This window comes from Streptomyces sp. NPDC058246 (assembly GCF_042881985.1).
Lineage (GTDB): Bacteria > Actinomycetota > Actinomycetes > Streptomycetales > Streptomycetaceae > Streptomyces.
Genome location: NZ_JBHVWZ010000016.1, coordinates 84,140 through 140,602, shown reverse-complemented (window position 1 = coordinate 140,602; position 56,463 = coordinate 84,140). Strand labels below are relative to the sequence as shown.

Here is a 56,463-nt window from a genome sequence, read left to right as displayed (position 1 = left end):
CGTACCCCGGTCAACTCCCGTACAAAAGAGGGTCTGTGAAAGGCCCGTGGGGTTCGATCGGTCACAAACGGGGGGTGGGGCCCGATCACTCGCGGAAAGGCGCATGGGGCTGGATCACTCATGTCGGCCGAATGGCGATCGTGTGACAGGAGTGGCCGTGGACATGACCGGGGCGACAGGGACTGAATAGGCTCCGGAAGGACTTCATGCCTCTACGACTTGGAGCTTGACGTGCACCGCAGACTCATCGCCCCGGGCGCGCTCGTGGCCTCCCTGCTGCTGGCGATCCCGGCATCGGCGGCCAGTTACTCTCCCGGGGCGCCGGGCATCGGCGACCCCTACTACCCGGCCTACGGCAACGGCGGATACGACGTCTCGCACTACGACCTGCGGCTCACGTACCAGCCGGCGACCGATGAGCTGGAGGGCACGGCGACCCTCCTGGCCACCACCACACAGGATCTGTCGCGGTTCGATCTGGACTTCCTGCTCGATGTGAGCGAGGTGCGGGTCAACGGCGCGAAGGCGTCGTTCGCGACCTCGGGCCAGCACGAGCTGGAGATCACCCCGGCGAAGCCGCTCGCCAAGGGCACGCCGATCACGGTCGTCGTGCGCTACAGCGGGGTGCCGTCCACGAAGAGCGCGTACGGCTTCTCGACCTGGCACCGCACTCCGGACGGGGCGGTCGCCGCCGACGAGCCCGAGGCGGCCTGGTGGTGGTACCCGAGCAACGACCACCCCCTCGACAAGGCCACGTACGACGTGTCGGTGGCCGTCCCCGACGGCACCCAGGCGATCTCCAACGGCACGCTCCAGTCGACGAGTTCGAAGCTGGGCTGGACCCGCTACAACTGGCGGTCCAACAAGCCGCAGGCCACCTATCTCACGACGCTGGCGATCGGAAAGTTCGACATCACGACCGGCACGTCGCAGTCGGGCGTCCCGATCATCAACGCGTACAGCAAGGACCTCGGAGACAACGACGGGGCCGCGCGGGCGAGCGTCGAGCGGACCGGGGAGATCGTCGACTGGCTGAGCGGCTACCTCGGGCCGTACCCCTTCAACTCGGCCGGCGGCTATGTCCCGAACACCACCACCGGGTACGCGCTGGAGACCCAGACCCGGGTGTACTACAGCCCGCGGCAGTTCGCGAACGGCTCCAACACCTCGGTTGTCGTCCACGAGTTGGCGCACCAGTGGTACGGCGACGACGTGTCGCTGAAGGGCTGGAAGGACATCTGGATCAACGAGGGCTTCGCACGCTACGCGCAGTGGCTCTGGTCGGAGCACGAGGGTGAGGGGACCACGCAGGAGCTCGCCGACTACGTGTACGCCTCGCATCCGGCGGACGACTCCTTCTGGACGGTCAAGCCCGGCGACCCCGGTCCGGACAACCAGTTCGACATCGCGGTCTACGACCGGGGTGCGCTGGCGGTCCAGGCGTTGCGCAACGAGGTCGGGGACGACGCCTTCTTCGCCATCCTGAAGGGCTGGCCGAAGGACCACGCCTACGGCAACGCGTCGGTCGGCGACTTCCAGAAGTACGCCGAGCAGGTGTCCGGGAAGTCGCTCGCCTCGCTCTTCGACACCTGGCTGTTCCAGCCGTCCAAGCCGGGGGCGCCGGCGGCGCAGGGCGCGTCGATCGCCCGGGCCAAGGGGGTCCCCGCACAGCCGAAGTCCTGGAAGAAGATCGCCGCTACTGATTCCGTTCACTCCGGCTGAGCCGAACGCCTGAGGTCGCCCGCCCTTCGTTCAAGGGCGGGCGACCTCGGGCTCCAATTCCGCCACCCGGGCGAGGAGTTCCTCGCGGCCGATGGCCTCGGCGCGCGTCGACGGCACGGTGCAGGCGTGCGCGCCTGCGACCGCGCCGTACCGGGCGCAGCGCCGCGCCGGCTCGCCGCCCAGCCAGCCGAAGAGGAAGCCGGACGCGAAGGCGTCACCGGCGCCGTTCGAGTCCACCACCGGTGTGCGGGGCGCGACCGCCGGGACATGCGTGAGTTCGTCGTCGGCCAGCAGATACGCTCCCTCGGCGCCGGCCGTGGCGACGACCACCTCGGCGCGGCCCCGCTCGACGATCCCCCGCATCGTCCGCTCCGGGTCGGTCAGCGCGGTGGTGGACAGGAACACGACGTCGGCGGCGTAGGCGAAGGGCTCGTGGTAGGGATTGACGCCGTCCCAGTCGTGCAGGTCGGTCGAGAGGGTCGGGCCGGCCTCCCGCAGCGCGGGCAGTGCGAAGGCGCACGGGTGGGTGATGGAGACATGGGCGTGGCGGCTCGCCCCGGCGAGCGCGCGGACCGTCTCCTCGGGCAGCCGGTCCGACTCGCCCGAGCGGCTCTCGTCGTACAGGGACAACCGCCTCCCGTCGGGCCCGACGAGATTGACGGCCCGCTTGGTGCCGCCGGGCTGGAGGACGTCGGTGAGCGGGATGCCCCGGTCGCGGTGCAGTGCGCGGACCAGGTCGCCCTCGTGGTCGTCACCGATCAGGTCGAAGTGGTGCGTACGCAGGCCGAGGGAGTGCACGCCCAGCGCGACGAAGTCCCCGGTCTGGCCCGCGCGGGTCTCGATCCCGGGCCTGATCATGTAACTGTCGGCCAACGGGAGTGGCAGTTCGGGCACATACACGATCGTGTCCACGCCCGCGCCTCCGAGGACGAGGACGTCGATGTCTCGGCTCATGGCTCTTCCTCTCGACTCCGGGCGGCGGGTTCTCCCGGCCCCGGACAGCAGGTCCTCTCGGCTCCGGACAGCGAGTCCTCCCAGCTCCGATCGGCAGGTCCTCTCGGCTCCGGGCAGCGAGTCCCTCCGGCTCCGTACAACAAGCCCTCCCGGCTCCGGGCAGCGAGCGCCCTCGACTCCGGGCGGCGAGTCCTCTCCAGTGCGGGCAGCGAGTCAAACAGGGTCCACCCGGCACGGCAAGTGCTTGCGCATCTTTCCGCAACTTCTTTCAGCCGCCCGCCCGTTGGGGTCGGGACGCGGTGTGCGGTTCGGGTACTGGGAGCCTGGGTCAGTCCCCGTGGTCGTACACCGTGACCGATATCCCGCGCTCCACCAACCGCTCCGCGAGGAGCGGCTCCACGCGTGACCACGTGCCGCCCGCGAGCCCGCAGCCTATGCGGGGCATGTGGACGGAGGCTCCGAGCTCGGCGGCCCTGTCGGCCAGCGGCCCGAGCGACGCGTCGATGGCCTCGTAGCGCACCGGTATCCCCTTGCTGCCCCTGCGGATGCCGCGCTGCCCTATCAGGTTCGCCACCCACACATACCGGTCGACCTGGACGAACTGGGCCGCGCCCAGTCCGAAGTCGTTGTGCGCGCGGTTCCGGTGCCAGGCGCGGTAGGCCGCCTCCGGCTCGGGCCAGCGGCGCGAGATGGCTAGGACGAAGCCCTTTCCCCATCCCCCGATGTCGTTGCAGACATGGGCGATCACCTTGACGCCCTTGCCCGACGGAACGGTGGCGTCGCCCCGGACATATGTGATCTCCGACATGACGCCACCGTAGGCGCTGCCACTGACAGTGGCCCCTGAGCCGCTACTTCGTGAGGGCGGTCAGCTCCTGGTCCGCCGCCCGGGAGACCCTGCGGCGGATCGCGAACCAGCCGCCGACCAGCAGCGCCCCTATCACCGGGATGAGAAGCAGTGTCTTGCGGCCGACCTCGGGGTCGTTCCACATCAGGCCGAGCACGGCCAGCAGGAAGGCGATCGTGACGATCTCGGTGACCGGGCTGCCGGGAAGGCGGAACGACGGACGCGTCACCAGCCCCTCCTTGGCGCGGCGGACGAACACCAGGTGGCAGATCATGATGATCACCCAGGTGCTGATGATGCCCAGGGAGGCCACGTTCAGGACGATCTCGAACGCCTGGCTCGGCATGAGGTAGTTGAGGACGACGCCGAGCACGCACACCGCGCAGGTGAGGAGGATGCCGCCGTAGGGCACCTGGCTGCGGTTCATCCTCGCGGTGAACTTGGGCGCCGAGCCCGCCATGGCCATGGAGCGCAGGATGCGGCCGGTGGAGTACAGGCCTGAGTTCAGCGACGACATGGCGGCCGTCAGGACGACCAGGTTCATCACGTCACCGGCCGCCGGGACGCCGATCTTCGACAGCACCGTGACGAAGGGGCTCTGGTCGGCCGAGTAGAGCGAGCCGGGCAGCAGCAGGGCCAGCAGGACGACCGAGCCGACGTAGAACAGGCCCACGCGCCACATGATCGAGTTCACCGCGCGCGGGACGACCTTCTCCGGCTCCGCGGTCTCCCCCGCGGCGACGCCGACCAGCTCCAGGGCCGCGTACGCGAAGATCACGCCCTGCATGACCAGGACGACGGGCATCATCCCGTGCGGGAGGATCCCGCCGTGGTCCGTGATGGCACTCAGGCCCGGCGTGCTGCCGCCGACCTCATGCTGGGTGGCCAGCAGGAAGATGCCGATCAGCATGAAGCCGACGAGGGTGGCGACCTTGATGATCGCGAACCAGAACTCCATCTCGCCGAAGATCTTCACCGAGATCAGGTTCACGGCCAGCACCACCGCAAGGGCGATCAGTGCCAGCGTCCACTGCGGGATGTCGGTGAACAGGCTCCAGTAGTGCGTGTAGAGCGCGATCGCGGTGATGTCCGCGATGCCGGTCGTCGACCAGTTGAGGAAGTACATCCACCCGGCGACGTACGCGCCCTTCTCGCCGAGGAACTCGCGCGCGTACGACACGAAGGACCCGGAGGAGGGCCGGTAGAGGACCAGCTCGCCGAGGGCCCGTACGACGAAGAAGGCGAAGACGCCGCAGACCAGGTAGGCGATCGCGAGCGCGGGGCCCGCGTTGTGGAGGCGGCCGCCGGCGCCCAGGAAGAGGCCGGTGCCGATGGCGCCGCCGATCGCGATCATGTTGACGTGGCGGGCCTTGAGGTCCTTGCTGTACCCGGCGTCGCCCGCGTCCACGGGTGACTGGGGCGCGTCGGCGCGGGATGGGGCCTTGGCCGTGTCTACGGCGTCCTTGCTCACGGGTGGATCCACTCTCTGGTGCCCCCGCGCACGACGTACACGGGTGTCCGGATGTGCCTCGGCCCGCACCACCCCTGACGCGGCACAGACCAAGGGGCCACCTTCCCCCAGAGATCACGCAGCACGCGGTGGCGCTCGTCACATAGCGGCACATCTCACATGGTGATCAAGGGCTGTACGAGGGCCGATCGCGAGGTGTATAGCAACCGATCACGGGGCGTGAAGCTCCTTGATGACGTCCCGTAGCGCTCCCGGATCGCCGTGCGGCGCAGCTTGAGCGAGGGGGTGAGCTCGCCCGTCTCTGTCCAGCGGCTGCCGACCGAGCCGAGGCGGAAGGCACCGGGCCTGTGACCGCCTCCGGGCGCCGTCGGCTCGGTGCACAGCGCTCCGGGCGCTTTCACAACACTGGTGAGACAGCAATACTGTTGCACCGGATCGGCGGTGACATCTGATCGCCGCACAGCCCGGAGAGACAGGACCTGCCATGACGACGGACACCGAGGAGCCGACGCTCACGGTCGACGAGCTGGCCGCGCGGGCGGGCGTCACGGTCCGTACGGTCCGCTTCTACAGCACCAAGGGCCTGTTGCCGCCGCCCGTGATCGGTCCCCGGCGCGTGGGCCGCTACAGCCAGGAGCATCTGGCCCGGCTGGCGCTCATCGAGGAGTTGCAGCACCAGGGCATGACGCTCGCCGCGATCGAGCGCTATCTGACGCAGCTGCCGCCCGGCCTGAGCGCCGACGACCTCGCCATCCACCGTGCCGTGGTGGCGTCCTGGGCGCCCGACGCGGCGGAGGACGTGACGCGCGAGGAGCTGGAGCGGCGGGCCGGGCGCGCCCTGGGCGACGCGGACCTGGACCGGCTCGCCGCGATGAACGTCATCGAGCGGACCGCGGATTCCTTCCGCGCGGACCCGGGGCTGCTGCGGCTCGGCGTGCAGCTGCTCGACGTACCGCTCGCGCACGAGACGATTCTCGCGGCGCGCACGGTTCTCCTGGAGCACTCACGAGCGGCGGCTCATGAGCTGTCCACGCTGCTGCGTGACGCGGTGGGCGAGCGCGAGTCCGTGGCGGCGGTGAAGTCCCTGTCGGCACACATGCAGCCGCTGGTGGTGCAGGCGCTGCTGACCACGTTCCAGCGGTCGCTCAAGGAGGAGTTGCGGGAGTGGCTCAAGGAGGAGTCCTGAGCCTCAACCGGACGGCATGGCTCGAGGAAAAGTCCCGAGCCGCTCCCGGACGCCCGCCCCAGGAGACCTTGCGCCCGGCCGCCGACGCGGGGGCCGTCGCGCCATGGGTCCGGCCGGGCAGGAAGCCAAGCTCCCGGAGGGTGGCGAGCCGTCGGAGCACCTGGAGGGCGGCGAGCGGTCGGAACACCAGGAGGGCGGCGAGCGGTCGGAACACCTGGAGGGCGGCGAGTCGTCCGAGCAGCTGGAGGGCGGCGGGACGAGGACCGGTTCGCAGGTCAGCGTCCGGTCCTCGCCCCGGCGGAGCAAGCCCCGCATCCCACTCAGCGATACGTCACGTGTCGCATGACCCCCCGCGTGCCGCGCCCTACTTGTCGCTGAACCTCTCGCCCTTCTCCGCCTTCTCGACGAGCAGCGCGGGCGGCGTGAACCGCTCCCCGTAGCGCTCGGCGAGCTCACGCGCGCGTGCCACGAACCCGGGCAGCCCGGCACCTGCCCCGCCGTAGCCGTCGTACCCGTTGATGTACTGGAGCACACCGCCGGTCCAGCCCGGGAAGCCGATCCCGAAGATGGACCCGATGTTGGCGTCCGCGACCGAGGTCAGCACGCCTTCCTCCAGGAGCCGGACGGTGTCCAGCGCCTCGGAGAAGAGCATCCGCTCCTGCATGTCCTGGAACGGGATCTCGTGGCCCGGCTTGGTGAAGTGCTCGCGCAGGCCCGGCCACAGCCGGCCGCGCTTGCCGTCCTCGCCGTACTCGTAGAAGCCCGCTCCGCCGCTGCGCCCGGTGCGGCCGAACTCGTCGACCATGCGGTCGATGACCGCCTCGGCCGGGTGCGTCCGCCAGGTGCCGCCCGCCTCCTCGACGGCCTGCTTCGACTCCTTGCGGATCTTGCGCGGCAGGGTGAGCGTGAGCTCGTCCATGAGGGACAGCACCTTGGCCGGGTACCCGGCCTGGGCGGCGGCCTGCTCGACGGACGCGGGCTCGATGCCCTCGCCGACCATGGCGACGCCCTCGTTGATGAAGTGCCCGATGACACGCGAGGTGAAGAAGCCGCGCGAGTCGTTGACGACGATCGGGGTCTTCTTGATCTGCCGTACCAGGTCGAAGGCGCGCGCCAGCGCCTCGTCACCGGTCCGCTCGCCCTTGATGATCTCGACGAGCGGCATCTTGTCGACGGGCGAGAAGAAGTGCAGTCCGATGAAGTCGTCCTGCCGGTCCACGCCTTCGGCGAGCACGGTGATCGGCAGGGTCGAGGTGTTGGAGCACAGCAGCGCGTCGGGCTCGACGATGTTCTGGATCTCCTGGAACACCTTGTGCTTGAGCGCGGTGTCCTCGAAGACGGCCTCGATGACGGCGTCGCAGCCGGCCAGGTCGTTCGGGTCGGCGGTGGGCGTGATGAGGGAAAGCAGCGCGTCCGCCTTCTCCTGGGTGGTACGTCCCCGGGAGACGGCCTTGGCGCAGAGCTTCTCGGAGTAGGCCTTGCCCTTGGCCGCCGCTTCGGCCGACACGTCCTTCAGGACGACGTCGATGCCCGCGCGGGCGCAGGAGTAGGCGATGCCCGCGCCCATCATCCCGGCGCCGAGGACGGCGACCTTGCGGACCGGGCGCTGCTCGATGCCCTGAGGCCGGTTGGCGCCGGAGTTGACCGCCTGGAGGTCGAAGAAGAACGCCTGGATCATGTTCTTCGCGGTCTGCCCGGTGACCAGCTCGGTGAAGTAGCGCGCCTCGATGACCAGCGCGGTCTCGAAGTCGACCTGGGAGCCCTCGACGGCCGCCGCGAGGATGTTGCGCGGGGCCGGGTAGGGGGCGCCGTTCAGCTGCTTCTTCAGGTTGGCCGGGAAGGCGGGCAAGTTGGCGGCGAACTTCGGGTTGGACGGCGTACCGCCCGGGATCTTGTAGCCCGGCTTGTCCCAGGGCTGCTGCGACTCGGGGTGCGCGTCGATGAAGGCGCGCGCCTTGGCGAGCATCTCCTCGGGGGTGGTCGCCAGGTCGTGCACGAGGCCGTTCTCCAGGGCGCGCTGCGGCGCGTACTGGGTGCCCTGGAGCAGCACCTTCAGCAGAGCGTCGGCGATACCCATGAGGCGGACGGTGCGGGTGACGCCGCCGCCGGCGGGCAGCAGGCCGAGAGTGACCTCGGGCAGGCCGATCTTGGAGCCGGGCGCGTCGAGGGCGATGCGGTGGTGGGAGGCGAGGGCGATCTCGTAACCGCCGCCGAGCGCCGCGCCGTTGATGGCGGCGACGACGGGCTTGCCGAGGGTCTCGATGCGGCGCAGCGCGGACTTGATGGCCGTGCCGGTGTCGAAGGCCTGCTGGGCGTTCTCCGGGCCGGCCTGGATCATGTCCTTCAGGTCGCCGCCCGCGAAGAAGGTCTTCTTGGCGGAGGTGTAGATGATGCCGCGGATGGAGTCCTTCTCGGCCTCGGCGCGTTCGGCGATCGCCGCGATCGAGTCCTTGAAGGCCTGGTTCATGGTGTTGGCCGACTGGTTGGGGTCGTCGAGGACGAGGGTGACGACGCCGGTCTCGTCCTGTTCCCAGCGGATGGTGGTGCTCTCGGTCATGAGGAGGGTCTCCGTAGAAGCCGTGTAGCCGTGGAAGTCGGGGGGTCCGCCGGGGAGTTACAGGCGCTCGACGATGGTCGCGATGCCCATGCCGCCGCCCACGCACAGCGTGGCGAGGCCGTAGCGCTTGTCCTGGCGCTCCAGTTCGTCGACGAGGGTGCCGAGGATCATCGCGCCGGTGGCACCGAGCGGGTGGCCGAGCGCGATCGCGCCGCCGTTGACGTTGACCTTGTCCAGGGACAGGCCCATGTCCCGCACGAAGCGCAGGACGACGGCCGCGAAGGCCTCGTTGATCTCGACGAGGTCGATGTCGTCGATGGTGAGTCCGGCCTTGGCGAGCGCCTTGCGGGTCGCGGGCGCCGGGCCGGTGAGCATGATGGTGGGCTCGGATCCGGAGACGGCCGCGGAGACGATTCGCGCGCGGGGGGTGAGTCCGTGGCGCTCGCCGACCTCCTTGGAGCCGATGGCGACGAGCGACGCGCCGTCGACGATGCCGGAGGAGTTGCCCGCGTGGTGGACGTGATCGATCTCCTCGACCCAGTGGTACTTCTGCAGCGCCACGGCGTCGAAGCCGCCCAGCTCGCCGATGTCGGCGAACGACGGCTTCAGCTTGGCGAGGGAGTCGGCGGTGGTGCCCGGACGCAGGTGCTCGTCGTGGTCGAGGACGACGAGGCCGCTGCGGTCCCTCACCGGGACGACGGACCGGTCGAAGCGCCCGTCCTTCCACGCGGCGGCTGCGCGCTCCTGGGAGAGGGCCGCGTACTCGTCGACATCCCGCCGCGAGAAGCCCTCGATGGTGGCGATGAGGTCGGCGCCGATGCCCTGGGGCACGAAGTTGGTGGCCATGTTGGTCATCGGGTCGGCGAACCACGCGCCGCCGTCCGAGGCCATCGGCACCCGGGACATCGACTCGACACCGCCCGCGAGCACCAGGTCCTCCCAGCCGGAGCGGACCTTCATCGCGGCCAGGTTGACGGCTTCCAGGCCCGAGGCACAGAAGCGGTTCTCCTGGACGCCGGCCACCGTGTCGGGCAGGCCGGCGGCGATCGCGGCGATGCGGGCGATGTCGGAGCCCTGGTCGCCGACCGGGCCCACGACGCCGAGCACGATGTCGTCGATCGCGGCGGGGTCCAGGCTCGGGAAGCGGCGCTGGATCTCGTGGATGAGCCCGACGACCAGGTCGATGGGCTTGGTGCCGTGCAGGGCGCCGTTCGCCTTGCCGCGGCCGCGCGGGGTGCGGATCGCGTCGTACACGTACGCTTCGGTGCTCACTGACAAGCCTTTCAGGGAGGGTGGGCAGGGCAAGGAGGACTAGCCGAGCAGGGAACGGCCGATGATCTCCTTCATGATCTCGGTGGTCCCGCCGTAGATGGTCTGGATACGTCCGTCGGTGAAGGCGCGGGCGACGCGGTACTCCGTCATGTAGCCGTAGCCGCCGTGCAGTTGGAGGCAGCGGTCGGCGACCCGCTTCTGCAGTTCGGTGGCCCACCACTTGGCCATCGAGGCGTGTACGGCGTCGAGTTCCCCGTTCGAGTGATCGACGATGCAGCGGTCGAGGAAAGTCCGGGTGACGGCGCACTCGGTGGCCATCTCGGCTATCTCGAAGCGGATGTGCTGGAGCTTGGCGAGCGGCCGCCCGAACGCCTCGCGCTCCTTGACGTACTCGGTGGTGATCTCCAGCAGGTACTCGGCGGCCGCGATCCCGGCCACGGCGATGCCCATGCGTTCCTGCGCAAGGTTCGTCATGAGGTGGACGAAGGCGCCGTTCGGCTCGCCGAGCAGGTTCTCCTTGGGGACGCGTACGTCGTGGAAGAACAACTCGGCGGTGTCCTGGGCCTTCTGACCGATCTTGTCGAGGTTGCGACCGCGCTCGAAGCCCTCCATGCCGCGCTCGACGACCAGCAGGGAGAGTCCGCGGGCACCGCCTTCGGGTGTCGTCCTGGCGACCACGATCACCAGGTCGGCCAGGATGCCGTTGGAGATGAAGGTCTTGGAGCCGTTGAGGAGCCAGTGGTCGCCGCGGTCCTCGGCGTGCGTCGTGATGCCCTGGAGGTCGGAGCCCGCGCCGGGCTCGGTCATCGCGATCGCCGTGATCAGCGAGCCGTCGCAGAAGCCGGGCAGCCAGCGCCGCTTCTGCTCCTCGGTGGCGAGGCCCGTCAGATACGGCCCGATGATGTCGTTGTGCAGCCCGAGCGCGAGCCCGGCGGCACCCGCGCGCGTGAACTCCTCGGCGAGGACGGCGCTGTAGCGGAAGTCGGTGTCGCCGCCGCCTCCGTACTCCTCGGGCACGGCGAGGCCGAGCAGGCCCCGTCTCCCGGCCGCCCGCCAGGCCTCACGCGAGACGATGCCGTCCTTCTCCCACTGCTCGTAGTGGGGCAGCACCTCCTTGGCGAGGAAGGTGCGCACGATCTCGCGGAACGCGTCGTGCTCGGCGGTGAAGATCTGCCGCTTCATGCGGGAAACGCCCTCCTGGAGTACATGCGGGCAACGCCTTCCTAGAGCCAGCCCTTGACGGTTTCGACGAGCCTGGCCGGTTCAGGTCCGACGGGTATGACGTTGAGCATCGTCACGCCGGCCTCGCGGAAGGCCTCGACACGCTCGCGGACATAGCTCTGCGGCCCGCACAGCGACATGAGCTCGCAGAACTCGTCCGGCACGGCGGCCTCGGCCTCCCTCTTCCTCCCGGAGAGGTACAGCTCCTGGATGAGCCGGGCTTCCTTCTCGTAGCCGTAGGCCACCGCCAGGTCGTTGTAGAAGTTCTTGCCGGGGGCGCCCATGCCTCCTACGTAGAGGGCGATTCTGGGCCGGGCGAGGTCGCGTGCGGCCGCCGCGTCCTCGCCGATGGCGAGCAGTCCGCCCGCGACGGTCTGCAGCGGGCCGAGTGTCGGGTCCCGGCGCGCTGCGCCCTCCGCGAGGGGCGCGCCCCACACCTGCCGGGCCTTCTCCGGGATGAACAGGGTGGGCAGCCAGCCGTCGGCGAGTTCGGCGGTCATCCGGACGTTGGCGGGGCCCAGCGAGGCGACGTACAGGGGCACTTCGGGGCGTAGGGGCTTGGTGAGGATCTTCAGGGGCTTGCCCAGGCCGCCGGGGCGGGGCATGTCGGTGATGCCGTGGTGGTCGATGACCTCGCGGCGCAGGATGCGGCGGGTCAGTTCGATGGTCTCGCGGGTACGACCGAGTGGCTTGTCGTATGCCTTCCCGTGCCACCCCTCGACGACCTGCGGGCCGGAGGCGCCGAGGCCGATGAGGGCGCGGCCTCCCGAGATCGCGTCGAGTCCGGCGGCCGTCTGAGCGATCAGCGCGGGGGTGCGCGAGTAGACGTTGAGGATCGCGGCGCCGATCTTCATCCGTTCGGTGCGGGCGGCCAGATAGCCCATGATCGTGGGCGAGTCGAAGCCGTAGGCCTCGGCCACCCAGACGGCGTCCAGGCCCGCGGACTCCAGGGCGGCGACGTCGTCGGCGGCCTGCCGGGGGTCGCCCGCGTAGTCGAGCGGGAGGGAGAGCTGCATCAGTCGCCGTCCTTCATCAGGCCGTCCTTCATCAGGCCGCCTTTCATCAGGTCGTCCTTCATCGGATCGCTGTCCTTCACCGGGTCGCTGCCTTTCACCGATCCGCTGTCGTGCACCACTGCGCCGTGGCTTTCGCCATCGCTTGCGCCATCGATTTCGCCGTCGATTTCGCCGTCGATTTCGCCGTCGATTTCGCCGTCGATTTCGCCGTTGTTCAACGGGTCGCTGCCCTTCAGCAGGTGGGGTACGTCCCAGTCGCGGGCCACCTCCACTGTGTCGGCACCCGGCTGCGCGGGACCACCGCGGACGGCGGTGTGGGTGACGGAGAAGCGGGGCGCGGGGGCCGGCTGGGTGATGCCGCCGTGGTCGACGAAGGTGCCCCGGGCGGCGAGGTGAGGATGGGCGGGCGCCTCGCGCAGCGACAGGACGGGGGCCACGCACGCGTCGGTGCCCTCGAAGACCGCGGTCCACTCCTCCCTCGTACGGGTCTTGAAGCGGGCGGCCACCATCTCGCGCAGCTCGCCCCAGCGGGCCAGGTCCTTGCGGGCCGAGGCCAGTTCCCCGAGGCCGAGCAGGTCGGCGAACTCGTCGTAGAACCGCTGCTCCAGGGCGCCCACCGCCATGAACTGCCCGTCGGCCGTCTCGTACGTCCCGTAGTACGGGCAGCCGCCGTCCAGGAGGTTGGCGCCGCGCCGGTCCTGCCAGCCGCCCGCGGCGAGCATGCCGTGGATCATCGCGGCGAGGTGCGCGGCGCCGTCGACGATGGCCGCGTCCACCACCTGTCCGACGCCGGTGGCGCGCGCGTGGTGGAGCGCGGCGAGGACGCCGACGACGAGATAGAGCGAGCCGCCCGCGTAGTCACCGACGAGGTTCGCGGGCACCGTGGGCGGCTCGTCCGGCCTGCCGATCATGCCGAGGGTGCCGGTCAGCGCGATGTACGCGATGTCGTGCCCGGCGCGCTGGGCGAGCGGGCCCTCCTGGCCCCAGCCGGTCATCCGCCCGTAGACGAGCTTCGGGTTGCGGGCGTGGCAGGTCTCGGGGCCCACGCCGAGGCGCTCGGCGACGCCGGGGCGGTAGCCCTCGATGAGGACGTCGGCGCGCTCGACCAGGTCGAGGACCTGGGACGGACCGTCCTCGGTCTTCAGATCGATGATCACGGAGCGCTTGTTGCGGTTGGTGACGTCGTACTCCGGATCGATCGCGAGCCCGGCGCCACCGGGACGGTCCACGCGGACGACGTCCGCGCCGAGGTCGGCGAGGAGCATGGCCGCGAACGGTCCCGGGCCGATGCCCGCCAGCTCGACGACGCGCACCCCGGCGAGCGGGCCGTGCCCTGGCGTCCCTGCCACTGCCATCAAGCCCCCAGCACTGTGACACTACTGATGTGACATCAGCGATGTTAAGAACGTGTTCCATGTCGGGCAAGCCCTGAACGAGCAAGCGCTTAGTTAAATTCCCGAGTGCACATCATGGCGAGATGGCACAAAACGGGGTGTGTCAGCGCTCGCCCAAGTCGGCGATGAGCTCGTCCAACTCGGCGATCAGCTTCTTCGGCGCGATCGTCCGGTAGCTCTCCGCGACCCAGTCGCACAGCAGCTCCGCGGCCGGAGCACCTCGCTCGTCCAGGGGTATGCGCACCCAGCCGGCCCTGCCGAGGCCATATCCGGCGGCCTCGGCGCCCGGTGCGGTGAGGGCGTGGGCGTGCGCGGCGTCGTCCTTGAGCTTCAGGGTGACACCCAGCGGACAGCTGCCGTCGTCGACTCCGAGGAAGACGAACACCTTCCCGTTGACCTTCGCGACGCTCTCGCCCCAGGGGAATTCCTCCGCGGCGCCGGGCAGGCCGAGGGCGAACTCGCGCACCTTCTCCCACTTTTTCAGGGCGTTCTGCGGCACGGCCACGGCTGCCTCCGACCTCTTCGTCCGACCTCGTCGTTCGGTTGCTCGTCCCTCACGCTAGCCTCAGCCACCGACAACGGCGCTTCGCGCGGAGCTGAGAGGTGTCATGAGCAGGCTGACCGGGACGGATCGTACGTACGACATCGTGCTCTTCGGAGCCACGGGGTTCGTAGGGACGCTCACCGCCGAATACCTCGCCACACACGCGCCAGAAGGGCTGCGCTGGGCGATCGCGGGACGCAGCACGGAGAAGCTGGAGCGGCTGCGGGAGCGGCTTTCCGGCGCCCCGGGTGTACTCCATGCGGATGTGACCGATCCGGAGTCGCTGCGCGAACTCGCCCGGCACGCGCGCGTGGTGGCCACGACGGTCGGACCGTATGTCACCTACGGCGAGGAGCTGGTGGCCGCCTGCGCGGACGCCGGAACGGACTACGTCGACCTCACCGGTGAGCCGGAGTTCGTGGATCTGATGTACGTCCGGCACGACGCCCGCGCGCGGGAGACGGGGGCGCGGCTCGTGCATGCCTGCGGCTTCGACTCGATCCCGCACGACCTGGGCGCGTACTTCACCGTGCGGCAGCTCCCCGAGGGCGTACCGCTACGGGTCGACGGATTCGTCCGCACCCAGGCGATGATCTCGGGCGGCACCTTCGCCTCGGCACTCAACCAGTTCGCGCGCGGACGGCACATGCTCGCCGCGGCGCAGGACCGTAAGCGCCACGAGCCACGCCTGGTGGGACGGCGGGCACAGGCGCCGCTGGGCGCTCCGCGGTTCGCCAAGGAGGTCGGGGCCTGGGCGCTGCCGCTGCCCACGATCGACGCCCAGGTGGTGCAGCGGTCCGCGCGCGCCCTGGAGCGGTACGGGCCGGACTTCCGCTATCGCCACTACGCGGCCGTCGAGCGGCTGCCGTTCGTGGTGGGCGGGGTCGCGGCGGTGAGCGCGGTCTTCGCGGCGGCCCAACTGCCGCCCGCACGCCGCTGGTTGTCCGACCGTTTCAAGCCCGGGGACGGGCCGAGTGCCTCGCGGCGGGCGAAGAGCTGGTTCTCGGTGCGGTTCGTGGGCGAGGGCGGCGGGCGGCGCGTCTTCACCGAGGTCTCGGGCGGCGACCCGGGCTACGACGAGACCGCCAAGATGCTCGCGGAGTCCGCGCTGTCCCTCGCCTTCGACGACCTGCCGAAGACGTCCGGGCAGGTCACGCCGGCGGTGGCGATGGGCGACGCCCTGACGGAACGTCTCCGCGAGGCCGGGATAACCTTCCGCGTCGCGGCCACTCTCTAGTGGGGGCGACCGGGTGGTCGGGCCTCAGGACGACCACCCGGTGACCGTGTAGATCATCCCGCCGATCCAGGCGAGTCCGGCGAGCACCGCGAGGACCAGTGCGGCCAGTACGGCGCGCTCGACGGGCTGGGCGGGGTGAGCGGCGGACTTCGGGGCGCGGTGTGTCGTCATGCGGCCCAGCCTGCCGATCATGAAGGTGCCGTCACATCCGTACAGGTACTCAGAACACGTACTCAGTCGACGGGCGTGGTCCCGGGGGGAGTTGCCTCCTGGAGGGCCCGTCTGCACAGGGAGTCCGCGCGGCGGGTGGACTCCGGAAGGCGGTACGTCGGGGAGAGCGCGAGCGTGTGCGCGCACGCGGTCTCGAGGCTCACCCGGTGGCCGACGGACACGAACACCGGCTTGACGCCGTCCTGCGTACGCAGCGCACGGCCGACCTCCTCGGTGCCGGCGGCTCCGTCCGCGAGGAGCGGCGACGCGCTGCCGCGCCGGTCGCCCGGCTCCTCGTACGAGAACGTGAAGGGGTTCTTGGCGACGCCGATGGTCGCGAGCCCGGTGAGGACGCCGAGATGGCTGGCGAGGCCGAAGCGGCGCGGGTGGGCCAGGCCGTAGCCGTCGCAGACGACGAGTCCGGGCGTGCAGGGCAGGGCGTCGAGCGCGGCCAGGACGGTCGGGATCTCGCGGAAGGCGAGCAGCCCGGGAACGTACGGGAAGGAGATCCTGCCGACCGCGGTGGTCTCGGCGACGACGTCGAGGGTCGCCGCGTCCAGGACGACGGCAGCGGCCACGACCACGTCCCGCTCGTCGTCGTACGCGACGTCGACGCCCGTCACCCGGCCCGTGCCCGGCGGCGGCCCCGGCTCGTCGAGCACCACCCGCTCCCGCAACTCGTCCTGCACGGCACGGGCTTGTTCTTCGGTGGCGGGCCAGCCCGCGGGAATCCTCACGGTCCTCATGGTGAGGACGAGCCTAGGGCCTGTCCGGACCCCAGGCGTCCGTGGAGCGGGGCGAGGGGCCAGGGGTAGGCTCGTGATCATGTTCGTACTGGATCTGACCTACACCGCGCCGCTCGACGCCGTCGACGCGGCCCTGGATGCGCATGTCGCGTGGCTCGAGGAGCAGTACACGGCCGGGGTGTTCCTCGCGTCCGGGCGCAAGAACCCCCGTGACGGCGGTGTGATCATCGCCGTCGCGGAGGACCGGGCCCGGATCGAGGAGATCGTCGCGGGTGATCCGTTCGTCACCGCGGGCGTGTGCGCGTACCGCGTCACGGAGTTCATCGCGACCAAGACGGCGGCCGGCCTTGAGCGGTACCGCGAGACGCTCGGCTGAGCCGGCTGGCGGCGGCCACTTGTCGCCGCAGTCACACGTCGCGGTTGCCACTCGTCGCCGCAGTCACACGTCGCGGTTGCCACTCGTCGCCGCAGTCACACGTCGCGGTTGCCACTCGTCGCCGCAGTCACGCGTCGCTGCCGTCACTTGTCGCCGAGGGCCCGCTTCAGTTGGCTCTTGTTCATGTCCGACCGGCCGTGGATGTTGCGGCGCTTGGCCTCCTCGTACAGCTGGTCGTAGGTGGGGCCTTGGGCGCCCTGGTGCGAACGCTGACCACCACGCTTGCTGGACGACATGTCCTGGGTCGACGTGCGGCTGGCGGTCTTCGACTCACCGGACCGTGCGCGTTCCTTGTTCACCGTCCGCGCGGCGATCTCCTCGGCGCGCTTCTCGCTCTCTCCCCGGTCTCGGGCGCTTTCCTTGATGTGCTCGTACTGGCGTTCCCGCTTGGGGCTCGAACCGCGTGGCATGTCGGCTCACTTCCTTTCGCTCGCGGTTCGAGTACCCCACATCAGGACGCGCACCGCACACGTCAGCGCTCCAATCGAGCGACCCGCCCCTTCTCGCCGGAGGCCCAGCAGCCCAGGTCGGGGGTGCAGTCCACGGTGTCGTACGAGCCGGTGTCCACGGTGCGCCAGGTGCGGCCGCCGTCCGTCGTCAGGTCGGTGCCGGTGGGGCCGACCGCGAGCGCGGCGGTGCGGCTGTGCGGGAACCAGGCGACCCCGGAGCGGTAGGCGGGCGGCGGCTGAGCGGCGGGCGTCCAGGTGCGGCCGCCGTCGGGGGTGAGCGCGGCGGCCTGGGGTGAGGCCTGGTCGGCCCGGTAGTCGCCGCCGACCGCGAGGCCGTGGGTGCGGTCGCGGAAGGCGAGGGCGAAGACACCGCGCGCCGGGTCGCCGGCCGGGATCGGCGTGTCGGTGGCGGTCCAGGTCAGTCCGCGGTCCGCGGAGTGCAGCACGCGCGCGCGTGCACCCCCGCCCGTGGCCAGCCACACGTCCCGCGGCCCCGAGGCGACCAGGCACTGCCCGCTCGCCGCGAAGCCCGCCTCGCCGTCCTGCGCCGCGGGCATCCCGTCGCCGGGCAGCACCTTCCAGGAGCGGCCGCCGTCGCTCGTCGACAGGATGCGGAACTTGCCGTCCACCGGGTCGCTCATCGCCAGGCCGTGGCGCTGGTCCAGGAAGGTCAGACAGTCGTAGAAGGCCTTCGCGTCGGTGTTGCGGAAGGACTCCGTCCAGGTCGCGCCGCCGTCGTCGGTGCGCAGGACACGCGAGGCCTCGCCCTCACCGATGGCCAGCACCACCGCTCGCCGTGCGTCGAACGCCTCGACGTCGCGGAACTCCAGGTCCGCGGCGCCGGGCGGCGAGACGTTCCGCCAGCTCGCGCCGCCGTCGGTGGTGCGCAGCACGGTCCCTTTGGAACCGGCCACCCAGGCCGCCTCCCGGCTGACGGCCGAGAGGCCGCGGAACCGTACGTCCGTGCCACTGTCCTTGAGCTCCCAGTGCGGCGCCCTGCCTGCCCCCTTGGCCGCCGTCTCCTGCGCCAGCGCGGGTGCCGTCAGCGCGACGGCGAGCGCGGCCGCGCACAGTCCCACGGTGACCATCCGACTCGTACGTCTCGTCTTCCCCAAGCCCCTCATGGCGGGCGAAGCTAGTCCACTCCCCCGGTGCCGTCCAGATGGCGATCCCCCGATGCCGTCCGGACGGCGATCCCCTGGTGCTGTCCAGATCCCGGTCCCCCGGTGCCGTCCGGATGGCGTCCGCGGGAACCTCGGGGCCTTCACCGAGTGTCCTCTCGGATGTCCGGGAACGAGAGGGCGAGAAATGGATCACCTCAGTGAATGAATCTCGGTGACAGAGGTCACTCGGGTTACTGGTGCACGCAGTGCCTCATTTTTTCGTCTCTTCATTTGTCGGGCCTCATGCGTCCGCAGTTCGTCCAGCCGTCACAAGGGAGCAAGGCGTTGTCCACCGTCATCGAGCAGCCCGTAGAGGCCCGCCTCGTCGCCGCCGCCCCGCGGATGCCGAGCATTCCCGCCACGCTCCACTACGACCGGAGCGATCCCTTCGCCGTCCGTATGACCTTCCCGGCGCCGGCCACCCTGGAGGGCGTGGAGGTCTGCTGGACCTTCGCGCGCGAACTTCTCACCTCCGGCTTGGAGGACGCCGTGGGCTGGGGCGACGTACGCGTGCGGCCGTACGGCTACGACCGCACCGTCCTGGAGTTCCACGCCCCCGAGGGGACCGCCGTGGTGCATGTGCGCTCGGGCGAGGTGCGGCGCTTCCTGCAGCGCACGACGGAGCTGGTGCCCGTCGGCCTCGAGCATCTCCAGGTGGACCTGGACCACGATCTCGCGGAGCTCATGCGCGGCACCTGCTGAGCGCGCCCACACTCCCTCGGCGTTCGCCCGTTCTCAACGGCTCCACCCTCAGTGGCCCCTGCCCTCGGCAGCTGGGGCCCATCTGAATGTTGAGGCCGGCCTCATCGAGCCCGCCGCGCCGAGCCCTCCGCCGTCGAACCCTTCGAACCTGTCGCACTCGAACCCGTCGCACTCGAACCCGTCGAACCCGTCGCACTTGAGCCCTTCGCAGTCGAGCCCGTCAGCGGGGCGAGTCGTAGGTCCCCGCGCCCAGCAGCTCCCGCGCGGCCCGGTGGACCACGGCGTGCGCGGCCCACGGCCCACACGATGTCTCAGCTCCCCGTGGCCGCCCCGGTCGCCGCGGCATTCGTCGCCACCATCACCGCCGAGCGCACCTCCTGGATGACCTTCTTTAGGGCCGGCGTCGCCGCGCCGCTGCGTTCGGTCAGGGCTTCCAGGCGGGCCCTGTGCAGCTTGCGGTCCTTGGCCGACACAAGGGTGCGGAGTTCGGCCGCGGCGGCAAGGGCGACAAGGGCCGCGTCGCGGTCGGAGACCTCGGCAACCGGCAGCGGGCCCTCCAGCACCTGCCGGGCCTCCGTGCGCAGCGCCTCCACGGCGGACACCCGCTCCAGTACGTACTCCACGGACGGGAAGAGGCCGAGGACCCGCTTCTTCGCCGCCCGGAGGTATCCCTCGGCCACCAGCTGAGCGCGTACGGCGTCGAGGGTCACGCGCGCCCGCAGCGTCACCCAGGGCTTCCACTTGCGGGGCCGGGACTCCGCGACGAGTTCCAGGAGCCCGTCGAGGACGACATCCCCGGTGCGGGAGTCGGCGTCGACGGGGGTGACGATGCCGTTCTCGTCGATGAGCAGTCCGCGTTGCGCCAGCTCGGTGAGGGCGCCGGCGCGCACCAGGTGGTGGAGATGGCTCTCGCCGGTGACCTTGAGCTTTGTCGTGTCCCAGGCCAGCAGGTAGAGCCGGGCGGGCAGCGAGAGCGAGCCGTTCGGCAAGGGAACTCCTTAGCGTCGTGGGGGGTCACGTTAATGCTTTGACAGCTTCCGGGGCCGCTCCTACCGTGTGGAGCGGTTCTGTTGCCGTCGATGGGAGAAGGACGTTGCTCGTCTGAGGTCTGAGACACCGCGTCACACAGCCGGGTTTTCCCTGGCCCGTGTGCGTAGCGTGCGACCTCGGCGTACGAGCCGTCCTTCCGGTGCAGGGCCTTCTTCATGCCCTCCGACTGGCTTCCCTCCGGACCGGCTGCCCTCCGAACTGGATCGTCGTCGCCTCGCGGTGTCCCCCACGCGTACCCCTGACCGCATCCAGCAATCGCGAGGCCCTCATGTCTACCTTCCCCACCTCCATCACGTGCACCTCACTCTCCTTCGCCTGGCCGGACGGCACCGCTGTCTTCGACGAGCTCCAGGTCGCCTTCGGCCCCGGCAGGACCGGGCTCGTCGGCGTCAACGGATCAGGGAAATCAACCCTGCTGAAGCTCATCGCCGGTGGGCTCACGCCGACCGGCGGCACGGTCCGGGTCGCGGGCGAGGTCGGATATCTGCCGCAGAACGTCACGCTCGACACCGGTCTGCGGGTCGACGAGGCGCTTGGTATCGCCGCCATCCGCGCCGCGCTGCACGCCATCGAGGCGGGCGACGTGGCCGAGGAGCACTTCGACGTCGTCGGCGACGACTGGGACGTCGAGGAGCGGGCCCTCGCGACGCTCGGTGAACTCGGGCTCGGCCACATCGCGTTGGACCGCGCCATCGGCGAGGTCTCGGGCGGCGAGTCCGTACTGCTCCGCCTGGCCGCGCTCCTGCTGCGCCGGCCCGACGTACTGCTGCTGGACGAGCCCACGAACAACCTCGACCTGTACGCGCGACGGCGGCTGTACGCGGCCGTGCAGGCCTGGTCCGGGGTCATGGTCGTGGTCAGTCACGACCGCGAACTCCTGGACCTGGTGGACCAGATCGCGGATCTGCACTCCGGCGAGGTCGCCTGGTACGGCGGCAACTTCTCGGCGTACGAGGAGGCGCTCGCCGGCGAGCAGGAGGCGGCGGAGCGCATGGTGCGCGTCGCCGAGGCCGATCTGAAGAAGCAGAAGCGCGAATTGGCCGACGCCCAGGTGAAGTTGGCCCGCCGCAAACGGTACGGCCAGAAGATGTTCGAGCAGAAGCGTGAGCCGAAGATCGTGATGGGCGCCCGCAAGCGCGCGGCCCAGGAGTCCGCGGGCAAGCACCGCATCATGCACGAGGAAAAGCTCGCCGAGGCCAAGGAGCGTCTCGACGACGCGGTGGAGGCCGTACGGGACGACGACGAGATCCGCGTCGACCTGCCGTACACCGCTGTGCCGCCGGGCCGTACCGTACTCACGCTCGAAGGCCTGGAGCTGCGGTACGGCGCGCGCGTGGACGGCGTGTTCGACCTGCGAGGGCCCGAGCGGATCGCGCTGATCGGGCGCAACGGCGCCGGCAAGACCACGTTGCTGCGCACGATCGCCGGGGAGCTGGACGCGGTGTCCGGCGCGGCGCGGGCCCACGTCCCGCTGCGCTTCCTGCCGCAGCGGCTCGACGTTCTCGACGACGGGCTGACCGTCGCCGAGAACGTGGCCCGGTTCGCGCCGGCCGCGACCAACAACCGGATCAGGGCGCGCCTGGCACGCTTCCTGTTCAAGGGGGCCAAGGCCGACCAGCGCGCGGCGACGCTCTCGGGCGGCGAACGGTTCCGGGCGGCCCTCGCCGCGCTGATGCTGGCCGAGCCCGCGCCGCAGCTCCTGATGCTCGACGAGCCGACGAACAACCTCGACATGGCGAGCGTCCGGCAGCTCACGACGGCTCTGGACTCGTACGAGGGCGCGCTGATCGTGGCGAGCCACGACGTGCCGTTCCTGGAGTCGATCGGCATCACACGCTGGCTGCTGCTGGAAGGAGGAGAGCTGAAGGAGACCGCGCGGACCCCGGAGGCCTGACCCCGTACGCGGCGCCGACGGACGCGGGCTCGCGCTCATCGCCGGGGCGGTGCTGCCGGCGGGGGCGCGAGCGACGGTATCGCGGGCGCGGCGTCCCCCGGTTCCGCGGCCGGCACCTCGGCCCCGGCCACCGGCACCCCCAACCCCGGCTACCGACACCTCCGGCCCCGGCCCCGGCCCCGGCCACCGGCACCTCCGGCCCCGGCCCCGGCCCCGGCCCCCGCGAGAACTGCGACGAGCGTCCGGGGCCGCCGCCGCCGTTCCCGCTGCAAGGCGGCGGCTCGACGCCGTGTGGCGGGGCGAGCACGGCGCCCGTGAGGCCGGGGGGCCCGGCGCTGCCGGGGGCCCGGCGCCCGTGCGGGGGAGGCCGCCACGCACCGTCCCCGGACGCCGCCCGACCGTCACCTCTCACCCGGGGGCTGTTGCCCACGCCAACCGACCTGCATGATGGCGCCGACAGCCCCTGCCGATTCGGAGACCGACCCCGTGCCCAGCCAGAAAGCCCTCATCCGTCGACCCAGCCCTCGTCTGGCCGAGGGGCTGGTGACGCACATCGAGCGCGCGAAGGTGGACGTCGACCTGGCGGTGGAGCAGTGGGAGGCGTACGCGGAGGCGCTGCGTGCACACGACTGGGAGACCGTCGAGGTGGACCCGGCCGACGACTGCCCGGACTCGGTGTTCGTCGAGGACACCGTGGTCGTCTTCCGTAATGTCGCCCTGATCTCCCGCCCCGGCGCCGAGTCCCGGCGCGGCGAAACGGCCGGGGTGGAAGAGGCCGTGGCCCGCCTGGGCTGCTCGGTGAACTGGATCTGGGAGCCGGGCACCCTGGACGGCGGCGACGTCCTGAAGGTCGGCGACACGGTGTACGTGGGCCGCGGCGGGCGCACCAACGCGGCCGGGGTCCAGCAGCTGCGGGCGGCCTTCGAGCCGCTAGGGGCACGGATCGTCCCCGTACCCGTGAGCAAGGTGCTGCATCTGAAGTCCGCCGTCACGGCGCTGCCCGACGGCACGGTCATCGGGCACGAGCCACTGGTGGACACGCCGTCGCTGTTCCCGCGCTTCCTGCCGGTTCCGGAGGAGTCCGGCGCGCACGTCGTTCTCCTGGGCGGTGGAAAACTGCTCATGGCGGCCAGCGCCCCGAAGACGGCCGAGTTGCTCGCGGACCTCGGCCACGAACCGGTCCTCGTGGACATCAGCGAGTTCGAGAAGCTCGAAGGTTGTGTGACATGTCTCTCGGTAAGAGTTCGCGGGCTGTACGGCTGAACGGGTGAAACGGGCGTTTCGAGGCGCTGGGACCTGGGCATCCGGGACCCTTCCGGCACCCGACCCGGGCGTCGGAGTCTCACCCGGAGACCCCGCTGATCAGCGGTCTTTACAGCGAACTTAACCTACGGTTTCGTAACCTACGGATACGTAGCCTACGATGCCGTAGGTTACGTCCCCGCTCGCTGTACGCGCTGTACACGTCCCCGTCCTCCTGGAGCACCCGTGACGATCACTTCTCCCCACTTCGGCAGCCCGTCCGCAGCCTGGACCGACGCTCGACTGCTGTATGCGCTGGAAGAAGTCGTCGAGACCGAACTCAACCGCCACCTGAAGGTAGCCAAGGACTGGATGCCGCACGAGTACGTGCCGTTCAGCGACGCCCGTAACTTCCCCGGCCTCTTCGAGGACGGCGAGGCCTGGGACAAGGAGCAGTCCAAGGTGACCGAGATCGGCCGGATCGCGCTGGTCGTCAACCTCCTGACCGAGGACAACCTCCCGAGCTACCACCACGAGATCGCCTCGCTCTTCGGCCGTGACGGCGCCTGGGGCACCTGGGTGCACCGCTGGACCGCCGAGGAGGGCCGCCACGGCATCGTGATGCGCGACTACCTGCTCGCGTCGCGCGCCGTCGACCCCGACAAGCTCGAAGCGTTCCGCATGGCGCACATGAGCGAGGGCTTCGAGTCGGACAACCGTCACTCGATGCTGCACTCGGTCGCGTACGTCGCGTTCCAGGAGCTGGCTACCCGTATCTCGCACCGCAACACCGGCCACCAGTCGGGCGACCCGGTCTGTGACCGCATGCTGTCGCGCATCGCGACCGACGAGAACCTGCACATGGTCTTCTACCGCAACCTCCTGAAGGCCGCGTTCGAGCTGGCCCCCGACCTGACCATGCAGGCCGTGCGCGACGTCGTCGTGAACTTCCGGATGCCCGGTCACGGTATGCCCGGCTTCGAGCGTGCCGCCGCGCAGATGGCCATCGGCGAGGTCTACAACATGCGCATCCACCACGACGACGTGCTGCAGCCGGTGCTGCGTCACCTCAAGGTCCTGGAGATGGAGGGCTTCGGACCCGAGGGCCTGCACGCCCAGGAGGAGCTCGGCCTCTTCATGGGCGGCCTGAACGCGGAGGCCTCGAAGTTCGACGAGAAGCTCGCGGCCCGCAAGGCCCGGATGGCCGCACGCGCCGCCGGCTGACACTCTCGGAGCACCCAGGGGCTGACCCCCCTCCGGCCACCCACCGGCGGACGGCTATCGGCGGACGGCTATCGGCGATCCGCCGGTCCATGAACCTCCGGTCGAGACCACGGCGCCGGTGCGCCGCTCGCAAAAGCCTCTCCCAGGCGTGCCGTACACACCCACGCTCACCCGCCAAGTCCCCTCCCCTCTCCTCCAGGGAAAGGGGAGGCTGCGGGCCCAGGCCCCCTGCTCGTACGCCGTCACCCGTTCCAGCGCCGCGTCCCACACGTCGGCCACCGGGTGGCGGCGCGCTCCACGCTGCGGGGGCACGACGACCTGGGTTGACCAGATGCTCGGCCAACTCCCGGTCGGATTCTGCCAGTCGAGCCCATTCGTCCCCCGTGCTTACAACGCGCTGGTCGACGCAGTCCGGGCGACCGGATTCGAACCGGTGTGACCGCCTTGAGAGGGCGGCGAGTCCGCGTCTGCTCTCGGCCCGGGTGTGCGCCACCGGATCCGCACGGCACGTGCGACCGGCCGCCGCATCGATCACGGCGTCAGCCTGCCCGCGGTCAGTTCTGGTCGGTGCGCCGGAGGCCGAGGCGCTCTTTCTCGGAGAGGCCTCCCCAGACTCCGAAGCGTTCGTCGTTGGTCAGCGCGTACTCCAGGCACGCGGGGCGCATCTCGCACATGGCGCAGATGCGCTTCGCCTCACGCACCGAGCTGCCCGGCTCGGGAAAGAAGAAGTCGGCCCCCGTCTGCGCGCACAGTGCCTGCTCCTGCCAGGTCATGTCGGACGCAGTGATCGTTTCCAAGTGCATGGGCAAGATCGTGCCTCGCGGCGAAAAACGTTCGATCAACGCGGGATCAACGGCACGTTCCGGGACCTCGGGCGACCCTGATGATGGCTCCGCCGAACGGGGCAGCGCACGGCGGCGCGCGGGGAGCGTGAAAACAAGACGAACGAACCCGGTCGCCCGAGGTAACCGCAACCATCGCTCTGGGCCGCCCCCGCACTCCGGCAGCGATTGTCAGTGGGCGGTGCAAGACTCGGCAGTGCAGGCAACGGGACCCCTCAAAGGAGGGCAATGATGCTCACCACCCGTTTTGTCACTGGCGCGCCGAACTGGCTGGATGTCGGCACATCCGACATCGACGGCGCCATCTCCTTCTACGGCGGCCTCTTCGGCTGGCAGTTCCAGTCGGCCGGGCCCGACGCAGGCGGTTACGGCTTCTTCCAGCTCGACGGACAGACCGTGGCCGGCGGCATGCAGACCACTGCGGAGCAGGGGCCGCCCTCCTGGACCGTGTACTTCCAGAGCCCTGACGCGGAGGCCACGGCCAAGGCGGCCGAGCAGGCCAGGGGCGCCGTGCTCATGCCGCCCATGGACGTGATGGGCGAGGGCCACATGGCGATCCTCGCCGACGAGGCGGGCGTACCCTTCGGCATCTGGCAGCCGGGCCGCACCAAGGGGCTGGACGTGGCCGGAGACCCGGGCTCGCTGTGCTGGGTCGAGCTCTACACCCAGGACATCGCCGCGGCCGCCGCGTTCTACAACTCCGTGTTCGGCTGGGAGACCTCGGCCGTGCCGTTCCCGGGCGGCGTCTACACCTGCATCAACCCCGCTGGCACCGAGGACGAGGCCATGTTCGGCGGCGTCGTCCCGCTGGCCGACGACCCGACCGAGGCCGAGTCCGGGGCGTACTGGCTGCCGTACTTCGAGGTCGCCGACACGGACGCCGTGGTCGGCCAGGCGCAGCAGCTGGGCGGCACGGTCCGGATGCCCGCGACGGATCTCGAGGGCGTGGGCCGCATCGCGAAGCTCGCCGACCCGTACGGGGCACGCTTCGCGGTGATCAAGAGCGCACCGCGGCAGAGCTGAGGAGCGGATCGGTGGGGCCCTCATCGCCCTCATTGCGCGGGCTCTACCGAACCGTCCCCACCCGCTGGTCCGTTCCTCCCTACCGGCCCATCACCACCTGGAGGTCCGCCATCACCTAGCGGTCCGTCACCATCTGGGAGTCCGTCACCATCTGGAGGTCAGTCACCATCTGGGGGTCAGTCACCACAGAGCTCCGTCACCACAGAGGTCCGTCACCACAGGGCCGGACGCGGGCCCGCGGCGGCGCGATGCCCGGCGCAATCACGAACTGCTGGTCGAGGCGGCCCGTGAGGTGTTCGCCGAGCAGGGCCTCGACGCGCCGTTCGACGTGATCGCCCGCCGGGCCGGCGTCGGAAGCGCCACGCTGTACCGGCGCTTCCCGACCCGTGCCGTGCTCGTCGACGAGGTGTTCCGGGACACCCTGACGGAGACCATGGCGGTGGGCGAACGGGCCCGGACGGCGAAGGACGCCTGGACCGGCCTGCTGGACTACATGGAGACGGTCTTCACGGGGCTGGCCGCCGACCGCGGTGCGATCGACCTGATGACCACGCGGCTGGAGGGCGTCACCACGCTGCAGGCCGTGCACGCCCACAACCGACGGACGGTGGAGGTGCTCCTGCGCCGTGGCCGCGAACAGGGCACGGTACGCGGTGATCTCAGCACCGAGGATCTCTTCGCCCTCGCCGCGCTCTCCCGCACCGTCCCCGCGCTGACGGCCACCGCCCCGGACGCCTGGCGCCGCGCGCTGGCGCTCCTCCTCGACGGCCTGCGCGCCTCCCCGTCCGCCGCCCCGCTGCCCGGCCCCTCCCTCACCGCTCCCCAACTCGACGAGGTGCTGGGCCACTTGGGACCGCACCGAGACTGAGCGGAGCGAGTCCTAGGCGGAGACCCTCCGTACGAGCGTCGTCGGCATCACGACGCTGGACGGAGTGCCTCCCGAGTCGCCTCCGGAGGTGTCCTCGGCTGCCCCGCGGTCGAGTCGCCGCAGGAGCAGTCGGGCCATCAACCGGCCCATTTCCTCGATGTCCTGACGGACCGTCGTGAGCGCCGGGTCCGTCTGTTCGGCGACCGGCAGCATGTCGTCGAAGCCGATGACGGCGACGTCGTCGGGCACCCGTCGTCCGTGGTCGCGCAGGACGCGCAGGGCGCCCGAGGCCGACAGGTCGTTGGCGGCGAACACCGCGTCCACATCGGGTCGGCGCTCCAGCAGCTCCCGCATCGCGCGCTCGCCGCCCGCGGGAGTGAAGTCGCCCTCGGCGATGAGCGCCGGATCGACGTCGACCATGACGTCCCGGAACCCGTCGAGCCGGTCGACCGCGGACGTCTGGTCGAGGGCGCCGGTGATGTGCGCGATCCGCGTGCGGCCGAGCCCGACGAGGTGACGTACGGCTTCGCGGGCACCACCCCGATTGTCGCAGTCGACGTACACCGTGGGGATGGTGTTGCGGGTGCCGTCGCCCCAGCCGGGCCGGCCGCCGAACACGGTCGGCACGCCCGCGCCGTGGATCAGTCCGGGGAGCGGGTCGTCGAGGTGCAGCGAGAAGACGAGAGCGCCGTCGACGTGACCGCCGGCGAGATAGCGGCCGACGCGTACGTGGTCGTCGCGGCCCTCTGTGAGCAGCAGCACGAGCTGCGAGTCGTGCGCCGTCAACTCTTTGCTGATACCTCGGAGTTGGAGGGCGAAGAAGGGGTCGGCGAAGACTCTGGTCTCGGGTTCGGCGATGACGACGGCCACCGCGTCGTGGCGCTTGGTGACGAGACTCCGCGCGGCCTGGTTCGGCACGTACCCGAGCTCTTCGACGGCCCGTCGCACCCGCTCGACGAGCGGTTCGCGCACCCCGTCGCCGCCGTTCACGACCCGCGACACAGTGGCCCGGGAAACCCCTGCCCGCGCGGCCACTGCCTCCAACGTGGGGCGCGACACTGTCTCGGTCACCTCTGGGCACCTCCTCGGCGGTTGCGGGTCAGGATAACCGCGTCACCGCTCACTCCGTGAGAGCGCTCCCGGATCACCGGAATCGGCGCCGTGTCTTCCGGAGCGCCCCGGATCGTGGGGCTCACCGGCGTCGAGCAGGTGCCGCCCCCTCCGAGTCGGGCACGTCGAGTCGACGAGCACGAAGGCGAGGACCCCTCGGTCGAGCGCCGCGGGGTCGACGTCGACCGTCGTGGCCCGGATGCCCCCCCGACGGGACCGTGACCGTCCTCGCCGACCAGTACGCCGGCAAGCGCCTCAACAGCCCGAACGACTCCGTCGTACGCTCCGACGGCACGATCCGGTCCTCCGACACGCCTCTAAGGGTGCTCATGGGGCTCGTACCCCGGAATCGAACCGTCCGTCTTCTTCACCAGGAACAGCCCCACCATCCCCATGTCGGAGTGGCTCTGGACGTGGCAGTGGTACATCCATGCCCCGGCACCGACTCCCTCCCCCGCGATCACCTGGAAGCCGAAGGAGTCGGCGGGGCCGACGATCTTGTTGTCGATGACCTGGCTCGGGTCGTCGGGGCCGGTCAGCAGGCCCGTGCGGTTGTCGGCCCAGCGATGACCGTGCAGGTGGAAGGTGTGGTAGTACTCGCCGTGCGTGATCATCACGATCTCGACGCGATCGCCCACGGTGGCTTCGAAGTCGGGGCCGGAGTGGGCGGGCCTGTTGTTGATCGTCATGTCGTTGAAGACGATCGTGAGGGTCCGGTCGGGGAGGATGTCGCCCTTGCGGCGGACGATCACCGGGCCGTAGAGGCCCTTTCGGATGCCACCGGTGCCGTGCTCGGTGCCGACGACGTGGTCGTGGTAGTGCCAGTAGCCCGCGCTCCCCGCCCGCCAGGTGCCGTCCTTGCGGCGGCCGGGCGCGTGGGTGCGCCAGGTGTAGGTGCGGGTGCCGCCCGGCTCGACGTCGCTCTTGTTCAACTTGGTGCCGTCGCTGGAGATTTCGTAGTCGAGCCCGTGCACGTGCAAACTCGCCGCCACGTCCATCGTGTTCTCGAACTCGATGTGCAGCGTGTCGCCCTCGTTGAGCTCGATCAGCGGACCGGGGATCGAGGCCTTCCCCTTCTCGAAGCCGTAGCCCATCTGCCCGTCGGCCAGCTTCTCGGCGTACAGCTTGATGTGCCGGACCTCGCCGCCGGCCGGCGCGGTCCGCGCCGGACCGTCGGCGCTCACGGCCCGGGATGCCGCCGACAACGATGTCGCGCCGGTCGCGACCGCCGCCCCGCCCAGTAGCATCCGCCGATTGAAGCCGCGTCTGTCCATGCCGAACTCCCCACCCTGGTACGGAATTTGCGGAGACGAACCGCTGAGACGGTAGCCGCCCTTCCCGCGTTTTTCCACACTCAGGACAAAGTTCGGCCCATCGCGGTCATACCTATTGGCGAACCGTGCAAAGAGGTCTAGCTTCCTTGGCGCTGTTGCTGTGACCGACGAGGAGTGGATGACCCCATGCGGTTCACATCGCATCAAGAGCCATCAGGATCACGAGGGTTGAGCGCGAGAAGACGCAGAAGCCGACGCCGCGCCTGGGCCGCCGCCCTGGCCGCCGGAGCCGTCACCGCGGGGGCGCTCACGGCGCCGGCCGCGAGCGCGCGCCCGGCTCCGGATCCGGCGCTGACAACGATGTCCGTCAAGTCGCCGCCGGGCGGCGCCAACGTACGGGTGTTGATCTTCTACGGCTCGGCGGCGGCCGGGGACGAGTCGCCTGTCGTGAACGCCGGGATCGAGGCCATCGAGAAGATCGGCCTGTCCGGACCGACCGCCCAGCGCTTCAAGGTCGAGGCGACGGACGACGCCTCGGTCTTCACCGACGAGACGAAGCTGGGCCGGTTCAACGCCATCGTGTTCCTCACGGGTGGCGGGGACGTCCTCGATCCGGAGCAGGAGGCCGGGCTCGAGGCCTACATGGAGGCGGGCGGCGGATTCGTCGGCGTCCATGACGCGGCCCGCGCGGAGCCGTACTCGAACTGGTTCACCGGGCTCATCGGTGCGCGTCCGGCGAGCACCAGCCCGACCGACGTACAGCGTGCGGTGGTCGAGGTGGGCGATCGTCAGCACCCGGCCACCAAGGACCTCCCGGTCCAGTGGAAGCGCCCCGACCAGTGGCTCAACTGGGTGACGAACCCGTCGGGCGAGGTGCATACCGTGGCGCGGGTGCGCGAGTCGACGTACCAGCCGGGCGCGAGCAAGAACGGCTGGGACCATCCGGTGAGCTGGTGCCGCGACTACGACGGCGGCCGCTCCTTCTACACGGCCATGGGCGGCACGGCGTCGTCGTACGACGAGACCGACTTCCGTACGCATCTGCGCGGCGCACTGCTGTGGACGACGCGGCTCGTGCAGGCGGACTGCAAGGCGACGATCAACGCCGACTACAAGGCGGAGCGCCTGACACAGCCCAACCAGCCGGGCCAGAACGACCAGATCGGCGAGCCGCACGGCCTGGTCACCGCGCCTGACGGACGCGTGCTCTACATCGGCCGCGGTGGCGCGGACTCCTCCCAGCCCGTGATCACCGACTGGAACAACCCGGACGTCGGCAAGGGCAAGGGCCAGATCCACGTCTACGACCCGAAGACCAAGAAGGTCACCCTGGCGGGCGAGCTGACGGTCTTCGGCAACAAGGGCGGCGGCGATGAACTGATCAAGGTCGAGGAAGGGCTGCTCGGTATCGAGATCGACCCGCGCTTCGAGCAGAACGGCTGGGTGTATCTGCACTACACACCGCACTCGCAGATCAACCGTGACACGCGGATGGCCGAGCGCCGCGTTTCCCGTTTCACGCTCGATCCTGCGACCGAGAAGCTGGACCTGAGCAGTGAGAAGGTGCTGCTCAAGTGGCCGGTGCAGATCCACAGTTGCTGCCACGCGGGCGGCGGGATGGCCTGGGACTCCAAGGGCAACCTCTACATCGCTACCGGTGACAACAACTCCAGCCGCTTCAGCGACGGTTACTCCGGCAACAACCCCGAACCCAACTACAAGGGCGTGTCATTCGCGGACGCGCGCCGCACCGCCGGCAACACCAACAACCTCAACGGCAAGATCCTGCGCATCCACCCGGAGCCCGACGGCACGTACACGCTGCCGGAAGGTAATCTCTTCACCGGCAAGGAGACCGCCGAGGGCGGCGGCAAGACGCGCGGCGAGATCTATGTGATGGGCGTCAGGAACCCCGCCCGCATCTCCGTCGACAAGAAGACCGACACCCTGTACGCCGGGTGGGTCGGCCCGGACGCGAGCGCGCCGTCGACCACCTGGGGCCCGGCCAAGTACGACACCTTCGCCGTCATCACCAAGGCGAGCAACCGGGGTTGGCCGTACTGCATGGGCAACAAGCAGCCCTACCGGGACCGCAATCTGCCCGACCCGGCCAAGCCGCTCGGCTGGTACGACTGCGACCACCCCAAGAACGAGTCGCCGAACAACGACGGTCTGGTCAACCTCCCGCCGGTCACCGGCAACAACATCTGGTACTCCCCGCAGGGCGGTGCCCCGGACTATCCGCGTGACGCGAACGGCGTGCCTTCGTACAAGCAGGAGGAAGCCACGTACCTGCTGCCGTGGCTCAAGGGCGGCGGCCAGGCGGCGATGAACGGGCCGGTCTACCGGTACGACGCGTCGATCGCCAACGCCACGAAGTGGCCCGCCTATTGGGACGGCAAGTGGTTCGTGGGTGACTTCTACGACTCCGAGCAGCCGCGCAACGCCGTGCTCACCGATCCGAAGACGGCCGGGGACGGCGGTCTGCCGATCCACTCCGAGTCGCTGAAGAAGATCGTGCCGATCGGCAACGACGGCATCAAGAACCTCATGGACTGGAAGTTCGGACCGGACGGCGCGCTGTACGTTCTCGACTACGGACGCGGCTTCTTCACCTCCGACTCCAAGTCGGCCCTGTGGCGGGTCACTTACACCGGCGGCGGCCCGACGCCGGCCGCCGATCAGCTGGCGAGGGGGGTGCAGTGATGTCCGTGATGTCCGCAAGACGTTGGTGGACGGCTTTGCTGGCGTCCGTGGTGATGGTGCTGGGCCTGACGTCGACCTCCGCGTTCGGACGGGCCGAGTCTCCGAAGGCGGACGCCCCGACGACGGCGGCGGCTCAGGTGCTCACGTGGACGGCCGGGGACGACATCACCAAGTACGCGTCGGTCCCGCAGACCGCGGTCGCGGGCCCGACGACGATCGTCTTCGAGAACAGCGCGGCGACCGGCAACACCACGGGAATGCCGCACACGTTGACGTTCGACGTCTCCGACCCGGAGTACAACAACGACGTGCCGCTCAACATCCTGGCCAATCCGAACGACGACCAGGGCGGAAAGCACACGGCCGAGGTCACGCTGACGCCCGGCCGCTACCACTTCTACTGCACGATGCCGGGCCATGAGCAGATGCAGGGCATCCTCGTGGTGACGGAGGGCGGCGGCTCGGACACGACGGCACCCGAGACCTCGGCCTCCGTGAGCGGCGCGCAGAACTCACAGGGCGCGTACGTCGGTTCGGCCACCGTCACCGTCAGCGCGAGCGACGCGGGTTCCGGCGTCGACCGGATCGAGTACGCGATCGGCGACGCGGGTGCCTGGCAGCCGTACACCACGCCCGTCGTGGTCGACCAGGTCGGCACCCACAAGGTCCGCTATCGGGCGATCGACAAGGCGGGCAACACGGCCGCCGAGAAGAGCGTCGGCTTCACGGTCGTCGCCCCGCCGACGGACGACACGACACCGCCGGAGACCTCGGCGACGGTGAGCGGCGAGCGGAACGCCGACGGGGCGTACATCGACATGGCGACCGTCACGGTCTCCGCCTCCGACACCGGTTCCGGCGTCAACACCATCGAGTACGCGGTCGACTCGGGCGGCTGGCAGCCGTACACGGCGCCCGTGATGGTGCACGCGCTCGGCGCCCACCAGGTCCGCTACCGGGCCACCGACAAGGCGGGCAACGCGGCGGCGGACAAGAGCGTCGACTTCACCGTGGCCGCGCCACCGGTCTCCGACACCACACCGCCGGTGACCGGGGTGACCGTCGACGGGACGAAGAACTCCGACGGCGCGTATGTGAAGAGCGCCAAGGTGACGGTGAGCGCCACGGACGAGGGCGGTTCGGGAGTCGCGGCGATCGAGTACTCGCTCGACGGCGGCCCCTATCTGGCGTATTCCGCACCGGTGGTGGTCGACCGCGTCGGCGCGCACACGGTGGCGTACCGGGCGACCGACAAGGCGGGCAACACCGCCGAGCCACGGACCGTGAGCTTCACGGTGGCGGCGGGCGGGGGTGTGCCGGCGCCCAACTGCCCGGAATACGACGAACGGTTGACGGTGATCGTCGGGACCGTCGACTCGGGTGTGCCGAACCGGGTCACCAACAATCGGTGCCGTATCAACGAGTTGATCGAGGACGAGAAGGAGTGGACTTCGCAGGCGCTCTTCCTCAAGCACGTCAAGACCGTGCTGGACAAGCTCCTCAAGGAAGGCGTCATCGACCAGCGCGAGTACAACGGGATCAACAAGGCGGCCAAGCAGTCCGGCATCGGGAAGCCGGGCCAGACCGACGGCTACCGCAAGATCTTCGACGGCTCGCAGGCGTCCTTCGCACGGTGGGAGCAGGTGGGGGGCGGTTCGTTCGAGCTGAACGCCGACGGATCGATCACGTCCGGCACGTCGAAGGGCGGGCTCGGCATGCTGTGGTTCCCCGAGCGAAAGTACGGCGACTTCTCGCTGAAGCTCCAGTGGCGTGACGACGCTCCCGGCACCGGGAACGCCAACTCCGGTGTGTTCGTGCGGTTCCCCTGGGTCCACGACCACCCGGAGGAGTCGCGCCCGGAGTGGGTCGCCATCAAGTACGGACATGAGGTGCAGGTGCTCGACCGGCCCGACGGCGACATGTACAAGACGGGCTCGATCTACGGCTTCGACCGCGTCGGGCTCGCCGGCGCGGGCGTCACCCAGAAGGGCACCTGGAACGACTACGAGATCCGTGTGGTCGACCAGCACTACTCCGTGTACCGCAACGGCGTGCTGATCAACGAGTTCGACAACCTCGGGGGCCAGGACTTCTATCCGCCGCGCTCGGACGACCCGGGCACGGACGGACGGCGGTTCTCCTCCGGCTATGTCGGGCTCCAGGTGCACAGCACGACGGATGTGATCTCGTACCGGGACATCCGGATCAAGGAGTTGTAGCCGCCGGACCTGCACGGCCCGTTGTCAGTGGCGTGCGGCATGCTGTGATCGGTGGCAGCCGTACGCCACTCACGACGGGGGAGGTCTGGGTGTTCACGGGGATCGAAGAGGTCGACCGCCGGACGATCATGGCAGCGCTCGGGGACTGACCCCCGGGGATCGGCTCGCGGGGATCAGCTCACGGGGACGGGTCCTCGTGCTTCGCCCGGCTCGGCTGGACGCGCTTCGGCTCGCCCGGCATCTTCGGGTATTCGGGCGGGTACGGCAGGTCGCCCAGGCCGTGGTCGTGCTCGTCGCGGCTGGCCAGTTCCAGCAGAGCCTCCAGGGAGAAGGCGTGGTCGTCCATGTCGGCGTGCACGTCGCCGAGTTCGGCGAAGCGCCCCGGCATGGTCGCCAGGTCGAAGTCCCGGGGCTGCGCGTCGTCCACCTCGTCCCAGCGCAGGGGCGCGGAGACGGGGGCGTGCGGGCGGGGGCGTACCGAGTAGGCGGAGGCGATGGTGCGGTCCCGGGCGGTCTGGTTGTAGTCCACGAAGATCTTTTCGCCCCTTTCCTCCTTCCACCAGGCGGTGGTGACCCGGTCGGGCATACGGCGCTCCAGCTCGCGCCCGGCGGCGATGGCGGCCCGGCGCACCTGCGTGAAGGTCCAGCGCGGCTGGATCGGCACGAAGACATGCAGCCCGCGCCCGCCCGAGGTCTTGGGCCAGCCGCGCAGATCCCCGTACTCGTGCAGGACCTCGCGCAGCTCGTGGGCGGCGCGCACCGCGTCGGCGTAGTCCGTGCCGGGCTGTGGGTCGAGGTCGATGCGGAGTTCGTCGGGGCGGTCGACGTCGTCGCGGCGGACCGGCCACGGGTGGAAGGTGAGCGTGCCGAACTGCGCTGCCCACAGGACGGCGGCCGGCTCGGTGGGGCACATCTCGTCGGCGCTGCGGCCGCTGGGGAAGGTGATGTGGGCGGTCGGGATCCAGTCGGGCATGTTCTTGGGGGCCCGCTTCTGGAAGAAGGACTCACCGGTCACGCCGTCCGGGTACCGCTCCAGGGTGGTGGGGCGGTTGCGGAGGGCGCGCAGGATGCCGTCACCGACGGCGAGGTAGTACTGGGCGAGGTCCAGCTTCGTGAATCCCCGCTCGGGGAAGAAGACCTTGTCCGGGCTGGACAGACGTACGGTCCTCCCGGCTGCCTCGAGTTCCACCGCTTCGCCCATGCGAGCCACGGTAGGCGCAGCGCACACACCTCGCACACCGGGCGGGAGGCCGTGTCACCGCGCAGAATCGGAGCATGGACCTGCCGGTGATGCCGCCCGTGAAGCCGATGCTCGCCAAGTCCGTGGCCAGGATCCCGCCGGACATGCACTACGAGGCGAAGTGGGACGGCTTCCGGGCGATCGTGTTCCGCGATGGCGCCGAGGTCGAGATCGGCAGTCGCACCGGGAAGCCGTTGACCAGGTACTTTCCCGAGTTGGTGGAGGCACTGCGGGAGCGGCTGCCGGAGCGCTGTGTGATGGACGGCGAGATCGTGATCGCGCGGCAGGGGCAGCTCGACTTCGACGCGCTCACGGAGCGGATCCACCCGGCGGACTCGCGGGTGCGGATGCTGGCGGGGAAGACGCCCGCCTCCTTCGTGGCCTTCGACCTGCTGGCGCTCGCCGAGGAGTCGCTGCTCGATGTCCCGCTGACCGACCGGCGCAACCTGCTGGTGATGGCGCTGTCCGGGGTGACGGCACCGGTGCATGTGGCGCCGGCGACCACGGACCGCGCGGTGGCGGAGCGGTGGTTCGAGCAGTACGAGGGCGCGGGCCTCGACGGGGTGATCGCCAAGCCGCTCACGCTGCCCTATCTGCAGGACGAGCGAGCCATGTTCAAGATCAAGCACGAGCGCACGGCGGACGTCGTGGTCGCCGGTTACCGCTTCCACAAGAGCGGGCCGATCGTCGGCTCTCTGCTGCTCGGCCTCTACGACGACCGGGGCACCCTCCAACACGTGGGAGTGAGCGCCGCGTTCCCGATGAAGCGGCGCGCGGAGCTGGTGGAGGAGCTGGAGCCGCTGCGGATGGCGGACGTCGGGGAACACCCCTGGGCGGCCTGGGCGGAGGAGTCGGCGCACGAGACGGCGAGGTTGCCGGGCGCGCCCAGCCGGTGGTCGTCGAAGAAGGACCTGTCCTGGGTGCCGGTGCGGCCCGAGCGGGTGGCCGAGGTGGCGTACGACCACATGGAGAACGGCGTGCGGTTTCGCCATACGGCGCGGTTCCGCCGCTGGCGCCCCGACCGGACCGCCGAGAGCTGCACGTACGCCCAGTTGGAGGAGCCGGTGGGATACGACCTCGCGGAGATTTTCGGACCCCAGGACTGAGCGCGGGGCCGACCGCCTTCCAGGCCCCGCATCCCCGTCACCTGATCGGCGCCCAAGCGCGGCTCCCTCCGCCTCCCGGTCGCCGCGCTGCGCCGATCGGTTGGGACAGGGGCGCAATCAGAATCGAACGGGTATGGCCATCGACGAACCTATAAGAGCACAATCGATGGCACAGAACGGGGGCGCACGGTGGGCATGCGACAGATGGCGCGGCTGCGGCGCGGCGCGATGACGGCGGCGCTGGTGACCGCCGCCATGACGGGCGCCCTGCTGACGGGCTGCACCGGCGCGGGCGGCGCCGGCGGCGGCGAGACGGAGGACGGGCGCGGGCGGACGCACGAGCCGACCCCGAGTCAGGACGCCACGACGAGCCATGGTTCGGTGCTCGCCGCGAAGATCGACAATGTGCCCGCGGCTCGCCCGCAGACCGGCCTGGACGCGGCCGACGTCGTGTACGCGGAGCAGGTCGAGGGCGGGCTCAGCCGGCTGATGGCGGTGTACGCGAGCAAGTTCCCGAAGGTCATCGGGCCGGTGCGCAGTGCGCGCGAGTCGGATCTGGAGCTGCTGCGGCAGTTCGACGAGCCGACGCTCGCCTTCTCGGGGGCACAGCACAAGCTGCTGCCGCTGATCGACAAGGCCCCGCTGCACGCGGAGCCGCCGGAGCAGGCGTCCGCCGCCTACTACCGCGGCACCGACAAGCCCTCGCCGCACAATCTGTATCTGCGACCCGACCGGCTGATGGGCTCCGCGCCCGGCAGCGCCGCCCTCACCGCCGGGTTCCACTTCGGTGCGGCGCCCGCGGGCGGCAGCCGGGAGACCTCGCGCACCGTGCGGTTCCCGGCGGCCCGCTTCACGTTCACCTGGTCCGAAAGCCGCCGGCGCTGGCTGGTGGCCATGGACGGTACGCCGACCGTGACGACCGACGGCAAGACGGTGGCCCCGGCGACGGTCGTCGTGCAGCATGTGACGGTGCGCTCGTCGCAGTTCCACGACGTCCTGGGCAACAACACGCCGTACACGCAGACGGTGGGCTCGGGGACGGCGGAGGTGCTGCGCGACGGCCGGGTCTTCCACGTGAAGTGGGCGCGTCCCAGCGCGACGTCCGGCACGGAGTTCACCACGAGCGACGGTGCGCCGATGAACTTCGCGGCGGGCCAGGTGTGGGTGGTCCTCGCCAAGGCCTGACCGGCCGGGCTCGTTGCCGACGCCCGCTCAGGATTGGCATCCGAGCCGGCGCCTTGCCAGGAGGAGCCGCGTCCTGGCCGACACTTCGGTCAGGTGGACCGGTGCCCGAGCCGCCCCCCCGTCAGGAGGACCGGTGCCCGAGCCGGCGCTCGATGGCCGCGCCATGGTGGGCGTGGTGGTCGCCGGCTGGGACTCGGACCGGCCGCTGCGCCGCGGCATCTCGCGGACCTGGGCGCGCAAACTGGGCGAACCGAGCGCCAGGCCGGGTGCTCGACGACGCGCCGTGAACTCCGCGCCAAGCGGGGCGCTCGACGACGGGCCGTGAGTCCAGCCGGCCATGAGTCCAGCCGTGGGGCGGTGAGCCGGCTCAGCGCGGGGCGGTCAGGGGTTCCGTCGGATGGCGAAGCCCTTCCGCCGCGTCCGAGACGCGCTGGATGAGGTCGAAGAACAGGGCCTGTTCCTCGGCGGAGAGCGGGGCCAGGAAGACCTGGTTCATCCGCGCGGTGCGCACCGTGAGCTTGCGGTGCGTGCGCATCCCCTCGTCCGTGAGGCGCAGCAGGAACCGGCGGCCGTCCTGCGGGTCGCGCACCTTGTCGAGCAGAGCACGGCGGCTGAGCCGGCTGATGACCTCGGCGATGGTGGACCGGTCGAGCCCCACCCGCTCCCCCACCGTGCGCTGGTCGAGGCCCGGTTCCGCGACCAGCGCGTTCAGGACCGCGAACTGCGGTGAGGTGATCTCCTCGGAGACCATGGTGTTCCACAGCAGGTAATGGGCCTGCTGAAGCCGCCGGGCGAGGTGCCCGGGGTGGGTGGAGAGGTCCACCGCGGCCATATGCGCTCCTCCACTCAACTATTCGTTGGTGTACTGAACGATACCCGGCCGCCACGGAACTTGTCTCGCCGCATCCCAGGACTCTCACCTGCGAATTCCTTGCGAGTCTTGACGAACCAGGGAGGGGGTGGCAGCGTGTTGACTATCTCGAAGAGATACTCAGTGCCCTGACTAATTGAGACGCTGGACACTCGGGAGAGATGGGGCTTCACGGATGGACAAGGTGGTCGCCACGGCCCTGGAGGCGGTGGCCGATGTGCCGGACGGCGCGTCCCTCGCGGTCGGTGGGTTCGGCCTGAGCGGTGTGCCGAACGTGCTGATCGAGGCGCTGTACGAGCGGGGTGTGGCGGGGCTCGGTGTGGTCTCCAACAACTGTGGGGCCATGGAGTCGGGGCTCGCGGTGCTGCTCGCGGCGGGGCGGATCGCCCGGGTGACCGGGTCGTACATCGGCGCGAACAAGGAGTTCGCCCGGCAGTATCTGGCCGGTGAGCTGGAGGTGGAGATGATCCCGCAGGGCACGCTCGCCGAGCGGCTGCGGGCGGGCGGCGCGGGTATCCCCGCCTTCTACACGCCGGCCGGGGTCGGCACCCAGGTCGCCGAGGGCGGGCTGCCGTGGCGCTACGACGGTCAGGGCGGTGTCGCGCTGGCCTCGCCGCCGAAGGAGGTGCGCGAGTTCGACGGCACGGAGTATGTGCTGGAGCACGGCATCCGCACCGACTTCGCGCTCGTCCGGGCCGCGCGCGGCGACCGGCACGGGAACCTGGTCTTCAACAAGTCGACCCGCAACTTCAATCCGCTGGCCGCGATGGCGGGACGGGTGACGATCGCGGAGGTGGAGGAGCTGGTGGAGCCGGGCGGGATCGATCCGGACGCGGTGCATCTGCCGGGCATCTTCGTGCAGCGCGTCGTGGCGCTCACCCCGGAGCAGGCGAGGGCGAAGATGATCGAGCGGCGTACGGTGTCGGCGCCCGCGGTGGATGGAACGGTGAGCGACTGATGGCCTGGAGCCGCGAACAGATGGCCGCCCGCGCGGCGCGTGAGCTGCGGGACGGCCAGTACGTGAACCTGGGCATCGGCCTGCCGACACTGATCCCCAACTACCTCCCGCCGGGTGTCGAGGTGATCCTGGAGTCGGAGAACGGCATCCTCGGCACCGGCCCCTACCCGACCGAGGACCAGGTCGACCCCGACCTCATCAACGCCGGCAAGGAGACCGTGACGGTCCTGCCGGGGGCGTCGTACTTCGACTCGTCGCTGTCCTTCGGGATGATCCGCGGCGGGCACATCGATGTCGCCGTGCTCGGTGCCATGCAGGTGTCCGCGGCCGGTGATCTCGCCAACTGGGCGATCCCCGGCAAGATGATCACCGGGATCGGCGGTGCGATGGACCTGGTGCACGGCGCCCGCACGGTCATTGTCGTCATGACCCACACCGCCAAGGACGGCACGGCGAAGATCCTCCAGGAGTGCGCGCTGCCGCTCACCGGCAAGGCGTGTGTGAACCGGATCATCACCGACCTCGGCGTCCTCGACATCACCGAGGCCGGGCTGGTGCTGGTGGAGACCGCGCCCGGCGTCGCCGTCGAGGAGATCGTGGCGAAGACCGCGGCGAAGATCCGTATCCCCGAGGAGATCTCATGAGGGACGTCTACATCGTCGACGCGGTCCGCACCCCGATCGGCAAGTACAACGGCTCGCTGGCCGCCGTCCGCCCGGACGACCTGGCCGCCCACGCCATCCGTGAACTCCTCGCCCGCACCCCGGACCTGGACCCCTCCCGGATCGAGGACGTGTACATGGGCAACGCCAACGGCGCGGGCGAGGAGAACCGCAACGTCGGCCGCATGGCCGTCCTGCTGGCCGGTCTGCCCACCTCCGTGCCGGGCGTGACCGTCAACCGCCTGTGCGCCTCCGGCCTCGAAGCCGTCATCCAGGCCGCCCGCGCCATCGCACTCGGCGACGCCCACGTCGCCCTGGCCGGCGGCGTCGAGTCCATGACCCGCGCCCCCTACGTGCTGCCCAAGAGCGACCGGCCCTTCCCGGCCGGACACGCCGAGCTGTACTCCACCACGCTGGGCTGGCGCATGGTCAACCCGAGGATGGACCCGCAGTGGACCATCCCGCTGGGCGAATCGGCCGAGCTCATCGCCGACAAGCACAAGATCACCCGTGAGCAGCAGGACGAGTTCGCCCTCGCCAGCCACCGCAAGGCCGCCGACGCGCAGGCCGCCGGGCTCTTCGACTCCGAGATCACCCCCGTGTCCATCCCGCGGCGCAAGGGCGAGCCCGTCGTCTTCGGCGCCGACGAAGGCGTACGCGCCGACGCGTCCCTGGCGGCCATGGCCAAGCTCAAGCCGTCCTTCCGCAAGGAGAACGGCACCGTGACGGCGGGCAACGCCTCCCCGCTCAACGACGGCGCCGCCGCCCTGCTCCTCGCCGACGAGGAGGGCCTGAAGGCCACGGGCCGCGATCCCCTCGCCCGGATCAGCGCGACCGGCGCCTCCGCGATCGAACCGCACTACTTCGGCCTCGCCCCCGTCGAAGCCGTCAACCGCGCCCTGGCCAAGGCAGGCAAGACATTTGACGAACTGTCCACGCTGGAGCTGAACGAGGCCTTCGCCGCCCAGGTCCTCGGCTGCGTCGCCGAATGGCCCGAGTTCGACCCCGCCCTCCTCAACCCGCAGGGCGGTGCCATCGCGCTCGGGCACCCGCTCGGCGCGTCCGGCGCCCGGCTCGCCGGAACCGTCGCCCACCAACTCGCCCGCAAGGGCTCAGGAGTGGGCGTCGCCACCCTCTGCATCGGTGTGGGGCAGGGCCTCGCCCTCGTCCTCGAACGATAGGAAGTCGACCATGGCTCTCACTCAGTCGGACATCGACCTCGAGATCACGGATCTTCAGGACGCGTACGACAAGGCGGTCGCGGGCGGCGCCCCGGTCCGGCACCACCCGGGGCGCGACTACGCCCCGTACCGCAGCTCCGTGCTGCGCCACCCCAAGCAGCCGCTGGTCGCCGTGAGCGGCGGCGACCCCGAGACGGTCGAGCTGTCCGGTCCGGTGTTCGGCGTCACCGACATCACCGAGATCGACAGCGACCTGACCCGTCAGCACCGGGGCGAGCCGATCGGCGAGCGCATGACCGTCTCGGGCCGGCTCCTCGACCGCGACGGCCGGCCGGTGCGCGGCCAGCTCGTCGAGATCTGGCAGGCCAACGCCGCCGGCCGCTACGCGCATCAGCGCGAGCAGCACCCTGCGCCGCTCGACCCCAACTTCACCGGTGTGGGGCGCACCCTGACGGATGATCAGGGGCGCTACACGTTCACCACGATCAAGCCGGGCCCATACCCGTGGGGCAATCACACCAACGCCTGGCGGCCCGCGCACATCCACTTCTCTGTCTTCGGCTCGGCGTTCACCCAGCGGCTCGTGACGCAGATGTACTTCCCGAGCGACCCGCTCTTCGCGTACGACCCGATCCTGCGGTCCGTGACGGACGAGGCGGCCCGCAACCGTCTGATCGCCACCTACCGCCACGACCTCTCCCAGCCGGAGTTCTCGCTCGGCTACGCATGGGACATCGTCCTCGACGGTCCCTCCGCCACCTGGATCGAGGAAGGCCGCCCCGCATGACCGAGCGGTTGCTCCCCACTCCGTCCCACACCATCGGCCCCTTCTACGGCCATGCGCTCCCCTTCCCCGGCGGCGCGGACGTCGCGCCCCAGGGCCGCCCCGACACGATCACCCTGCACGGATACGTGTTCGACGGCGCGGGTGCGCCGATCCCCGACGCCCTCCTGGACTTCTGGCAGGCGGCGCCCGGCGGCTCCCTGAAGGGCGCCCCCGGCTCGATGCGCCGCGACCCGTCGACGGGTGGCTTCCTGGGCCGCGACGGCATCGACTTCACGGGCTTCGGACGGGTCGCCACGGACGCCGACGGGCACTACGCGCTGCACACGCTGCCGCCGGGCAACGCCGGGCTGCCGTACATCAGCGTGTGCGTGTTCGCGCGCGGCCTGGTGCACCATCTCTTCACCCGCGCCTACCTCGCCGACGGCGCCGACCCACTGCTCGACTCGCTTCCGGCCGACCGGCGCGCCACGCTGATCGCGGCCGAGGGCGCGAACCGCACGTACCGTTTCGACATCCGCCTTCAGGGCGAAGGCGAGACGGTCTTCCTGGAGTTCCGGTGACAGCTGTCGAACCCGTCGAACCCGTCGATTCCGACGCCGGCCTGCTCACCCCCGGGTGGGCGGGCTCCCCCGCGTCGGCCGCCACCTCCGACGGTGCGTTTCTCCAGGCGCTGCTCGACGCGGAGGCGGCGCTGACGCGGGCCCAGGCGGGGCTGGGACTGGCCCCGGCCGAGGCGGCGTCGGCGGTGTCGGCAGCCGCGGATGCCGCAGGCTTCGACGTGCGGTCGATCGCGCTGCGCGCCCGCGGCGGCGGCAATCCGGTGATCCCGCTGGTCGCGGATCTGACGGCGGCGGCCGGCGCGGAGCACGGCCCGTACGTCCACCGGGGCGCGACCAGCCAGGACATCATGGACACGGCGATGATGCTGGTCGCCCGCCGCACCCGGGACCTGGTCCTGGCGGATCTGGAGCGTACGGCGCGGGCGCTGGGCCGGCTGGCCGCCGCCCACCGGGACACCGTGATGCCGGGGCGGACCCTGACGCAGCACGCCGTACCGACGACCTTCGGGTTGAAGGCGGCGGGCTGGCGCTCGCTGGTGCTGGACGCGCGGGACCGGCTCACGGCGGTGCGCCTTCCGGCGCAACTGGGCGGGGCAGCAGGCACGTTGGCCGCCTTCGCCACGTCCGGCGCCGAGGACACCCAGGCTCTCGTGTCCGCGTACGCCCGTGAACTCGAGCTCGCGGAACCGGCGTTGCCCTGGCACACGCTGCGGACGCCGATCGCCGATCTGGCCGGTGCGCTGGCCTTCACGGCCGGTGCCCTCGGAAAGATGGCGGTGGACGTCCTCACCCTCTCCCGCACGGAGATCGCCGAGGTCGCCGAGCGGACGGGGGGCGCGTCGTCCGCGATGCCGCACAAGGCCAATCCCGTCGCGGCCACCCTGCTCGCCGCCGCCGCCCGGCGCGCGCCGGGACTCGCCGCCACGCTGTACGCGTCGATGGCCGCCGAGGACGAGCGGCCCGCCGGGGCCTGGCATGCCGAGTGGGAGCCGCTGCGGGAGCTGCTCCGGCTGACCGGCGGCGCCGCGCGCGATGCCGCCGCGCTGGCGGAGGGGATCCGGGTGCACGCGGACACCATGCGCGAACACCTGGGCCTCACCCATGGGTTGATCGTCTCCGAGCGACTGGCCGTCGAGCTCGCTCCCGTGTTCGGGCGGACCCGCGCCAAGGAACTGCTGATACGCGCCGCGCGGCGCGCCGTCTCCGAGAGGCGTCCGCTCGTGGACGTGCTCGGCGAGGAACCGGAACTCAAGGACGTCGACCTCGCGGACCTCACCGACCCCACCCGCTACACGGGCTCCGCCGGAGCCCTGACCGACCGCGCTCTGGAGCGACGTTGACCGACAAGAAGCTGCTCGACCACCGCGCCGAGGGACCCGTCACCGCGCCCCCGCTGCTCCTCGGTCCCTCCCTCGGCACTTCGAGCGCGCTGTGGGACAAGGTCGCCCCCGAGCTGTCCGTCACCCACCGGGTGATCCGCTGGGACCTGCCGGGCCACGGGGGTTCGGCCGCGGACCTGATCGGGCCCGGTGCCACGGTCGCCGACCTGGCCGACCTCGTGCTGGCCCTCACCGACTCGCTCGGCGTCGACCGGTTCGCGTACGCGGGCGTCTCACTCGGTGGCGCGGTCGGGCTACAGCTGGCCGTGCACCACCCGGAGCGTCTCGACAGCCTCGCCGTCATCTGCTCCTCCGCCCACTTCAACGGCTCCAAGCCGTGGGAGGAGCGGGCGGAGACCGTACGCCGCGAGGGCCTCGCCGCGCTCGCCGAGACCGCGAACGCCCGCTGGTTCACGCCCGGTTTCACCGTGCCCGAGCTGGTGGAGGACCATCGCACCGCGGACCCCGAGGCGTACGCCGCCTGCTGTGACGCGCTCGCCGCCTTCGACATCCGGGACCGGCTGGAGACGATCGGCACGCCCACCCTGCTGATCGCGGGGCGCGAGGACCCGGCGACACCGCCCGCGCATCTGCGGGAGATCGCGGACGCGGTGCCCGGCGCCTCACTCACCGAGATCGCGGGCGCCTCGCATCTGGCGCCCGCGGAGCGCCCGGAGGCCGTGCTCGCGGCGCTGCGCGGACACTTCGACGGGTACGCGCCGCGCGGAATGGAGGTGCGCCGGCAGGTCCTCGGCGACGCGCACGTGGACCGCGCGCAGGCACGGCAGACCCCCTTCACCGCCCGCTTCCAGGACTTCATCTCGCGCTACGCGTGGGGCGAGATCTGGACGGACCCGACGCTCGCGCGCCGTGAGCGCAGCATGATCACGCTGACCGCGCTGGTGGCGCACGGCCACTACGACGAGCTGGCGATGCACGTCCGCGCCGCCCGGCGCAACGGCCTCACCCCCGAGGAGATCGGCGCGGTGCTGCTCCAGACGGCCGTGTACTGCGGTGTCCCGGCGGCCAATTCGGCCTTCGCGGTGGCCCAGCGGGTGCTGGCCGAGGAGGACGCGGAGGGAGTCTGACGGGCAGGGTGCCCCTGGCGGACGTAGGGACAGCAGCACCTCCTACGGGCGGGCGCGCCGTGCCTAAGGTGGCGGCGGATCCGCTGGGATCCTGCGAACGGATTCCCTGTGGGGCCCGTGTGAACAGCTTCCCCACGGGTGTTCCCGCGAACGGATCCCCTGACCCCCTGCGAACGGAGTCTCCGTGCCCACTGTCCTGATCACCGGTGCCACCTCCGGGCTTGGCCGTCACGTCGCCTTCGAGCTGATCCGTTCCGGATACGTCGTCCTCACGCACGGGCGTCACCGCGCACGGACGGACCGGCTCGTCGCGGAGCTGCGGGCGGAGGGCGGCGAGGCGCACGGCTTCGTCGCCGATCTGGCCTCACTCGCGCAGGTGCGGCGGCTGGGCGAGGAGGTCGCCGCCGCGCATCCCCGCCTCGAGGTGCTGATCAACAACGCGGGGGTGGGCAGCGGCGCGCGCGGTGCGGGCCGTGAGGTGAGCGCCGACGGTCACGAGCTGCGCCTCGCGGTGAACTATCTCGCGCCGGTCGCCCTCACCCGCGCGCTCCTGCCCACGCTCCGCGCGAGCGCCCCCTCCCGCGTCCTCAACGTCGGCTCGGTCGGTCAGGAGCCCGTGGACTTCGACGACCCGGAACTCACCCGGGGCTACAGCGGCGTATCGGCGTACTGCCGCAGCAAGTTCGCCCTCGCGGCGCACACCTTCGCACTGGCGGAGGAGCTGACGGGCAGCGGTGTCTCGGTGAACGTGCTGCACCCCGCGACCTACATGGACACGGCGATGGTCCGCGAGGCCGGCGTCACCCCCTGGTCCACCGTCGCCGACGGTGCGGCGGGCGTACTCGCCCTGGCCACCCAGGAGTTGGGCACGGGCGGCTACTTCGACGGTACGAGTCCGTCCCGGGCGCACGGGGAGACGTACGACCGAGATGTGTGGAAGCGCCTCGCGGCCGTGACGGATCAGCTGCTCGGCAGCTGAAACCGACCACCGCGCTCCCGAGTGACCGCGACCCCGGGAACCGGGACCCATGGACCCGGGTCACCCGGCTAGAGACTCGCCAGCGCCTCCCCCGCCTTCGCCACCAACCCGTCCGCCCCGCACGTACGCGCCAGGGTCAGGCCCTTTCTGAGCTCCGACGCCGAGCGGGCGGCGATGCCGTACTCGACGCGGGCCGCCGCGTGTTCGTACTGACAGGGTGACGCTTCCAGGTAGGTGACCGCCTGGGCGGCGAGCCGTACCGCACGCTGGCCCGACTCGAGGGCCGCGGCGCAGCGGAGCGCCTCGCCGATCGCCGTGTCGGTGCCGAAGCGCTCGGCCTGGCGGCGGGCGTCGGCGGCCAGGGCGGCGGCGCGCGTCGGGTCCTCCGAGGCGAGGGCCCGGGCGAGGTCGACCGCCCATGGGGCGAGCACCGTGTTGTGGTGGCCGCGCGCGGTGGCGGCCTTCTCGGCTGCCTCCAGTTCGTTGACGCCGGCGTTCGTGCGACCGGCGGCGATCAGAAGGCGGCCGCGTACCGAGCGGGTGTCCGGGAGGACGATCGTGGCCGGGTACGGCGGTGCGAAGCCGTAGCGGTCGGCGATCTCCGCGGCCTCCTGGACGTGGCCCCGGGCGAGCAGGGTGTCGATGAGTCCGCAGGTCGCGGACCAGTACAGGGGCAGCCCGCGGCCGACCCGTTCGGCGAGGCGCAGTGATTCGCGCTGGTAGTGCTCCGCGTCGACGAGGCGACCCCGTCTGCGGTGCGCGAGACCGAGGTAGGCGTTGGCCAGCGAGAGATGGCCGCCGCTCCACCCGGCCTTCACATAGGCGTGCAGGGCCTCGCTGAACAGGCTCTCGGCGCGGTCGAGCCGGTCGGCGTAGGCGTACGCGCTGCCCAGCATCAGGAGGAGTTCGACGCCCCACTCGGTGTCGGTCCAGCCGAGTCCGGGTGCGAGGCGGCCGTTGACGAGGGCGCGGTCGCAGAGCTCCACGACCTCCTCGGCGTTCTCGCCGCGGGTCATCGCGTCGAAGCCGCGCAGTATGAGCAGGGCGCGCTCGGAGTTGTCGCGTCCGGTACACGTGCTGGCGAGTTCGGCCAGTCCGGAGCGTCCCGAGGAACGCTCCTCCCCCGCGTGGATGCCCTCCCACATGTAGTGCACGGCTTGCAATCGCATCCGGGCCGGTCCGGGGGCGAGCCGGGCGACCTCCTCGTCGACCGTGCGGACGGCCTCGTCGAGCTGGTTGTTGTGGAGCAGCGCCTGGGAGAGCCGGAAGACCGCGTCGACACGCATGTCGTCCTGGAGGCCGGGCCTTTCGAGCGCGGCACGCAGATGGCCGATCGTCTTGGAGGGCGCGGTCAGGAGGGTGGCGCAGCCGAGTTCGTAGAGCACATGTGCGTGGACGTCGGGGAGCGGGGGCTCGGCGAGGGCCCGCTCCAGGCAGCGGCGGGCCGCGTCGGGCGCGCCGACGGCGAGGTGTTCACGGGCGGCCTCGCGCATCTGCTCGACGAGTTCCGGGTCGTCGTCCGGGTGGACTTCGAGGAGGTGGCGGGAGGCCGCGGCGGCCCCTCGCCCGGACTCGGTGACCGCCCACGCCGCCTGGCCGTGCATCGCCGTGCGCAGCGCGTCCGGGATCGAGCGGTAGACGGCGGTGGCGATGAGCGGGTGCACGAACTCAAGCTCGCCATCCACCACTTGACCGTTCGTCATCTGTGTCGCGGTCAGAATACGCGCGGCGCCAAGGAGTTCGGCGCAGCGCTGGGCCTCGTCGTCCTGCATACCGGCGAGTTGGGCGGCGAGGTCGAGGGAGATCCCGGTGCCGAGGATCGCGGCCGCCCAGGCGAAGCGCGTGGCGTCGATGCCGAGGCCTTCGAGGCGGGCGACGAGTCCGCGGCCACGGGCCGAGCGGTTCAGCGCGCGCAGTTCGGCGGCCGAGCCCTCGACCGGCTCCAGCTCGCTGTCCTGCACCTTCGCGAGCAGTTCGACGGTCTCGTACGGGTTGCCGCCCGTCACCGCCCACACCTCGCGGCAGAACGGCGCGTCGGCGTGTTCCCCGAGCGTGGCGCGGGTGAGGCCCTCGGCCGCCGCCGGTGTCAGCGCGTTCAGCGTGGCGATCGGGCGGGCCGCGGCGGCGACCGCGTCGAGATGACGGGCGCTCTCGCCGCTGACTCCGCCGGGGCGGCGGGCGACCACGACGAGGACGGACAGGTCGTCGAAACGCTCGGCGAACGCGGCGAGCCAGCGCAGGGTCTCCTGGTCGGCCCAGTGCGCGTCGTCGATGAGCAGCACAAGGGGCCACTCGCGCTTGGCGAGCCGCCGCACCGCCGCGACCAGTCCGTCACAGACTCCCTGCGGGTCGGGTTGCCGGTCGCCCGGTTCCGCTATGCCGAGGGCGGGGCCCGCGATGTCGTACCAGTCGCCCAGGTATTCGCGGGCCTCCTCGGGCAGCAGCGAGACCAGGGCGGGCTGTAACAGCTGCCGTACGACATTGAAGGGGACGGACGTGACGGTCTCACCGCCGCGTGCCGACCACACCGCGCAGCCGTTGCTCTCCGCGATCCGGCGTGCCTCGGCGAGGAGCGCGGTCTTGCCGAGGCCCGCCTCGCCGCTGAACACAAGCAGGCTTCCCGAGGACCCCGAGTCCGCGCACAGCGCGGCGATCGCCTCCTCGAGTGTGGCGACTTCCTCGTCGCGCTCCCACAGGGAAGCCGAGGCGACCACTCCGGGCCGTGCCTCCGTCATCCCGCTACCTCCCCAGCGTCGCCCGTACGACGTACCGGCAACGAGCCTAGCGGCCTGGAAGGCACGGTGGAGGCCGGTCCGGGCACCTGTTGCCGAGACGAGTGACAGCGATGTCCCGGAGGCGACGCGGCAGGGCGTCCACCAGCCCGTGTGAAAGTTATTGACAGTCAACAGTCCTCGAATTGAAGCTAATTTTCCAACATCCAGTGCCCACTTCGGGGCCGGGACCCCGGCCCAGGCACGCCCCGGGAGGAACCGGCATGAGCGCCCCCGCGCACGAACCCGACCTGCGCGCCGCCCCGCCCGAGCACTCCCGCAGAGCCCTGCTCGCGGGCTCCGTGGGCAACTTCATCGAGTGGTACGAGTTCGGCGTCTACGGCTACTTCGCGACCGTCATCGCGGCACGCTTCTTCACTCCGGAGGGCGGCAGCGAGGTCGAGGCCCTGGTCAAGACGTACGCGTCCTTCGCGCTGGCGTTCTTCTTCCGGCCGGTGGGGGCCGCGCTGTTCGGGCGGCTCGGTGACCGGGTCGGCAGGCGTCCGGTGCTGATCCTGGTGATCTGTCTGATGACCGCCGCGACGACACTGATCGGCGCGCTGCCCACGTACGCCACGGTCGGCGCCCTGGCCCCGTGGCTGCTCACCTTCCTGCGGGTGCTCCAAGGGCTGTCCGCGGGCGGGGAGTTCGGGGGCGCCGTCTCGGTGATGACGGAGTTCGCGCCACCCGGCAGGCGCGGTCTGTACGGGGCGTGGCAGTCCTTCACCGTCGCGCTGGGGCTCCTCGCGGGCGCCGGCGTCGCGGCGCTGCTGGCCACGCTGCTCAGCGCCCGCGCGCTCGACGACTGGGGCTGGCGGCTGCCGTTCCTGCTCACGCTGCCGCTGGGGCTCGGCGCCCTGTGGTTGCGGCTACGCCTCGACGAGACGCCGTCGTTCGTACGCGAGGGGCGAAGCGGCCGGCCGCCGAGGCGTGAGGTCGTCAGGGCGATCGTGCTCGGCGCCGGGCGTGTCATGGGCTGGGCGGCGTCGGGTTACACCTTCCTGGTGGTGCTCCCCTCGTACCTTCAGAGCACCCTCAACGCCACCTTCCAGCAGGCGCTGCTCGCCACCGTCCTCGCCAACCTGGGCTTCGCGGCCACGATCGTCCCGGCGGGACTGCTGAGCGACCGGATCGGGCGACGGCCGGTGATGCTGACGGGCGCGGTGCTGGTGGTGGTGCTGGCGGTCCCGCTGCTCAACCTCCTCCAGGACAGCGGGACTTCACGCACCATGCAGGGTGTCGCCGTGTTCGTGGCGGGTGCCGTCGTCGGGCTGATGGCGGGGCCCGGTCCCGCGATGCTCTCCGAGATGTTCCCGACGAGCGTGCGCTACACGGGCCTGGGACTCGCCTACGCCTTGTCCAATGCCGTGTTCTCGGGGTGCGCCGGGCTCATCATCACGGAAACCATCAAACGGACCGGGAGCGTCGACATCCCCGCGTACTACGCGGCGGCGACGTGCGCGGTGAGCGTCCTCGCGCTCGCCACGCTGCCCGGAGGGAAGGGGAGTTGAGCGGGTGCGGGTGATCGGCCTGATGTCCGGCACGTCGTACGACGCGATCGACGCGGCGGCCGGCGAACTGACCCTCGACGGGGACAGCCTCGTACTGCGGCCGCTCGGGCTCGTCAGCGAGGCGTACGACGACGACCTGCGCGACGCGCTCGCGGCGGCACTGCCTCCGGCACCCACCAGCCTGGCCGACGTGTGCCGCCTGGACACGCTGATCGGACAGGCCTTCGCGGCGGCGGCCGTCCGGGCCGACCGTGAACTGTGCGACGGCGCGGGCGAGCTGGTCGCCTCGCACGGACAGACCGTGTACCACTGGGCGCGGGACGGGCAGGTGCACGGCACGCTCCAGCTCGGGCAGCCCGCGTGGATCGCCGAGGCGACCGGGCTGCCGGTGGTGGCCGACTTCCGCCCGCGCGACATCGCCGCGGGCGGCCAGGGCGCGCCGCTGGTGAGCCTGGTCGACCTGCTGTGGCTGCGCGGCCGGCCGGGGACGCCGGTGGCACTGAACCTCGGCGGCATCGCCAACCTCACCGCGCCGGACGGCACCGCCTTCGACACCGGACCCGCGTGCGCCCTGATCGACGCGGCGACACGGGGGCTGAGCGGCGGACGCCTGGACTACGACGTGGACGGGACGCTCGCCGCCCGCGGCACCGTCCACGAGCCGCTGCTCCGGCGGCTGCTCGCGGAGCCGTACTACGCGCTGCCCGCGCCCAAGACGACCGGCAAGGAGCTGTTCCATCTCGGCTACCTGCGGGACGCGCTGGCGGGTTTCGGGACGCTGACCGCCGAGGACGTCATCGCCACCCTCACCCGGCTCACCGCCCGCACCGTAGCGGACGCGGTGCGCGCGGTGCGGGCCACGGAGGTGATCGCCTCCGGCGGCGGCACCCGCAATCCGGTGCTGATGGCGATGCTGGGCGCGGAGCTTCCCGGGGTGGCGCTGCGCACCTCGGACGAGTTGGGGCTGCCGTCGGCCGCCAAGGAGGCGTACGCCTTCGCCGTCCTGGGTTTTCTGACGCTGCACGGACTCGCGGGCACCGATCCGGCGAGCACCGGGGCCAGGCACCCCAGCGTGCTCGGGTCGATCACCCCGGGCCGTGAGGGGCTGCGGCTCCCGACGCGGGCGGAGCGGCCCCCCGTACGCCTCGTCCTGAAGTAGCCCGCGGCGCGGGGCGCGCGTACCCCGCGGCTCGGCCCGAACCCTCGGCACGAGGTGCGGTGAACCCGCGGCTGCGTCCTGACGTGAACCCGCGGGCTCGGCCCGGACGCGAACCCTCGGCACGAGGTGCGGTGAACCCGCGGCTGCGTCCTGACGTGAACCCGCGGATCAGCCCGTACGCGATCCCTCGGCACTGGGCGAGGTGAGCCCGCGGCGCGGCCTGAAATGCCTCATCGGGGAACCCTCTCATCCGCCTTTCACGCAGGGCTCATACGGTGGGCACCATGACGCAGGTGACTCCCCCCGGCTGGTATCCCGACCCCGGGCAGACAAGTGACGCTCCCGCCACCGAGCGCTGGTGGGACGGTAAGGCATGGACGGACCAGACCCGCCCCGTGGGGTCGGCCGCCGCATGGGGTCCCCCGGCGCACCCGCCGGCCGACGGGCCGTATCCGGCCCCTCCGCCGGGCTCGCCGCGGCGCGGACTACGCATCGGTATCGCGGTCGCCGCGGCGATCGCGGTCCTCGCAGGCATCGGCGGTGGCGTGTACGCGCTGACCAAGGACGACGGAAACGGCGGCAACAGCGCCGGCGCCCAGGGCCCCGGCGGGCAGAACGGCCAGGGCGGCACGGGCGCGCCCTGGGGCGGCGGACAGGGTGAGTCGGGCGGACCCGGCGGCGCCCCTGGCGGTTCCGGTGGCCCGGGAGGCTCCGGCGGGTCGGGAGGCTCCGGCGGGTCGGGAGGCCAGACCCCGGCGCCCGGTCAGTCGGCGCCGCAGGCCGAGAAGGGGTACGCGACCGACGCGCTCAACGGCATCAGCATCCCGGTCCCCGACGGCTGGGCCGGCACGGACGGTACGCTCAGCGCCGCGATCTCCACCAAGGACACCTACAAGTGCCCCGGCGACACCTCGCAGAAGTGCCAGCGGGGCGGAGCGTACTCAGCACCCGCGCAGGCGCAGGGCCTCAAGGCGACCACCGCGGAGGCGGCGGCCAAGGAGGACATCGCCAAGAACGCCACCGAGTCGTACGGCAAGGGCTACGGCACGATCTCCTCGCACACGGAGCTCGCCTCTAAAGCGGTCACGGTGGCCGGCGAGAAGGGCTATCTGGTCCGCTGGAAGGTCGTGACCAGCAAGGGCGACGACGGCTACGTCGAGTCGCTTGTCTTCCCCTCCCCCGCCGACTCCAAGTCGCTCGTCGTCGTCCGCTTCGGTGTCGACGTCAGTTCCAAGGCGCCCAAGGAGTCGGTGATCGACACGATCACCAAGGGCATCAAGGTGGCTTCGGGGGCCGGCGGCAACGGGCAGAACGTCTGACCGGTTCGAACCCGGTCCCGCCGGAAAGTGTTCGGCCGGGTGGGGCGCCTCTCCGCTCAAGAGGAACCCCACCCGGCCGGGGGTGCGCGCCGCCCCCGTCCCCACGGTGCGGCGCGATCAGGCCGACGTCCGGTCATCCCGCGGACGGCGACCTGAGTCTCAGGTAAGGCCAAGGGCCGGCAGCACGACCGCCTCCACGAAATCTGTGAGATAGGCCGCATCCGCGTACTTGCCTTCAAGGACGGGGCGGACGCGCAGCACGCCGAGCATCTGCGCGGGCACGAACTCCAGAGCCGGGTGATCGGCGGCGACCTCGCCCCGCTCCACCCCGCGCCGGATCATCTCCCGGAGCTCCGCGACCTCGGGCTCCACGAGCGCGTCGCGCAGCGCCTGCTGGAGTTCCTTGTCCTGCATCAGGGCGTGGCCGAGGCCCTGCAGCAGCTGGGTGTTGTCCCGCGCCGACCACTCGCCCGCGGCCCGGGCCGCCTCGCGCAGGTCCTCGGCGAGCGAGCCGGTGTCGATTCCGGTGAACCGCGGGCAGCGGTTGGCGCGCAGCGCGGCGGCCACGAACTGGGGCTTCGTCTTCCACTGGCGGTAGAGCGTGGACTTGCTGCAGCGGGTGCTCGCGGCCACGCCCTCCATGGTGAGCGCCTCGTAGCCGCATTCGCGGATCTGGTCGAGCACGGCGTCGTAGAACTCCCGCTCACGCTCTGGCGTGATCTTGGAGCGGCGCGAGGCGACGACCGTCTCCGGTCCGTCCGCGGCCTGCGACGTCATGGCTCTTCTCCTCGCTGAATCCGGCTCGTTTCGGTGATCCACGGTGGCCCGCTTCACACAGTCTAATCGATACGCCAGTGTACCGGTACGGCTTCGTATCGGTACACTGGCGTATCGGTACACTGCCGTATCGGTACACTGCCGTATCGGTACACTGCCGTATCGATGAGCCTTGGACAGGATCCACTCCGCTGTCGAGATCCACGTCTCTGTGGAGATCCACTCCTGTGTGGAGTGGGTCCTGTCCTGGGCTCACCGCGCATCACCCCACGCAAGACCATCAGCAAGGGGGCCGGGGGATGGATTCCCGAACCGAGCCTGCGGTTTCCGCATCAGAAATGTCCGCGTCGGAGACGTCCGCATCAGAAACGTCCACCTCGGAGACGTCCGCGTCAGAACCGGAGCCGCCCGACGCGGCCATATCGCGCGTCGCGATGTCGGAGGACACCGTGGCGCGGCCGCCGCTCCTGCGCGAGCTCCTGCTCGTCGTAGGGCTCTTCGTCGTCTACAAGGTCGGCCGGCAGCTGGCCACCGGCCACACCGCCGAGGCGTTCGGCAACGCACACCGTGTGTGGGACCTGGAGCGGGCCGTGCACCTGCCGAGCGAGGGGGCCGTACAGGGAGCACTGCTGCACAGCGACACCCTCGTACACCTCGCGAACACCTACTACGCGACCGTCCACTTCCCGGCCACCGCGGCGTTCCTGGTCTGGCTGTATCTGCGCCGCCCTGCCCACTACGTCTGGGCCCGCCGGGTCCTCGCCGTCATGACCGCCGCCGCCCTGGTGGGGCACCTCACCTTCCCGCTCGCGCCGCCGCGTCTGCTGGATGTGGCGGGAATGGTGGACACCGGACAGGTGTACGGGCCCACGGTGTACGGGGCGCACCCGGCGACCGACTCCATGGCGAACCAGTTCGCGGCGATGCCCTCGCTGCACTTCGGCTGGGCACTGATGGTCGCCATCGGCCTGATCGCGGCGACCCGGTCCCGGTGGCGCCCGCTGTGGCTGCTGCATCCCCTGCTCACCCTGCTGGTGATCGTCGGCACGGCGAACCACTACTGGCTGGACGCGCTCGTCGCGACCGCGCTGCTCGGCATCGCGCTCGCGGTGATCCACCTGCCGCACCGGACGGCGACGACCGCGGGCCGGATCCAGGAGCACGCCGACACCCCCGTACAGGAAGTACCGGAGCTCGTGGGAGCGGGACGATGAACGCCACGCTCGCCGCCGTCGTCCTGTCGCTCTTCTCCGCCGTCGCGTACGCCGCCGCGGCCGTCGCCCAGGAACGGCTGGCCTCCCGGTCGGCCGGCTCGGGCACGCTGCGGCTGCTGGCCGGCGGCGCCTGGTGGTGGTCGGTCGCGCTCAACGCGTCCGCCGCCCTGCTGCATGTCGCGGCCCTCAAGTTCGGCACCCTCACGCTGGTACAGCCGCTGGGCGCGCTCACCCTGGTCGCCGCGGTGCCGCTGGGCGCGCGGGTGGCCGGCCGACGGGTCAGCGCGGTCGAGTGGCGCGGTACGGCGCTCACCCTGATCGGGCTCGCCGCGCTGCTCGTCACGGCGTCCGGGCCCGCGCCCGACGACGTGCTGTCGGTGCCGCAGGCGCTGGCCGTCGCCGGTACGACCGCCGTACTGATCGGCGGCCTGTCGCGGCCGGGAACGCGGCCGGGGCTGCGACACGCGACCGCCTCCGGATTCGCCTCGGGTGTCGCCTCGGCGCTCACGCAGACCGTGACGGTGGCCGTGACGGACCGTTCGGACTCGCTGCTGAGCGCCCAAGTGATCGTGGTGGCGCTGCTCGTGGCGGCCTTCGCCGCGGGCGGACTCCTGCTGTCGCAGACCGCGTACCAGGGCGGCCTCGGCGCCCCGCTCGCCGTCGTGACGCTCGCCAATCCGGTGGCCGCCGCGGTGATCGGCCTGTCCCTGCTCGGCGAACGCCTGCAGGGCGGCGCGGCGGGCGTGCTGCTGGCGCTCGTGGGAGCGGCGATCGCGGCCTGGGGCGTGGTGACGCTGTCGAGGTCGGCGCCCGAACCCGCGACTCCACCCGCACCCCTGGTGGACGACGACCACCCGGTCGCCGCGGTGCTGGCGCTGGAGCCCGGATCAGCGACGTACGAACCCTCGTTGGTGCCCCAGCAGCCCAACTCGGGGCACCTGACGGCTCTCTAGCCACGGGGGCCGGGCCCGAGGCCGAGAAGCCAGGGGCCCGGAGGCCGAGAAGCCCGGAGGCCGAGAGGCCGGGGGTCGGGAGGCCACGACGGCCACGACGGCCACGACGGCCACGACGGCCACGACGGCCACGACGGCGCGAACGACGGAAGGGGGGGGGGGGGAACACCCAACCCCCCAGCCC

49 protein-coding genes, 1 tRNA gene and 1 pseudogene are annotated in these 56,463 nt (G+C 70.9%); 29 read left to right on the top strand and 22 right to left on the bottom strand.

Going from position 1 to position 56,463, the window contains the following annotated elements; translation table 11 throughout:
- Positions 1–231 precede the first annotated feature (231 nt).
- Complete coding sequence (locus ACFVXA_RS23655) at positions 232–1,722, top strand: M1 family metallopeptidase (protein ID WP_362020175.1); 1,491 nt, start codon at positions 232–234, stop codon at positions 1,720–1,722.
- Positions 1,723–1,752: 30 nt separating this feature from the next.
- Here ACFVXA_RS23655 and ACFVXA_RS23650 read toward each other — a convergent pair whose 3' ends face one another.
- The 3 genes from ACFVXA_RS23650 to ACFVXA_RS23640 form a co-directional block, all read right to left on the bottom strand.
- Entirely contained in the window at positions 1,753–2,676 is a 924-nt protein-coding gene (locus ACFVXA_RS23650; RefSeq protein WP_390026399.1) for an adenosine kinase, read from the bottom strand.
- Between the two features lie 328 nt (positions 2,677–3,004).
- Complete coding sequence (locus ACFVXA_RS23645) at positions 3,005–3,484, bottom strand: macro domain-containing protein (protein ID WP_362020169.1); 480 nt, start codon at positions 3,482–3,484, stop codon at positions 3,005–3,007.
- Positions 3,485–3,527: 43 nt separating this feature from the next.
- Positions 3,528–4,994, bottom strand: a complete 1,467-nt coding sequence (locus ACFVXA_RS23640; protein ID WP_362020166.1) for an amino acid permease — start codon at positions 4,992–4,994, stop codon at positions 3,528–3,530.
- Positions 4,995–5,478: 484 nt separating this feature from the next.
- Here ACFVXA_RS23640 and ACFVXA_RS23635 point away from each other — a divergent pair, with 484 nt between their 5' ends.
- Positions 5,479–6,180: a MerR family transcriptional regulator gene (locus ACFVXA_RS23635; RefSeq protein WP_383905237.1), complete on the top strand. Its 702-nt coding sequence runs from the start codon at positions 5,479–5,481 to the stop codon at positions 6,178–6,180.
- 103 nt (positions 6,181–6,283) lie between these two features.
- Positions 6,284–6,526: a hypothetical protein gene (locus tag ACFVXA_RS23630; RefSeq protein WP_390026397.1), complete on the top strand. Its 243-nt coding sequence runs from the start codon at positions 6,284–6,286 to the stop codon at positions 6,524–6,526.
- 18 nt (positions 6,527–6,544) lie between these two features.
- On the opposite strand, the gene ACFVXA_RS23625 is transcribed toward ACFVXA_RS23630, so the two are convergent.
- The 6 genes and pseudogenes from ACFVXA_RS23625 to ACFVXA_RS23600 form a co-directional block, all read right to left on the bottom strand.
- Positions 6,545–8,737, bottom strand: coding sequence for a 3-hydroxyacyl-CoA dehydrogenase NAD-binding domain-containing protein (locus tag ACFVXA_RS23625; protein ID WP_390026395.1), 2,193 nt, complete (start codon positions 8,735–8,737; stop codon positions 6,545–6,547).
- Between the two features lie 57 nt (positions 8,738–8,794).
- Positions 8,795–10,009 carry an acetyl-CoA C-acetyltransferase gene (locus tag ACFVXA_RS23620; protein WP_383738468.1) on the bottom strand — a complete coding sequence of 405 codons (1,215 nt, stop codon included), beginning with the start codon at positions 10,007–10,009 and terminating at the stop codon, positions 8,795–8,797.
- A 39-nt stretch (positions 10,010–10,048) separates the two neighbouring features.
- Positions 10,049–11,191: an acyl-CoA dehydrogenase family protein gene (locus tag ACFVXA_RS23615; RefSeq protein WP_390026393.1), complete on the bottom strand. Its 1,143-nt coding sequence runs from the start codon at positions 11,189–11,191 to the stop codon at positions 10,049–10,051.
- Positions 11,192–11,232: 41 nt separating this feature from the next.
- On the bottom strand, positions 11,233–12,246 hold the full coding sequence (locus ACFVXA_RS23610) for an LLM class F420-dependent oxidoreductase (protein ID WP_383738473.1): 1,014 nt from the start codon (positions 12,244–12,246) through the stop codon (positions 11,233–11,235).
- Positions 12,247–12,473: 227 nt separating this feature from the next.
- Positions 12,474–13,601, bottom strand: a pseudogene (locus ACFVXA_RS23605) (CaiB/BaiF CoA transferase family protein); the annotation flags it as partial.
- Positions 13,602–13,743: 142 nt separating this feature from the next.
- A complete protein-coding gene (locus ACFVXA_RS23600; RefSeq protein ID WP_383905246.1) occupies positions 13,744–14,145 on the bottom strand; it encodes an MmcQ/YjbR family DNA-binding protein in 402 nt (133 codons plus the stop codon).
- A 103-nt stretch (positions 14,146–14,248) separates the two neighbouring features.
- Between ACFVXA_RS23600 and ACFVXA_RS23595 the strand changes: the two genes are divergently transcribed.
- Positions 14,249–15,421, top strand: coding sequence for a saccharopine dehydrogenase family protein (locus ACFVXA_RS23595; RefSeq protein ID WP_383905248.1), 1,173 nt, complete (start codon positions 14,249–14,251; stop codon positions 15,419–15,421).
- Between the two features lie 24 nt (positions 15,422–15,445).
- On the opposite strand, the gene mmpA is transcribed toward ACFVXA_RS23595, so the two are convergent.
- Together mmpA and ACFVXA_RS23585 are read right to left on the bottom strand one after the other, a co-directional pair.
- A complete protein-coding gene (mmpA, locus tag ACFVXA_RS23590; protein ID WP_383905250.1) occupies positions 15,446–15,592 on the bottom strand; it encodes a morphogenic membrane protein MmpA in 147 nt (48 codons plus the stop codon).
- A gap of 62 nt (positions 15,593–15,654) precedes the next feature.
- Entirely contained in the window at positions 15,655–16,377 is a 723-nt protein-coding gene (locus ACFVXA_RS23585) for an endonuclease V (protein ID WP_390026389.1), read from the bottom strand.
- A 79-nt stretch (positions 16,378–16,456) separates the two neighbouring features.
- Between ACFVXA_RS23585 and ACFVXA_RS23580 the strand changes: the two genes are divergently transcribed.
- On the top strand, positions 16,457–16,753 hold the full coding sequence (locus ACFVXA_RS23580) for a YciI family protein (protein WP_390026386.1): 297 nt from the start codon (positions 16,457–16,459) through the stop codon (positions 16,751–16,753).
- A gap of 143 nt (positions 16,754–16,896) precedes the next feature.
- Here ACFVXA_RS23580 and ACFVXA_RS23575 read toward each other — a convergent pair whose 3' ends face one another.
- Both ACFVXA_RS23575 and ACFVXA_RS23570 read right to left on the bottom strand, forming a co-directional pair.
- Complete coding sequence (locus ACFVXA_RS23575; RefSeq protein WP_362020133.1) at positions 16,897–17,223, bottom strand: plasmid stabilization protein; 327 nt, start codon at positions 17,221–17,223, stop codon at positions 16,897–16,899.
- Between the two features lie 62 nt (positions 17,224–17,285).
- The gene (locus ACFVXA_RS23570) at positions 17,286–18,386 is read right to left on the bottom strand and encodes a WD40/YVTN/BNR-like repeat-containing protein (protein ID WP_390026383.1); all 1,101 of its coding nucleotides are present in this window, start codon (positions 18,384–18,386) and stop codon (positions 17,286–17,288) included.
- Positions 18,387–18,710: 324 nt separating this feature from the next.
- Between ACFVXA_RS23570 and ACFVXA_RS23565 the strand changes: the two genes are divergently transcribed.
- Positions 18,711–19,127, top strand: a complete 417-nt coding sequence (locus ACFVXA_RS23565; RefSeq protein ID WP_362020129.1) for an SsgA family sporulation/cell division regulator — start codon at positions 18,711–18,713, stop codon at positions 19,125–19,127.
- Positions 19,128–19,438: 311 nt separating this feature from the next.
- Here the strand turns inward: ACFVXA_RS23565 and ACFVXA_RS23560 are convergent, their stop codons facing one another.
- Positions 19,439–20,116 carry a GPP34 family phosphoprotein gene (locus tag ACFVXA_RS23560; protein ID WP_389937996.1) on the bottom strand — a complete coding sequence of 226 codons (678 nt, stop codon included), beginning with the start codon at positions 20,114–20,116 and terminating at the stop codon, positions 19,439–19,441.
- Positions 20,117–20,445: 329 nt separating this feature from the next.
- Here ACFVXA_RS23560 and ACFVXA_RS23555 point away from each other — a divergent pair, with 329 nt between their 5' ends.
- The 3 genes from ACFVXA_RS23555 (at position 20,446) to ACFVXA_RS23545 (ending at position 24,537) form a co-directional block, all read left to right on the top strand.
- On the top strand, positions 20,446–22,071 hold the full coding sequence (locus ACFVXA_RS23555; protein WP_390026381.1) for an ABC-F family ATP-binding cassette domain-containing protein: 1,626 nt from the start codon (positions 20,446–20,448) through the stop codon (positions 22,069–22,071).
- A gap of 486 nt (positions 22,072–22,557) precedes the next feature.
- The gene (ddaH, locus tag ACFVXA_RS23550; protein WP_389468053.1) at positions 22,558–23,334 is read left to right on the top strand and encodes a dimethylargininase; all 777 of its coding nucleotides are present in this window, start codon (positions 22,558–22,560) and stop codon (positions 23,332–23,334) included.
- A gap of 225 nt (positions 23,335–23,559) precedes the next feature.
- Positions 23,560–24,537, top strand: a complete 978-nt coding sequence (locus ACFVXA_RS23545; protein ID WP_362020118.1) for an acyl-ACP desaturase — start codon at positions 23,560–23,562, stop codon at positions 24,535–24,537.
- A 410-nt stretch (positions 24,538–24,947) separates the two neighbouring features.
- Here the strand turns inward: ACFVXA_RS23545 and ACFVXA_RS23540 are convergent.
- A tRNA-Glu gene (locus ACFVXA_RS23540) sits at positions 24,948–25,019 on the bottom strand.
- A 72-nt stretch (positions 25,020–25,091) separates the two neighbouring features.
- Positions 25,092–25,340 carry a WhiB family transcriptional regulator gene (locus tag ACFVXA_RS23535; RefSeq protein WP_362020115.1) on the bottom strand — a complete coding sequence of 83 codons (249 nt, stop codon included), beginning with the start codon at positions 25,338–25,340 and terminating at the stop codon, positions 25,092–25,094.
- 270 nt (positions 25,341–25,610) lie between these two features.
- On the opposite strand from ACFVXA_RS23535, the gene ACFVXA_RS23530 reads away from it, so the two are divergent.
- Both ACFVXA_RS23530 and ACFVXA_RS23525 read left to right on the top strand, forming a co-directional pair.
- A complete protein-coding gene (locus tag ACFVXA_RS23530; RefSeq protein WP_389938022.1) occupies positions 25,611–26,402 on the top strand; it encodes a VOC family protein in 792 nt (263 codons plus the stop codon).
- 268 nt (positions 26,403–26,670) lie between these two features.
- Complete coding sequence (locus ACFVXA_RS23525; protein WP_390026440.1) at positions 26,671–27,270, top strand: TetR/AcrR family transcriptional regulator; 600 nt, start codon at positions 26,671–26,673, stop codon at positions 27,268–27,270.
- 12 nt (positions 27,271–27,282) lie between these two features.
- Here ACFVXA_RS23525 and ACFVXA_RS23520 read toward each other — a convergent pair whose 3' ends face one another.
- Positions 27,283–28,341 (bottom strand): LacI family DNA-binding transcriptional regulator, encoded by a 1,059-nt coding sequence (locus ACFVXA_RS23520; protein WP_389468056.1) that lies wholly within the window; start codon positions 28,339–28,341, stop codon positions 27,283–27,285.
- 356 nt (positions 28,342–28,697) lie between these two features.
- Complete coding sequence (locus tag ACFVXA_RS23515) at positions 28,698–29,654, bottom strand: multicopper oxidase domain-containing protein (protein WP_362020108.1); 957 nt, start codon at positions 29,652–29,654, stop codon at positions 28,698–28,700.
- 186 nt (positions 29,655–29,840) lie between these two features.
- Here ACFVXA_RS23515 and ACFVXA_RS23510 point away from each other — a divergent pair, with 186 nt between their 5' ends.
- Both ACFVXA_RS23510 and ACFVXA_RS23505 read left to right on the top strand, forming a co-directional pair.
- The gene (locus ACFVXA_RS23510) at positions 29,841–32,360 is read left to right on the top strand and encodes a ThuA domain-containing protein (protein WP_389468061.1); all 2,520 of its coding nucleotides are present in this window, start codon (positions 29,841–29,843) and stop codon (positions 32,358–32,360) included.
- Between the two features lie 8 nt (positions 32,361–32,368).
- Complete coding sequence (locus ACFVXA_RS23505; protein WP_390026378.1) at positions 32,369–34,579, top strand: OmpL47-type beta-barrel domain-containing protein; 2,211 nt, start codon at positions 32,369–32,371, stop codon at positions 34,577–34,579.
- Positions 34,580–34,757: 178 nt separating this feature from the next.
- On the opposite strand, the gene ligD is transcribed toward ACFVXA_RS23505, so the two are convergent.
- Positions 34,758–35,780, bottom strand: coding sequence for a non-homologous end-joining DNA ligase (gene ligD, locus ACFVXA_RS23500; RefSeq protein WP_362020103.1), 1,023 nt, complete (start codon positions 35,778–35,780; stop codon positions 34,758–34,760).
- 74 nt (positions 35,781–35,854) lie between these two features.
- Between ligD and ACFVXA_RS23495 the strand changes: the two genes are divergently transcribed.
- The 3 genes from ACFVXA_RS23495 (at position 35,855) to ACFVXA_RS23485 (ending at position 38,435) form a co-directional block, all read left to right on the top strand.
- Entirely contained in the window at positions 35,855–36,925 is a 1,071-nt protein-coding gene (locus ACFVXA_RS23495; protein ID WP_390026375.1) for an ATP-dependent DNA ligase, read from the top strand.
- Positions 36,926–37,120: 195 nt separating this feature from the next.
- Positions 37,121–38,110, top strand: a complete 990-nt coding sequence (locus ACFVXA_RS23490) for a DUF3048 domain-containing protein (protein WP_390026373.1) — start codon at positions 37,121–37,123, stop codon at positions 38,108–38,110.
- A 133-nt stretch (positions 38,111–38,243) separates the two neighbouring features.
- Entirely contained in the window at positions 38,244–38,435 is a 192-nt protein-coding gene (locus ACFVXA_RS23485; protein WP_384022850.1) for a hypothetical protein, read from the top strand.
- Between the two features lie 42 nt (positions 38,436–38,477).
- Here ACFVXA_RS23485 and ACFVXA_RS23480 read toward each other — a convergent pair whose 3' ends face one another.
- Positions 38,478–38,942 carry a MarR family transcriptional regulator gene (locus ACFVXA_RS23480; RefSeq protein ID WP_362020092.1) on the bottom strand — a complete coding sequence of 155 codons (465 nt, stop codon included), beginning with the start codon at positions 38,940–38,942 and terminating at the stop codon, positions 38,478–38,480.
- Positions 38,943–39,156: 214 nt separating this feature from the next.
- Here ACFVXA_RS23480 and ACFVXA_RS23475 point away from each other — a divergent pair, with 214 nt between their 5' ends.
- From ACFVXA_RS23475 to ACFVXA_RS23440, 8 genes are all read left to right on the top strand, one after another.
- A complete protein-coding gene (locus ACFVXA_RS23475) occupies positions 39,157–39,939 on the top strand; it encodes a CoA transferase subunit A (RefSeq protein WP_383738531.1) in 783 nt (260 codons plus the stop codon).
- Positions 39,939–40,583: a CoA transferase subunit B gene (locus ACFVXA_RS23470; RefSeq protein ID WP_362020086.1), complete on the top strand. Its 645-nt coding sequence runs from the start codon at positions 39,939–39,941 to the stop codon at positions 40,581–40,583. The genes ACFVXA_RS23475 and ACFVXA_RS23470 overlap by 1 nt, the downstream gene beginning before the upstream one ends.
- The gene (locus ACFVXA_RS23465; protein ID WP_390026371.1) at positions 40,580–41,782 is read left to right on the top strand and encodes a thiolase family protein; all 1,203 of its coding nucleotides are present in this window, start codon (positions 40,580–40,582) and stop codon (positions 41,780–41,782) included. Before ACFVXA_RS23470 ends, ACFVXA_RS23465 begins: the two co-directional genes overlap by 4 nt.
- Positions 41,783–41,792: 10 nt before the next feature.
- Entirely contained in the window at positions 41,793–42,569 is a 777-nt protein-coding gene (gene pcaH / locus ACFVXA_RS23460) for a protocatechuate 3,4-dioxygenase subunit beta (protein ID WP_390026368.1), read from the top strand.
- Positions 42,566–43,129: a protocatechuate 3,4-dioxygenase subunit alpha gene (gene pcaG, locus ACFVXA_RS23455; protein ID WP_362020077.1), complete on the top strand. Its 564-nt coding sequence runs from the start codon at positions 42,566–42,568 to the stop codon at positions 43,127–43,129. Before pcaH ends, pcaG begins: the two co-directional genes overlap by 4 nt.
- Complete coding sequence (gene pcaB, locus ACFVXA_RS23450) at positions 43,126–44,469, top strand: 3-carboxy-cis,cis-muconate cycloisomerase (protein WP_390026365.1); 1,344 nt, start codon at positions 43,126–43,128, stop codon at positions 44,467–44,469. Before pcaG ends, pcaB begins: the two co-directional genes overlap by 4 nt.
- Complete coding sequence (pcaD, locus tag ACFVXA_RS23445; protein WP_390026362.1) at positions 44,466–45,596, top strand: 3-oxoadipate enol-lactonase; 1,131 nt, start codon at positions 44,466–44,468, stop codon at positions 45,594–45,596. Before pcaB ends, pcaD begins: the two co-directional genes overlap by 4 nt.
- Before the next feature lie 184 nt (positions 45,597–45,780).
- The gene (locus ACFVXA_RS23440) at positions 45,781–46,575 is read left to right on the top strand and encodes an SDR family NAD(P)-dependent oxidoreductase (RefSeq protein ID WP_390026360.1); all 795 of its coding nucleotides are present in this window, start codon (positions 45,781–45,783) and stop codon (positions 46,573–46,575) included.
- A 68-nt stretch (positions 46,576–46,643) separates the two neighbouring features.
- Here the strand turns inward: ACFVXA_RS23440 and ACFVXA_RS23435 are convergent, their stop codons facing one another.
- Complete coding sequence (locus ACFVXA_RS23435) at positions 46,644–49,310, bottom strand: ATP-binding protein (protein WP_389937968.1); 2,667 nt, start codon at positions 49,308–49,310, stop codon at positions 46,644–46,646.
- Between the two features lie 260 nt (positions 49,311–49,570).
- Here ACFVXA_RS23435 and ACFVXA_RS23430 point away from each other — a divergent pair, with 260 nt between their 5' ends.
- From ACFVXA_RS23430 to ACFVXA_RS23420, 3 genes are all read left to right on the top strand, one after another.
- Positions 49,571–50,857, top strand: coding sequence for an MFS transporter (locus ACFVXA_RS23430; protein WP_362020062.1), 1,287 nt, complete (start codon positions 49,571–49,573; stop codon positions 50,855–50,857).
- A 4-nt stretch (positions 50,858–50,861) separates the two neighbouring features.
- Complete coding sequence (locus ACFVXA_RS23425; protein WP_383738552.1) at positions 50,862–52,016, top strand: anhydro-N-acetylmuramic acid kinase; 1,155 nt, start codon at positions 50,862–50,864, stop codon at positions 52,014–52,016.
- 284 nt (positions 52,017–52,300) lie between these two features.
- Positions 52,301–53,335, top strand: coding sequence for a DUF2510 domain-containing protein (locus tag ACFVXA_RS23420; RefSeq protein ID WP_389748332.1), 1,035 nt, complete (start codon positions 52,301–52,303; stop codon positions 53,333–53,335).
- 159 nt (positions 53,336–53,494) lie between these two features.
- Here the strand turns inward: ACFVXA_RS23420 and ACFVXA_RS23415 are convergent, their stop codons facing one another.
- Positions 53,495–54,112 (bottom strand): TetR/AcrR family transcriptional regulator C-terminal ligand-binding domain-containing protein, encoded by a 618-nt coding sequence (locus tag ACFVXA_RS23415; RefSeq protein WP_362020053.1) that lies wholly within the window; start codon positions 54,110–54,112, stop codon positions 53,495–53,497.
- Positions 54,113–54,546: 434 nt separating this feature from the next.
- On the opposite strand from ACFVXA_RS23415, the gene ACFVXA_RS23410 reads away from it, so the two are divergent.
- Complete coding sequence (locus tag ACFVXA_RS23410) at positions 54,547–55,326, top strand: phosphatase PAP2 family protein (RefSeq protein ID WP_390026358.1); 780 nt, start codon at positions 54,547–54,549, stop codon at positions 55,324–55,326.
- Positions 55,323–56,279 (top strand): hypothetical protein, encoded by a 957-nt coding sequence (locus ACFVXA_RS23405; protein ID WP_362020047.1) that lies wholly within the window; start codon positions 55,323–55,325, stop codon positions 56,277–56,279. Before ACFVXA_RS23410 ends, ACFVXA_RS23405 begins: the two co-directional genes overlap by 4 nt.
- The last annotated feature ends 184 nt before the right edge of the window (positions 56,280–56,463 follow it).

What these genes read in the sequence shown, in the direction of transcription:
- ACFVXA_RS23430 (WP_362020062.1), top strand. Translation starts at nt 49,571, where the DNA reads ATGAGCGCCCCCGCGCACGAACCCGACCTGCGCGCCGCCCCGCCCGAG.
- ACFVXA_RS23535 (WP_362020115.1), bottom strand. Translation starts at nt 25,340, where the DNA reads ATGCACTTGGAAACGATCACTGCGTCCGACATGACCTGGCAGGAGCAG.
- ACFVXA_RS23405 (WP_362020047.1), top strand. Translation starts at nt 55,323, where the DNA reads ATGAACGCCACGCTCGCCGCCGTCGTCCTGTCGCTCTTCTCCGCCGTC.
- ACFVXA_RS23585 (WP_390026389.1), bottom strand. Translation starts at nt 16,377, where the DNA reads ATGAGGACCGTGAGGATTCCCGCGGGCTGGCCCGCCACCGAAGAACAA.
- ACFVXA_RS23625 (WP_390026395.1), bottom strand. Translation starts at nt 8,737, where the DNA reads ATGACCGAGAGCACCACCATCCGCTGGGAACAGGACGAGACCGGCGTC.
- ACFVXA_RS23630 (WP_390026397.1), top strand. Translation starts at nt 6,284, where the DNA reads ATGGGTCCGGCCGGGCAGGAAGCCAAGCTCCCGGAGGGTGGCGAGCCG.
- ACFVXA_RS23495 (WP_390026375.1), top strand. Translation starts at nt 35,855, where the DNA reads ATGGACCTGCCGGTGATGCCGCCCGTGAAGCCGATGCTCGCCAAGTCC.
- mmpA (WP_383905250.1), bottom strand. Translation starts at nt 15,592, where the DNA reads ATGACGACACACCGCGCCCCGAAGTCCGCCGCTCACCCCGCCCAGCCC.
- ACFVXA_RS23415 (WP_362020053.1), bottom strand. Translation starts at nt 54,112, where the DNA reads ATGACGTCGCAGGCCGCGGACGGACCGGAGACGGTCGTCGCCTCGCGC.
- ACFVXA_RS23505 (WP_390026378.1), top strand. Translation starts at nt 32,369, where the DNA reads ATGTCCGCAAGACGTTGGTGGACGGCTTTGCTGGCGTCCGTGGTGATG.
- ACFVXA_RS23410 (WP_390026358.1), top strand. Translation starts at nt 54,547, where the DNA reads ATGTCGGAGGACACCGTGGCGCGGCCGCCGCTCCTGCGCGAGCTCCTG.
- ACFVXA_RS23470 (WP_362020086.1), top strand. Translation starts at nt 39,939, where the DNA reads ATGGCCTGGAGCCGCGAACAGATGGCCGCCCGCGCGGCGCGTGAGCTG.
- ACFVXA_RS23530 (WP_389938022.1), top strand. Translation starts at nt 25,611, where the DNA reads ATGCTCACCACCCGTTTTGTCACTGGCGCGCCGAACTGGCTGGATGTC.
- ACFVXA_RS23580 (WP_390026386.1), top strand. Translation starts at nt 16,457, where the DNA reads ATGTTCGTACTGGATCTGACCTACACCGCGCCGCTCGACGCCGTCGAC.
- ACFVXA_RS23420 (WP_389748332.1), top strand. Translation starts at nt 52,301, where the DNA reads ATGACGCAGGTGACTCCCCCCGGCTGGTATCCCGACCCCGGGCAGACA.
- pcaH (WP_390026368.1), top strand. Translation starts at nt 41,793, where the DNA reads ATGGCTCTCACTCAGTCGGACATCGACCTCGAGATCACGGATCTTCAG.
- ACFVXA_RS23480 (WP_362020092.1), bottom strand. Translation starts at nt 38,942, where the DNA reads ATGGCCGCGGTGGACCTCTCCACCCACCCCGGGCACCTCGCCCGGCGG.
- ligD (WP_362020103.1), bottom strand. Translation starts at nt 35,780, where the DNA reads ATGGGCGAAGCGGTGGAACTCGAGGCAGCCGGGAGGACCGTACGTCTG.
- ACFVXA_RS23610 (WP_383738473.1), bottom strand. Translation starts at nt 12,246, where the DNA reads ATGCAGCTCTCCCTCCCGCTCGACTACGCGGGCGACCCCCGGCAGGCC.
- pcaG (WP_362020077.1), top strand. Translation starts at nt 42,566, where the DNA reads ATGACCGAGCGGTTGCTCCCCACTCCGTCCCACACCATCGGCCCCTTC.
- ACFVXA_RS23475 (WP_383738531.1), top strand. Translation starts at nt 39,157, where the DNA reads ATGGACAAGGTGGTCGCCACGGCCCTGGAGGCGGTGGCCGATGTGCCG.
- ACFVXA_RS23515 (WP_362020108.1), bottom strand. Translation starts at nt 29,654, where the DNA reads ATGGACAGACGCGGCTTCAATCGGCGGATGCTACTGGGCGGGGCGGCG.
- ACFVXA_RS23615 (WP_390026393.1), bottom strand. Translation starts at nt 11,191, where the DNA reads ATGAAGCGGCAGATCTTCACCGCCGAGCACGACGCGTTCCGCGAGATC.
- ACFVXA_RS23510 (WP_389468061.1), top strand. Translation starts at nt 29,841, where the DNA reads ATGCGGTTCACATCGCATCAAGAGCCATCAGGATCACGAGGGTTGAGC.
- ACFVXA_RS23635 (WP_383905237.1), top strand. Translation starts at nt 5,479, where the DNA reads ATGACGACGGACACCGAGGAGCCGACGCTCACGGTCGACGAGCTGGCC.
- ACFVXA_RS23645 (WP_362020169.1), bottom strand. Translation starts at nt 3,484, where the DNA reads ATGTCGGAGATCACATATGTCCGGGGCGACGCCACCGTTCCGTCGGGC.
- ACFVXA_RS23490 (WP_390026373.1), top strand. Translation starts at nt 37,121, where the DNA reads ATGCGACAGATGGCGCGGCTGCGGCGCGGCGCGATGACGGCGGCGCTG.
- ACFVXA_RS23575 (WP_362020133.1), bottom strand. Translation starts at nt 17,223, where the DNA reads ATGCCACGCGGTTCGAGCCCCAAGCGGGAACGCCAGTACGAGCACATC.
- ACFVXA_RS23650 (WP_390026399.1), bottom strand. Translation starts at nt 2,676, where the DNA reads ATGAGCCGAGACATCGACGTCCTCGTCCTCGGAGGCGCGGGCGTGGAC.
- ACFVXA_RS23435 (WP_389937968.1), bottom strand. Translation starts at nt 49,310, where the DNA reads ATGACGGAGGCACGGCCCGGAGTGGTCGCCTCGGCTTCCCTGTGGGAG.
- ACFVXA_RS23595 (WP_383905248.1), top strand. Translation starts at nt 14,249, where the DNA reads ATGAGCAGGCTGACCGGGACGGATCGTACGTACGACATCGTGCTCTTC.
- ACFVXA_RS23555 (WP_390026381.1), top strand. Translation starts at nt 20,446, where the DNA reads ATGTCTACCTTCCCCACCTCCATCACGTGCACCTCACTCTCCTTCGCC.
- ACFVXA_RS23570 (WP_390026383.1), bottom strand. Translation starts at nt 18,386, where the DNA reads ATGAGGGGCTTGGGGAAGACGAGACGTACGAGTCGGATGGTCACCGTG.
- ACFVXA_RS23465 (WP_390026371.1), top strand. Translation starts at nt 40,580, where the DNA reads ATGAGGGACGTCTACATCGTCGACGCGGTCCGCACCCCGATCGGCAAG.